The organism is Bacillus mycoides (assembly GCF_001757995.1).
GTDB lineage: Bacteria > Bacillota > Bacilli > Bacillales > Bacillaceae_G > Bacillus_A > Bacillus_A mycoides_B.
In genome coordinates this window covers 56,551-114,221 of sequence record NZ_LXLV01000064.1, presented here as the reverse complement: position 1 = coordinate 114,221, position 57,671 = coordinate 56,551, and the positions used below count along the sequence as shown (strand labels likewise).

The 57,671-nt window shown below is 36.5% G+C and carries 65 protein-coding genes (2 of these 65 only partly in view); 54 read left to right on the top strand and 11 right to left on the bottom strand.

Annotated features, from left to right (window positions below; all coding sequences use genetic code 11):
• Both BWGOE10_RS21785 and BWGOE10_RS21780 read right to left on the bottom strand, forming a co-directional pair.
• Positions 1-557: the 5' portion of an alpha/beta fold hydrolase gene (locus BWGOE10_RS21785; protein WP_070144922.1), read on the bottom strand. 319 nt of this gene lie to the left of the window's left edge; only the first 557 of its 876 coding nucleotides appear in the window; its start codon is at positions 555-557; its stop codon lies off the left edge, out of view.
• A 15-nt stretch (positions 558-572) separates the two neighbouring features.
• The gene (locus BWGOE10_RS21780; RefSeq protein WP_070144921.1) at positions 573-1,412 is read right to left on the bottom strand and encodes a GNAT family N-acetyltransferase; all 840 of its coding nucleotides are present in this window, start codon (positions 1,410-1,412) and stop codon (positions 573-575) included.
• A 268-nt stretch (positions 1,413-1,680) separates the two neighbouring features.
• On the opposite strand from BWGOE10_RS21780, the gene BWGOE10_RS21775 reads away from it, so the two are divergent.
• Both BWGOE10_RS21775 and BWGOE10_RS21770 read left to right on the top strand, forming a co-directional pair.
• On the top strand, positions 1,681-3,066 hold the full coding sequence (locus BWGOE10_RS21775) for an alkaline phosphatase (RefSeq protein WP_070144920.1): 1,386 nt from the start codon (positions 1,681-1,683) through the stop codon (positions 3,064-3,066).
• Between the two features lie 54 nt (positions 3,067-3,120).
• Positions 3,121-3,585, top strand: a complete 465-nt coding sequence (locus BWGOE10_RS21770; RefSeq protein WP_070144919.1) for a hypothetical protein — start codon at positions 3,121-3,123, stop codon at positions 3,583-3,585.
• Between the two features lie 26 nt (positions 3,586-3,611).
• Here the strand turns inward: BWGOE10_RS21770 and BWGOE10_RS21765 are convergent, their stop codons facing one another.
• Positions 3,612-4,262 carry a GTP pyrophosphokinase family protein gene (locus tag BWGOE10_RS21765; RefSeq protein ID WP_070144918.1) on the bottom strand — a complete coding sequence of 217 codons (651 nt, stop codon included), beginning with the start codon at positions 4,260-4,262 and terminating at the stop codon, positions 3,612-3,614.
• Positions 4,263-4,570: 308 nt separating this feature from the next.
• Between BWGOE10_RS21765 and BWGOE10_RS21760 the strand changes: the two genes are divergently transcribed.
• Positions 4,571-6,064 (top strand): YcdB/YcdC domain-containing protein, encoded by a 1,494-nt coding sequence (locus tag BWGOE10_RS21760; RefSeq protein WP_171903134.1) that lies wholly within the window; start codon positions 4,571-4,573, stop codon positions 6,062-6,064.
• A gap of 54 nt (positions 6,065-6,118) precedes the next feature.
• Here BWGOE10_RS21760 and BWGOE10_RS21755 read toward each other — a convergent pair whose 3' ends face one another.
• Entirely contained in the window at positions 6,119-6,349 is a 231-nt protein-coding gene (locus BWGOE10_RS21755; protein ID WP_070144916.1) for a hypothetical protein, read from the bottom strand.
• 258 nt (positions 6,350-6,607) lie between these two features.
• Here BWGOE10_RS21755 and sigK point away from each other — a divergent pair, with 258 nt between their 5' ends.
• Both sigK and BWGOE10_RS21745 read left to right on the top strand, forming a co-directional pair.
• A complete protein-coding gene (gene sigK, locus BWGOE10_RS21750) occupies positions 6,608-7,321 on the top strand; it encodes an RNA polymerase sporulation sigma factor SigK (RefSeq protein WP_000051382.1) in 714 nt (237 codons plus the stop codon).
• Positions 7,322-7,612: 291 nt separating this feature from the next.
• Entirely contained in the window at positions 7,613-8,401 is a 789-nt protein-coding gene (locus BWGOE10_RS21745; protein WP_070144915.1) for a phosphatidylserine decarboxylase, read from the top strand.
• Positions 8,402-8,553: 152 nt separating this feature from the next.
• Here the strand turns inward: BWGOE10_RS21745 and BWGOE10_RS21740 are convergent, their stop codons facing one another.
• The gene (locus BWGOE10_RS21740; protein WP_002015226.1) at positions 8,554-8,709 is read right to left on the bottom strand and encodes a sporulation histidine kinase inhibitor Sda; all 156 of its coding nucleotides are present in this window, start codon (positions 8,707-8,709) and stop codon (positions 8,554-8,556) included.
• 246 nt (positions 8,710-8,955) lie between these two features.
• On the opposite strand from BWGOE10_RS21740, the gene BWGOE10_RS21735 reads away from it, so the two are divergent.
• The 8 genes from BWGOE10_RS21735 (at position 8,956) to BWGOE10_RS21700 (ending at position 14,088) form a co-directional block, all read left to right on the top strand.
• On the top strand, positions 8,956-9,468 hold the full coding sequence (locus BWGOE10_RS21735) for a YqeG family HAD IIIA-type phosphatase (RefSeq protein ID WP_070144914.1): 513 nt from the start codon (positions 8,956-8,958) through the stop codon (positions 9,466-9,468).
• A gap of 3 nt (positions 9,469-9,471) precedes the next feature.
• On the top strand, positions 9,472-10,578 hold the full coding sequence (gene yqeH, locus BWGOE10_RS21730) for a ribosome biogenesis GTPase YqeH (protein ID WP_002122628.1): 1,107 nt from the start codon (positions 9,472-9,474) through the stop codon (positions 10,576-10,578).
• 15 nt (positions 10,579-10,593) lie between these two features.
• Positions 10,594-11,427, top strand: coding sequence for a shikimate dehydrogenase (gene aroE / locus BWGOE10_RS21725; protein ID WP_070144913.1), 834 nt, complete (start codon positions 10,594-10,596; stop codon positions 11,425-11,427).
• 4 nt (positions 11,428-11,431) lie between these two features.
• Complete coding sequence (gene yhbY / locus BWGOE10_RS21720) at positions 11,432-11,725, top strand: ribosome assembly RNA-binding protein YhbY (RefSeq protein WP_002015220.1); 294 nt, start codon at positions 11,432-11,434, stop codon at positions 11,723-11,725.
• A gap of 135 nt (positions 11,726-11,860) precedes the next feature.
• The gene (locus BWGOE10_RS21715; protein ID WP_070144912.1) at positions 11,861-12,430 is read left to right on the top strand and encodes a nicotinate-nucleotide adenylyltransferase; all 570 of its coding nucleotides are present in this window, start codon (positions 11,861-11,863) and stop codon (positions 12,428-12,430) included.
• Positions 12,420-12,989, top strand: coding sequence for a bis(5'-nucleosyl)-tetraphosphatase (symmetrical) YqeK (gene yqeK / locus BWGOE10_RS21710; protein ID WP_070144911.1), 570 nt, complete (start codon positions 12,420-12,422; stop codon positions 12,987-12,989). The genes BWGOE10_RS21715 and yqeK overlap by 11 nt, the downstream gene beginning before the upstream one ends.
• Positions 12,986-13,342 (top strand): ribosome silencing factor, encoded by a 357-nt coding sequence (gene rsfS / locus BWGOE10_RS21705; RefSeq protein WP_000653209.1) that lies wholly within the window; start codon positions 12,986-12,988, stop codon positions 13,340-13,342. Before yqeK ends, rsfS begins: the two co-directional genes overlap by 4 nt.
• A complete protein-coding gene (locus BWGOE10_RS21700) occupies positions 13,339-14,088 on the top strand; it encodes a class I SAM-dependent DNA methyltransferase (protein ID WP_002111917.1) in 750 nt (249 codons plus the stop codon). Before rsfS ends, BWGOE10_RS21700 begins: the two co-directional genes overlap by 4 nt.
• Before the next feature lie 172 nt (positions 14,089-14,260).
• Here the strand turns inward: BWGOE10_RS21700 and comER are convergent, their stop codons facing one another.
• Positions 14,261-15,088 (bottom strand): late competence protein ComER, encoded by an 828-nt coding sequence (comER, locus tag BWGOE10_RS21695; RefSeq protein WP_070144910.1) that lies wholly within the window; start codon positions 15,086-15,088, stop codon positions 14,261-14,263.
• A 77-nt stretch (positions 15,089-15,165) separates the two neighbouring features.
• Between comER and BWGOE10_RS21690 the strand changes: the two genes are divergently transcribed.
• The 3 genes from BWGOE10_RS21690 to BWGOE10_RS21680 all read left to right on the top strand — a co-directional run bounded on the left by BWGOE10_RS21690 (position 15,166) and on the right by BWGOE10_RS21680 (position 18,722).
• Entirely contained in the window at positions 15,166-15,765 is a 600-nt protein-coding gene (locus BWGOE10_RS21690) for a helix-hairpin-helix domain-containing protein (protein WP_070144909.1), read from the top strand.
• 63 nt (positions 15,766-15,828) lie between these two features.
• On the top strand, positions 15,829-16,386 hold the full coding sequence (locus tag BWGOE10_RS21685) for a ComE operon protein 2 (RefSeq protein ID WP_002088698.1): 558 nt from the start codon (positions 15,829-15,831) through the stop codon (positions 16,384-16,386).
• A gap of 14 nt (positions 16,387-16,400) precedes the next feature.
• On the top strand, positions 16,401-18,722 hold the full coding sequence (locus BWGOE10_RS21680) for a DNA internalization-related competence protein ComEC/Rec2 (protein ID WP_070144908.1): 2,322 nt from the start codon (positions 16,401-16,403) through the stop codon (positions 18,720-18,722).
• A gap of 28 nt (positions 18,723-18,750) precedes the next feature.
• Here the strand turns inward: BWGOE10_RS21680 and BWGOE10_RS21675 are convergent, their stop codons facing one another.
• Positions 18,751-18,885, bottom strand: a complete 135-nt coding sequence (locus BWGOE10_RS21675) for a YqzM family protein (protein WP_000997609.1) — start codon at positions 18,883-18,885, stop codon at positions 18,751-18,753.
• Positions 18,886-19,233: 348 nt separating this feature from the next.
• Between BWGOE10_RS21675 and holA the strand changes: the two genes are divergently transcribed.
• A complete protein-coding gene (holA, locus tag BWGOE10_RS21670; RefSeq protein WP_070144907.1) occupies positions 19,234-20,244 on the top strand; it encodes a DNA polymerase III subunit delta in 1,011 nt (336 codons plus the stop codon).
• Between the two features lie 84 nt (positions 20,245-20,328).
• On the opposite strand, the gene rpsT is transcribed toward holA, so the two are convergent.
• A complete protein-coding gene (rpsT, locus tag BWGOE10_RS21665; RefSeq protein ID WP_002122607.1) occupies positions 20,329-20,586 on the bottom strand; it encodes a 30S ribosomal protein S20 in 258 nt (85 codons plus the stop codon).
• A gap of 180 nt (positions 20,587-20,766) precedes the next feature.
• Between rpsT and gpr the strand changes: the two genes are divergently transcribed.
• The 34 genes from gpr to BWGOE10_RS21500 all read left to right on the top strand — a co-directional run bounded on the left by gpr (position 20,767) and on the right by BWGOE10_RS21500 (position 51,884).
• A complete protein-coding gene (gpr, locus tag BWGOE10_RS21660; protein WP_070144906.1) occupies positions 20,767-21,870 on the top strand; it encodes a GPR endopeptidase in 1,104 nt (367 codons plus the stop codon).
• On the top strand, positions 21,870-22,232 hold the full coding sequence (locus tag BWGOE10_RS21655; protein WP_070144905.1) for a DUF3679 domain-containing protein: 363 nt from the start codon (positions 21,870-21,872) through the stop codon (positions 22,230-22,232). The genes gpr and BWGOE10_RS21655 overlap by 1 nt, the downstream gene beginning before the upstream one ends.
• A gap of 208 nt (positions 22,233-22,440) precedes the next feature.
• A complete protein-coding gene (lepA, locus tag BWGOE10_RS21650; RefSeq protein ID WP_070144904.1) occupies positions 22,441-24,264 on the top strand; it encodes an elongation factor 4 in 1,824 nt (607 codons plus the stop codon).
• Between the two features lie 194 nt (positions 24,265-24,458).
• Entirely contained in the window at positions 24,459-24,827 is a 369-nt protein-coding gene (locus BWGOE10_RS21645; RefSeq protein WP_070144903.1) for a winged helix-turn-helix transcriptional regulator, read from the top strand.
• 57 nt (positions 24,828-24,884) lie between these two features.
• Positions 24,885-26,024, top strand: coding sequence for a radical SAM family heme chaperone HemW (hemW, locus tag BWGOE10_RS21640; RefSeq protein WP_070144902.1), 1,140 nt, complete (start codon positions 24,885-24,887; stop codon positions 26,022-26,024).
• Positions 26,025-26,157: 133 nt separating this feature from the next.
• Positions 26,158-27,174, top strand: a complete 1,017-nt coding sequence (gene hrcA, locus BWGOE10_RS21635) for a heat-inducible transcriptional repressor HrcA (RefSeq protein ID WP_070144901.1) — start codon at positions 26,158-26,160, stop codon at positions 27,172-27,174.
• A gap of 114 nt (positions 27,175-27,288) precedes the next feature.
• Positions 27,289-27,855 (top strand): nucleotide exchange factor GrpE, encoded by a 567-nt coding sequence (gene grpE, locus BWGOE10_RS21630; RefSeq protein ID WP_070144900.1) that lies wholly within the window; start codon positions 27,289-27,291, stop codon positions 27,853-27,855.
• Between the two features lie 26 nt (positions 27,856-27,881).
• Positions 27,882-29,717 (top strand): chaperone protein DnaK, encoded by a 1,836-nt coding sequence (gene dnaK / locus BWGOE10_RS21625; RefSeq protein ID WP_046957566.1) that lies wholly within the window; start codon positions 27,882-27,884, stop codon positions 29,715-29,717.
• Positions 29,718-29,919: 202 nt separating this feature from the next.
• Entirely contained in the window at positions 29,920-31,026 is a 1,107-nt protein-coding gene (gene dnaJ, locus BWGOE10_RS21620) for a chaperone protein DnaJ (protein WP_070144899.1), read from the top strand.
• A 28-nt stretch (positions 31,027-31,054) separates the two neighbouring features.
• The gene (prmA, locus tag BWGOE10_RS21615) at positions 31,055-31,993 is read left to right on the top strand and encodes a 50S ribosomal protein L11 methyltransferase (protein ID WP_070144898.1); all 939 of its coding nucleotides are present in this window, start codon (positions 31,055-31,057) and stop codon (positions 31,991-31,993) included.
• 145 nt (positions 31,994-32,138) lie between these two features.
• Positions 32,139-32,888 carry a 16S rRNA (uracil(1498)-N(3))-methyltransferase gene (locus tag BWGOE10_RS21610; RefSeq protein WP_070144897.1) on the top strand — a complete coding sequence of 250 codons (750 nt, stop codon included), beginning with the start codon at positions 32,139-32,141 and terminating at the stop codon, positions 32,886-32,888.
• Positions 32,889-32,894: 6 nt separating this feature from the next.
• Positions 32,895-34,247: a tRNA (N(6)-L-threonylcarbamoyladenosine(37)-C(2))-methylthiotransferase MtaB gene (gene mtaB, locus BWGOE10_RS21605; protein ID WP_070144896.1), complete on the top strand. Its 1,353-nt coding sequence runs from the start codon at positions 32,895-32,897 to the stop codon at positions 34,245-34,247.
• A gap of 61 nt (positions 34,248-34,308) precedes the next feature.
• Positions 34,309-34,494, top strand: coding sequence for a hypothetical protein (locus BWGOE10_RS32970; protein WP_070144895.1), 186 nt, complete (start codon positions 34,309-34,311; stop codon positions 34,492-34,494).
• A 100-nt stretch (positions 34,495-34,594) separates the two neighbouring features.
• A complete protein-coding gene (rpsU, locus tag BWGOE10_RS21595) occupies positions 34,595-34,768 on the top strand; it encodes a 30S ribosomal protein S21 (RefSeq protein WP_000048061.1) in 174 nt (57 codons plus the stop codon).
• Between the two features lie 15 nt (positions 34,769-34,783).
• On the top strand, positions 34,784-35,227 hold the full coding sequence (locus BWGOE10_RS21590) for a GatB/YqeY domain-containing protein (RefSeq protein ID WP_070144894.1): 444 nt from the start codon (positions 34,784-34,786) through the stop codon (positions 35,225-35,227).
• 107 nt (positions 35,228-35,334) lie between these two features.
• Positions 35,335-35,628, top strand: coding sequence for a sporulation protein YqfC (gene yqfC, locus BWGOE10_RS21585; protein ID WP_002088680.1), 294 nt, complete (start codon positions 35,335-35,337; stop codon positions 35,626-35,628).
• Between the two features lie 245 nt (positions 35,629-35,873).
• The gene (gene yqfD, locus BWGOE10_RS21580; protein ID WP_070144893.1) at positions 35,874-37,073 is read left to right on the top strand and encodes a sporulation protein YqfD; all 1,200 of its coding nucleotides are present in this window, start codon (positions 35,874-35,876) and stop codon (positions 37,071-37,073) included.
• Between the two features lie 3 nt (positions 37,074-37,076).
• A complete protein-coding gene (locus BWGOE10_RS21575; protein WP_002015189.1) occupies positions 37,077-38,036 on the top strand; it encodes a PhoH family protein in 960 nt (319 codons plus the stop codon).
• A gap of 197 nt (positions 38,037-38,233) precedes the next feature.
• On the top strand, positions 38,234-40,378 hold the full coding sequence (locus BWGOE10_RS21570; RefSeq protein ID WP_070144892.1) for an HD family phosphohydrolase: 2,145 nt from the start codon (positions 38,234-38,236) through the stop codon (positions 40,376-40,378).
• The gene (ybeY, locus tag BWGOE10_RS21565) at positions 40,375-40,845 is read left to right on the top strand and encodes an rRNA maturation RNase YbeY (protein WP_002088675.1); all 471 of its coding nucleotides are present in this window, start codon (positions 40,375-40,377) and stop codon (positions 40,843-40,845) included. The genes BWGOE10_RS21570 and ybeY overlap by 4 nt, the downstream gene beginning before the upstream one ends.
• The gene (locus BWGOE10_RS21560; RefSeq protein WP_002199329.1) at positions 40,842-41,195 is read left to right on the top strand and encodes a diacylglycerol kinase family protein; all 354 of its coding nucleotides are present in this window, start codon (positions 40,842-40,844) and stop codon (positions 41,193-41,195) included. The genes ybeY and BWGOE10_RS21560 overlap by 4 nt, the downstream gene beginning before the upstream one ends.
• Positions 41,196-41,294: 99 nt before the next feature.
• Positions 41,295-41,693: a cytidine deaminase gene (locus BWGOE10_RS21555; protein WP_002111886.1), complete on the top strand. Its 399-nt coding sequence runs from the start codon at positions 41,295-41,297 to the stop codon at positions 41,691-41,693.
• Positions 41,686-42,591 carry a GTPase Era gene (gene era, locus BWGOE10_RS21550; RefSeq protein WP_002122584.1) on the top strand — a complete coding sequence of 302 codons (906 nt, stop codon included), beginning with the start codon at positions 41,686-41,688 and terminating at the stop codon, positions 42,589-42,591. Before BWGOE10_RS21555 ends, era begins: the two co-directional genes overlap by 8 nt.
• A gap of 176 nt (positions 42,592-42,767) precedes the next feature.
• A complete protein-coding gene (locus BWGOE10_RS21545) occupies positions 42,768-42,911 on the top strand; it encodes a YqzL family protein (RefSeq protein WP_000883924.1) in 144 nt (47 codons plus the stop codon).
• Between the two features lie 33 nt (positions 42,912-42,944).
• Positions 42,945-43,691, top strand: coding sequence for a DNA repair protein RecO (gene recO, locus BWGOE10_RS21540; RefSeq protein WP_070144891.1), 747 nt, complete (start codon positions 42,945-42,947; stop codon positions 43,689-43,691).
• A gap of 106 nt (positions 43,692-43,797) precedes the next feature.
• Complete coding sequence (locus BWGOE10_RS21535) at positions 43,798-44,430, top strand: helix-turn-helix transcriptional regulator (RefSeq protein ID WP_000583755.1); 633 nt, start codon at positions 43,798-43,800, stop codon at positions 44,428-44,430.
• Positions 44,431-44,459: 29 nt separating this feature from the next.
• Positions 44,460-45,272, top strand: coding sequence for a pyruvate, water dikinase regulatory protein (locus tag BWGOE10_RS21530; RefSeq protein WP_070144890.1), 813 nt, complete (start codon positions 44,460-44,462; stop codon positions 45,270-45,272).
• Positions 45,273-45,709: 437 nt separating this feature from the next.
• Complete coding sequence (locus tag BWGOE10_RS33745; protein WP_257209045.1) at positions 45,710-45,958, top strand: DUF188 domain-containing protein; 249 nt, start codon at positions 45,710-45,712, stop codon at positions 45,956-45,958.
• A gap of 58 nt (positions 45,959-46,016) precedes the next feature.
• The gene (locus BWGOE10_RS34080) at positions 46,017-46,121 is read left to right on the top strand and encodes a hypothetical protein (RefSeq protein WP_081338195.1); all 105 of its coding nucleotides are present in this window, start codon (positions 46,017-46,019) and stop codon (positions 46,119-46,121) included.
• A 38-nt stretch (positions 46,122-46,159) separates the two neighbouring features.
• On the top strand, positions 46,160-47,962 hold the full coding sequence (gene dnaG / locus BWGOE10_RS21520; protein WP_070144888.1) for a DNA primase: 1,803 nt from the start codon (positions 46,160-46,162) through the stop codon (positions 47,960-47,962).
• 59 nt (positions 47,963-48,021) lie between these two features.
• Complete coding sequence (gene rpoD / locus BWGOE10_RS21515) at positions 48,022-49,149, top strand: RNA polymerase sigma factor RpoD (RefSeq protein ID WP_070144887.1); 1,128 nt, start codon at positions 48,022-48,024, stop codon at positions 49,147-49,149.
• 385 nt (positions 49,150-49,534) lie between these two features.
• Positions 49,535-49,891 (top strand): cytochrome c550, encoded by a 357-nt coding sequence (gene cccA / locus BWGOE10_RS21510; RefSeq protein ID WP_002111879.1) that lies wholly within the window; start codon positions 49,535-49,537, stop codon positions 49,889-49,891.
• A 167-nt stretch (positions 49,892-50,058) separates the two neighbouring features.
• On the top strand, positions 50,059-50,766 hold the full coding sequence (locus BWGOE10_RS21505; protein WP_070144886.1) for a tRNA (adenine(22)-N(1))-methyltransferase: 708 nt from the start codon (positions 50,059-50,061) through the stop codon (positions 50,764-50,766).
• The gene (locus BWGOE10_RS21500; protein WP_070144885.1) at positions 50,763-51,884 is read left to right on the top strand and encodes a Nif3-like dinuclear metal center hexameric protein; all 1,122 of its coding nucleotides are present in this window, start codon (positions 50,763-50,765) and stop codon (positions 51,882-51,884) included. Before BWGOE10_RS21505 ends, BWGOE10_RS21500 begins: the two co-directional genes overlap by 4 nt.
• A gap of 40 nt (positions 51,885-51,924) precedes the next feature.
• Here BWGOE10_RS21500 and BWGOE10_RS21495 read toward each other — a convergent pair whose 3' ends face one another.
• Both BWGOE10_RS21495 and vrrA read right to left on the bottom strand, forming a co-directional pair.
• Positions 51,925-52,875, bottom strand: coding sequence for a 4-hydroxy-3-methylbut-2-enyl diphosphate reductase (locus tag BWGOE10_RS21495; protein WP_070144884.1), 951 nt, complete (start codon positions 52,873-52,875; stop codon positions 51,925-51,927).
• Positions 52,876-52,964: 89 nt separating this feature from the next.
• A complete protein-coding gene (gene vrrA, locus BWGOE10_RS21490) occupies positions 52,965-53,765 on the bottom strand; it encodes a VrrA/YqfQ family protein (protein ID WP_070144883.1) in 801 nt (266 codons plus the stop codon).
• Between the two features lie 179 nt (positions 53,766-53,944).
• Between vrrA and BWGOE10_RS21485 the strand changes: the two genes are divergently transcribed.
• Together BWGOE10_RS21485 and BWGOE10_RS21480 are read left to right on the top strand one after the other, a co-directional pair.
• Entirely contained in the window at positions 53,945-55,255 is a 1,311-nt protein-coding gene (locus BWGOE10_RS21485; protein ID WP_002111874.1) for a DEAD/DEAH box helicase, read from the top strand.
• Positions 55,256-55,504: 249 nt separating this feature from the next.
• A complete protein-coding gene (locus tag BWGOE10_RS21480; protein WP_070144882.1) occupies positions 55,505-56,401 on the top strand; it encodes a deoxyribonuclease IV in 897 nt (298 codons plus the stop codon).
• 19 nt (positions 56,402-56,420) lie between these two features.
• Here the strand turns inward: BWGOE10_RS21480 and BWGOE10_RS21475 are convergent, their stop codons facing one another.
• Complete coding sequence (locus tag BWGOE10_RS21475) at positions 56,421-56,675, bottom strand: DUF2624 domain-containing protein (protein WP_070144881.1); 255 nt, start codon at positions 56,673-56,675, stop codon at positions 56,421-56,423.
• A 151-nt stretch (positions 56,676-56,826) separates the two neighbouring features.
• Here BWGOE10_RS21475 and BWGOE10_RS21470 point away from each other — a divergent pair, with 151 nt between their 5' ends.
• Positions 56,827-57,671 carry the 5' portion of a YitT family protein gene (locus tag BWGOE10_RS21470; protein ID WP_002015168.1) on the top strand. It continues 34 nt past the right edge of the window, so the window shows 845 of its 879 coding nt (coding positions 1-845); the start codon lies at positions 56,827-56,829; its stop codon lies off the right edge, out of view.

Genomic DNA, 57,671 nt, shown 5'->3' with positions numbered 1-57,671 from the left:
ACGGCACTTAAATCAGTCGACAACTTTGGTTTTGGTGAACCTTGTTTATTAATGAACGTATGAGGGCCGCCTGTAGCATCAGTTAAAATAAGGTGGGTAACCGCTTCAGGGTATAAATATGTTAAATTAAGAGAAATTTCTCCACCCATCGAATGTCCCAGTATTGCGAATGAGTCATACCCTAGTTTTTTCATTAACTTATAATACAAATTTGCATGAGTTGGGAAAGAATAATAAAAATCCATCGGCTTAGAGGAACGTCCGAACCCTAAAGCATCAACAGAAATAATTGTATGATCTTTTGCTAAATCTGAGTAAATCTTTTGAAAACCATCTGATGATCCACCAAATCCATGAATCATAAGTAAAGGTGGTTTCTTGCTGCCAATTTGCTTAAAGTAAATAGTTTGTCCATCTATTTCAACCATTTTTTCTTCTGTAGTTAATTTCGCGGTAATTGTATTTTTTACTTGTTCTACGGGCTTTTCTGCTGCACTACATCCTACTAGTAATGTAAGAGTCAGACAGCTCGCCATAAAATAGCTAAGTCGCTTCAATTAGTTGTCCCCTTTCTAACATAACGCTGCATCTATCATAGCAAATAGCATATTACGATTTCCAGGAAGTTGATTACCATTCTTTATCATAAGAGGTGAAAGAAGTGTTTCATGGAAATTTTCTGTTTGAAGAAATTTTCGAAATACGAATTGTGAATGAGGAACATCGATACGTACTGTTCCATTCCACAATTTACAAATCATTTCTAATAACTGAATAGAGTCTTCTTCTTTTTTAGAAATAAGTGGAGTAATACATAGCACATCTCCTTTTTGTATGCATAAAGCAAAAGCATCTATTTGATTATCCCGTTCTATTTTAAATGAGTAGGTTGCTCTCGATAGTAGCGATGAATAAAGCTTAGAACGATGAGCACCAGTCGCAGTTTGATCAAGAAAAACAAGAGAAGGAAGATCATATTGCTGAATTTGTTTTATGGGAACAGAATTTGTACTTATGTGAGTCGCTTGTTTTTCGAAACGATGAATTGTTGTTATTGATTGAAATCCATAAGATTCATATAAAGGTTCACCAGCTTTTGTTGCAATGAGCAGAATAGGAAGCGATGAATGAGCTAGAGTTAAACTGTTGTTTAGCAAAATACGGCCAATTCCTTGTCTTTGAAAATCAGGATGTACGATTAACATACCGATAGAAGAAAATCCAGGGGCAAACGAAAAGACCCCGCCCGCTGCAATAAGTTTATTCTCATGTACATAGCCAAAAATTGTGCCAATGGAAAGGTACATATGGAATTGCTCTTTCATGAAACTCTCATGCTGTAACCACCCGACTGATTTGCAAAGAGAGAGTAAATCTGGAATGAAAGATGTGTCTAGTTTTACTGTTTTCATAAAGTTCACCATATTTCTATTTAAATTAGAAAAAATAAGAATAATATTACGAAATGTAAAATAATAGGTTCGTATTAAAAGCAATCCAACATGTTTATATTATCTTTGTAAAGGGCATTATGCTTGATATGAAAAGACAAACTTATACAAATTATAACTGAAATTTACATAAGTTAATAAAAAATTTACATATAACTCATTTTCTCTTAACAGTCTTCTATTAAATTTGATAGTGGGAAATGAATAACCTAATTAGGGGGACAAGACAGTGAAAAAGTTTGTAAAAAAAGCATGGCCATTTGCAGTTGTGGCGTCGTTAGCGGTTACTTCGATAGCGACATGGAATTTTACACGTTCTAGTGAGGTTAATGCGGATGAGAACGGAAGTAATGCAAAGATTAAAAATGTCATTGTATTAATTGGGGATGGTATGGGACCTTCATATATGACAGCTCATCGTTATATGAAAGATAATCCAAAAACATTTGAGATGGAATCTACAGAATTTGATAAGCATCTTGTAGGAACACAAAAAACATATCCGGAAGATGAACATGAAAATATTACAGACTCTGCATCGGCAGCTACTGCGATGTCAGCAGGTATAAAAACATATAACGCAGCTATTGCAGTAGATAATGATAAAGCTGAAGTGAAAACAGTATTGGAGCAAGCGAAAGAAAGAGGGAAATCAACGGGACTCGTTGCAACTTCTGAAATTACGCATGCAACGCCAGCCGCTTTCGGTGCACATGATATTAGTCGTAAAAATATGGATTCAATTGCAAATGATTACTTTGATGAGAAAATTAAAGGTAAGCATAAAATAGATGTCATGCTTGGCGGTGGCGTCAATAACTTTGTTAGAAAAGACCGCAATCTTACAGAAGAGTTTAAGAAGTCCGGTTATAGTTATGTAACAGATCGTAATCAATTATTAAATGATAAAAGTGATCAAGTTCTTGGTTTATTTGCACCAGGTGGTTTAGATAAAATGATTGACCGTAATGATAAAACACCGTCATTAGAAGAGATGACAAATGCAGCGATTGAGCGCTTGAACAAAAATAAAGATGGTTTCTTCTTAATGGTCGAAGGTAGTCAAATTGATTGGGCTGGACATGATAATGATATTGTCGGTGCAATGAGTGAAATGGAAGACTTTGAAAAAGCATTTAAAGCAGCAATTGAGTTTGCGAAAAAAGATAAAAATACATTAGTTGTTGCAACCGCGGACCACTCTACTGGCGGATTATCTTTAGGTGCGAATGGTGAGTATAACTTTAAAGTAGATCCGATTAAAGCTGCGAAACGTACGCCAGACTTTATGGCAAATGAGATTGTAAAAGGTGCAAATGTAGAAGAAACATTGAAAAAGTATATTGATCTACAATTAACACCAGAAGAAATTAAAGCTGTAAATGATATAGCTCCATCAAAAGATGTAACAAAGATTGATAATGCAATTGAAGATATCTTCAATAAGCGTTCGGTTACAGGTTGGACAACGGGTGGACATACAGGTGAAGATGTGAACGTATATGCATTCGGACCAGGTAAATACTTATTCTCTGGCGTTCAGGAGAATACAAATATAGCTAAACGTGTCTTTGACATCGTTGGCGGCGGCGACCCGAATAAAGGAAGACGCTAATTATAAATGAAAGTGAGGCGAAATGCCTCACTTTTCTTTTTAGGAGATGGAAAGATGAGAGTTTTTTTAGGGAAATTAAGATTCCTTCTAGTATTTGTATTATTGCTAGTTGGATGTCAATCTCAAGAGAATAATATAGAACAAAAATCTGCTGGAAAAACTGAGGAAAAGGTACATATAACGAAAGAAGAAGAGAAATCCATTCAAGATGTTATTGAGGCATTTGTACGGACGACGAATGAAAAAAATCTTGCTGAACATATGGAGTTATTTTCAAAGAAGATGCCTAGTGCTGAAGACTTAAAAACACAAAAGGAAGCGGCATTTCAAAAGGGAAATAAGAAAATAGAATTGGAACATATGAATATGAAAGCTCTTAAAGGTGGGCTTGTTATTGTTGAAACGGCGGAAAAAGAAGTAGATGGAGGGGTTACTCTTCAGAAGAAAATGCAGTATGCACTTGGAAAAGAAGACGAAGGGTGGAAGATTGAAGAGGTTCGTACGATAGAGAAGAAATAAAAAAGGTTCTCATAGGAGAGAACCTTTTAAAGTGGTAATAATATTTGATTTGAACATGCTTCAATGTCATCAATATCTTGACGGATTGTTGCCATCTTATTATCGAGGTCTTCAGCTTTCATAGCAGCATCGTGTAGTTCATCCTTCAAATAATCAGGTATGTTTCCTTCATATTTGTAGTAAAGTTTATGTTCTAAACTTGCCCAAAAGTCCATCGCAAGTGTACGTAATTGAATTTCTGCAAATACATCTTTCGTACCAGAATTTAGTGACAATGGATATTTAATAATCATATGCAAACTTTTATAGCCATTTCCTTTTGGATTAGCAATATAATCTTTTACTTCTACAATTTCCATATCTTCACGATTTTCAATAACCTCTTTTAAATGGTAAATATCTTCTACAAAGCAACATGTAATACGGATGCCAATAATATCTTGTAATTGTGTTTGAGCATTTTCAACTGTTGGTGATAAGTTTTTACGCTCAAGCTTCCTAATGATACTTTCGGGTTGTTTAAGTCTTGTTTTTATATGTTCAAACGGGTTGTAGTCTTCTAAAAATTGAGCTTCCCGGTTCATAATTTCAAATTTAGTTTTTAACTCTTCTAAAGCGAATGTATAAGGTAATACAAAAGCTTTCCAGTAGTTAACGGTTGATTGGTTATATTCCATTTATATACACACCTTTTCTTATTTACAAGTGAAGTTGTTATTATACTAAACACCAAATCATGTAGGCGCAAGCAGCAAATGATGAGATCATAAAGCGATATTTAGTTTTCATATTTTCAACCCCTTTCAAATGAAATTATATATGAATAAACGTCATTGTTAGTAATTTCATTATGTACAATTCTTATAGTAATAGATTCATGTGAAATTCGTATGAACTAATTGTTTCAGTTTTTTGTCTTTTTTTGTTAATGAGTTTTGGTTTTGTTTGTTATAATTACCTTAAATTGTAATCAGGGAGAGGTATAATGAATCAAAAAGATAAAGATAGAAAAGAGCAAGTCGCTCATATTATTGAAATTCCAGATGAATATAGGCTTGTTGTAGATGATCAAGAAGGAGTGGATGACCCGTATCATCTATTATGGTGGGAACATAAAGAGGATGAGGAGAAACAGATACAAATTTCATTAAATAGACATACTGGTAATTTAATTGAATTTAGGATAGATGATGAAAATTATTTTTTGAGTGATAAGGAAGCGATAGAGGAGAATAAGGCAAGAGAAATTGCAAATATATGTATAAAAAAATATATGGAAGAAAGATTAGAATTTTATACATATGTGTCAATTAAGGGTGACTGGCGTGGTTGGAAAGAAATAAATTATATGCAAGAAGTGAATGGATATCCATTGCCGAATACAGGATGTGTTGTGCGAGTGCATCCTTCAGGTAATGTTGTGCATTTTCATTACAATGGACAAAAAGCTATAGAGAAAAAACCGTTATGGCCAATTGAAATTGTTGAGGAGAACGTCGTTTTAGAAGCTTTGAAAGCTAGACAAGATATGAGACTTGTATTTGTAGATTTAACATACTCTTCATGTAAATATGAAAATGGAGAAGAAATAAAAGGGTACCATCTTGTGTATGAGCCAGAACCTAGTCATGCGTTTATTGATGCAAGTACAGGTAAGAATTTGTTTGGACCAGATCACTATAAATTACCTCCAACAGTAGCTGTTACCAAGCCAGAAAAAAGTAGTCGACAAGATGATATATTCGATTTGTTTGACTGGGATAAAGAAAGTTTTACAAAAGTAGATGAGACGGAAAACGAAGATGAAATAAGGATAAAATTTGTCCCGAAAGAGGAATTGCAAAAACAGAAAGAAGAAAAGAATCCATATTTAATGAATGAATTCTTTAAAAAGCATTTACCGATGTTAAAATATAATAATTTAGTTGGCATTACGATTGATAAATCAACCAATGAATTAATTGGTTTTATAAAACTGACAGACGATAAAGAAGTAAAACAAATACTGTCTAGAGAAGAATGTTTACAAAAAGCACTTCAATTTTTAGAACGAGTTATTCCAGATGTTACACAATATCTTCGTCTTTGGGAAGAACATGAAGAAGCAGAAGATGGGATTGAAAGATTTACCTTTTCCGTATATGTGAATGGGATTCCAATAAACTATATGCAATTTATGATTAACATCAATACAGAAAATGGTGCTGTGATGCACTACTCAGGAGAACCTAGCAACTTTATAAAAGAATTGCTCACATATGAAACAACACCAAAAGTGACAAAAGAAAAAGCGTTAGAAATATACCAAGAGGCCATCCGAGTTAAATTAGAATGGTTTATAGATCATGATGCAGAGGAAACGAAATACGAACTACTGTATAAACAAACGACGGATGAAAATCATAAAGAGCCCTTCGAGTGTAGTCGAGAAATTCGTTATATTGATGCCCACACTGGGGAAAAGATTTGGAGTAAATAAGTCTTTAAATAGGGAAAAAGGTCTTCGAGAGAAGACCTTTTTTAGAAAGAACGATTATTCTTCGCATGCATCAATTTTGTATAACCACTTTTGTACACTGGCAGGTGGTCCTTCTGTTCTCCACTTTGTTGTACACATTCCGCAAGAACAGTGAACTTTTCCTTTTGCAAAAATACCGACAATTTCAGGAGTATATCCCCATGCGTGTTTTGCAATATTCATCTTTCGGTGCATTGTACGCTGACGTTGGTGTCTTGTATAAGCGCGTGTTCTTTCAAATTTCATATTTGTAATCCCTCCTTGTAGTACAAGCAGCTTGCAAGAGCGTACAAGGAGTTCATCTCTTACAAGCTACTTCTGAACAAGAGGGTAATGAAATGTTTCATATTCCACTCTCCTATCTTTTGTTTAAGTATACGTATCGAAGCTTTTTGCGACAAATATTATGCTTAAAAACATGGTGGAATGACATCGTACAGACACAAACAACCTCATGCCCACATACACATAGTAAAGACCACTATTTTGGCGGAGGTGAAAGGTTTGAGTCTATTCGCCGCAATTGGATATATGGTTCGAGAAGTGTTTGTATTTGTTTCTTATGTGAAGAACAATGCGTTCCCGCAGCCGTTATCATCAGATGATGAGAGAAAGTACTTAGAGTTAATGGAGCAAGGTGATGCTCAAGCGAGAAATCTTTTAATTGAACATAATTTACGGCTTGTAGCTCATATTGTTAAGAAATTCGAAAACACTGGTGAAGATGCAGAAGATTTAATTTCAATTGGTACCATTGGGCTTATTAAAGCGATTGAAAGCTATTCAGCAGGGAAAGGAACTAAGCTTGCGACATATGCAGCACGCTGTATCGAAAATGAAATTTTGATGCATTTACGTGTGCTGAAGAAAACGAAAAAAGATGTTTCACTTCATGATCCAATCGGGCAAGATAAAGAGGGGAATGAAATATCGCTTATTGATATATTAAAATCAGAATCTGAAGATGTAATTGATATGATTCAGCTTAGTATGGAGTTAGAAAAAATTAAAGAGTATATCGATATTTTAGACGAACGAGAGAAAGAAGTAATTGTGAAGCGTTTTGGACTGGGGCTTGATAAAGAGAAAACACAGAGAGAGATTGCGAAGGCGCTTGGTATTTCCAGAAGCTACGTATCAAGAATTGAAAAGCGCGCTTTAATGAAAATGTTCCATGAATTTGTAAGGGCAGAGAAAGAGAAAAAAGCAAAAGAATAATGTATATTGTAGGCAGCTACACTTTAAAAGTGGCTGCTTTTCTTTCGGGAAAACGGAAAGAAAACGAGCTGTTCTAAGAAGAAATACATGTTCACTGTTGAAAATGGCGGGTTCTATCTGTAATATTAGAAGGTGCTAAACAATTTAAGAATAAAAATGATACTTAGTTTTTCTTCGTGTATAACGAGACGGCTCCATTCTATATGTGGGAATAAGAACCAATTTTACATATGATATAGAGAGAAAAGAAGGGGAAACTAAAGTTATAGGCTGATTAGGAGGTTTCGTAATTTGCGACGGACATTATATCGACTTATGATCGAACTTACAAATGGTCGTTTTACTTCTTATATATTACGTAAATTTGCACAATCTCGTTTGAGCTCTATCATTATTCCATCGTATGCGAAAGTTTTTCAAATTAATCAAGATGAGATGGAAAAGGGTTTGAAGGAATATCGAACATTGCATGATTTATTTACACGTAGGCTAAAAGAAGGAAAGCGTAGTATTGATACTGATGCATCGAGTATCGTTAGTCCTGTTGATGGTGTTTTTGCTGATCAAGGTCCTATTGAGGATACAAAAACATTCAATATAAAAGGAAAGCGTTATTCAATTGTGGATATGCTAGGTAATGAAGAGCGTGCAAAGCGATATGCAGGCGGTACATATATGGTAATTTATTTGAGTCCAAGTCATTATCATCGTATTCATAGCCCGCTCTCTGGCTCTGTGACTGAAAGATTTGTACTTGGCAGAAAATCATATCCGGTAAATGCAGCGGGTATGGAGTATGGGAAAGAACCATTGTCAAAAAATTATCGCTCTGTTACAGAAGTAAATAGTGAAGGCGAACATATGGCGCTTGTAAAAGTAGGTGCTATGTTTGTTAATAGTATCGAGCTCCTTCATGAAAGAAGTACTGTTCAAAAAGGTGAAGAGATGGCATACTTTACATTTGGCTCAACAGTTGTTTTATTATTTGAAAAAGATATGATTAAAGCAGTGCAGGAATTGACAAGTGGGCAAGAGCTGCGTCTTGGTGAAAAAATTGCAACCCGAGTATCTCATAAGTAAAGAAAAGATTTTATAATATACTTATGAAGCTCTAATTAAGAAATGTGGACAAAGATGCTTAATGAAGAAATCCCCTAGATGGGAGTACTTGTTTATTCGAGAGCCATCGCAGGATGGCTCTTTTTACAGGTCAATCAGCAATCTATATGTACTCAAGAAGATTTGACGAGCTTGTCCTCTAACGAGCGTCTAATAATTTCTTGTTTTATAAGTAAAATGAAGTCGGGATTTAATTTTAGTTCTTTTGCTTTATAATAAGACTCAGTGAGTAAATCAGTAGATAACTGTTCCATATGTTTTGTTTTCAAGGTGAGTCACCTCCTAATAATATAAGGATTGATTCGTTGTTGCATTTAATGTACCAAAAAAATATGACAGTCACAAACAAGAGGTTATCCACATACCTCAGTGGATAAAATGTGTATAGAATGTTAGTAAATTCCGAATTGACTGAAAAATTAGCGTGGAAAGTGTGTACAAGTTTATCCACAGGTTATCTATCGAAAAATGTTGTCGAAAAATTTTATGAAAAATCCTCAAAGAGGTGAAAGAAATTGAAGTTATTTTTACCAAATGAATATGTGAAAAATGTATATCATGTTCAAGCAGAAGATTTGAAAAAACGTGGAATTAAAGGAGTTATCACTGATTTAGATAACACTTTAATTGAATGGGATCGTCCAAACGCAACACCACAGCTTGAAGAGTGGTTTTTGAAAATGAAAGAAAACGATATTCAAGTAACGGTCGTTTCAAATAATAACGAGCAACGCGTTAAAGACTTCGCTGATCCATTAGGTATTCCGTTTATTCATAGTGCACGCAAACCGTTTGTTCGCGCATTTAAGCGTGCGATACACGAGATGCACCTGCAGCCAGATGAAGTTGTAGTAATTGGAGATCAGTTACTAACGGATGTGCTCGGCGGAAATCGAGTGGGACTTCATACAATTTTAGTTGTACCGGTAGCGCAAACGGACGGATTGGTGACACGCTTTAATCGAAAAATTGAACGAAGAATTATGAGAAACATGAAGAAAAAAGGCTTAATTAACTGGGAGGAATAAAGTTTGACTGAAACAATTAAATGTATTGGTTGCGGTGTAGAAATTCAAACAGAAAATAAAAATGAAGTAGGATACGCTCCTGCATCATCTTTAGAAAAAGAACAAGTAATTTGCCAACGTTGTTTTCGTTTGAAACATTATAACGAAATTCAAGATGTATCTTTAACAGATGATGATTTCCTTCGTATTTTGAATGGAATTGGACAATCAGACGCACTAGTGGTTAAAATCGTAGATATTTTCGATTTCAATGGTAGCTGGTTACCGGGCTTACATCGTTTTGTAGGGAACAATAAAGTATTACTTGTAGGGAATAAGGCTGACTTAATTCCAAAGTCAGTTAAGCATGATAAAGTAAAACATTGGATGCGCTATAGTGCAAAGCAACTTGGTTTAAAACCAGAAGATGTCTTTTTGATTAGTGCAGCTAAAGGACAAGGAATTACTGAACTTGCTGATGCAATTGAGTATTATCGCGAAGGTAAAGATGTTTATGTTGTTGGATGTACGAATGTTGGTAAATCAACATTTATTAATCGTATGATTAAAGAGTTTAGTGATGAGACTGAGAATGTAATTACAACATCACATTTCCCAGGAACAACGCTTGATTTAATTGATATCCCATTAGACGAAACGTCATCTTTATACGATACACCAGGTATTATTAACCATCATCAAATGGCGCACTATGTTGGGAAACAAAGCTTGAAGCTTATTACACCGACTACAGAAGTTAAGCCAATGGTATTCCAATTAAATGAAGAACAAACATTATTCTTTGGTGGATTAGCACGATTTGATTATGTAAGTGGAGGCCGTCGTGCATTTACTTGTCATTTCTCAAACCGTTTAACAATCCATCGTACAAAGCTTGAAAAGGCTGATGAATTGTACGAAAGACACGCTGGAGAATTATTGAATCCACCGACACCAGAAGAATTAGAAAATATGCCTGAGTTTGTGAAATATGAATTTAATATTCGTGAGCCAAAAACGGATGTTGTATTCTCTGGATTGGGCTGGGTTACTGTAAATGAATCAGGAGCGAAAATTGTTGCTCATGTACCAAAGGGAGTAAGTGTTTCATTACGTAAATCTTTAATTTAATATGGAGAGGGATTTATGAAACAATTATATGGTGTAATCGGAAATCCAATTGGACATTCATTATCACCCGTTATGCATAACGATGCATTTGAACACTTGAATATGGATGCCCATTATCATGCGTTTCTTGTAGAAGAAGAAGCACTAGGGGAAGCAGTAAAAGGTTTGAAAGCATTAGGTATTTCAGGATTTAATGTAACGACTCCGCACAAAGTTGCAATTATGGAGTACTTGGATGAGGTTGCCCCGCTAGCAAGGCAAATCGGTGCGGTAAATACAGTAGTTCATCGAGATGGAAAATTGATTGGGTATAATACAGATGGAATTGGTTTTGTTCGTGCCTTGCAGTCAATTAGTGAAGATCCACTTCAAGAGAAACGTATTTTATTAATCGGTGCAGGTGGTGCTAGTCGAGCTATTTACTTCTCGCTTGCAGATGTAGGTGTGAAAGAAATTGATATTGCTAATCGTACGAGAGATAAGGCGGAAAATCTTATTGCTGGGTGCATGGCAAATGTTAATTCGCATGCTCTATCGTTAGAATGCGCAGCAGAAAATCAAGGGGAATATGATATTATCATCCAAACAACAACGATAGGCATGCATCCACATGTTGAGTATACGCCGCTGGAAATTCGTTCGTTGAAACAAGGAACGATTGTTTCTGATATTATTTATAATCCATTTGAGACGAAAATTTTAGGCGATGCGAAAGAACAAGGTGCAATAATTCAAAATGGAATCGATATGTTCGTTTATCAAGGTGCACTTGCATTTGAAATGTGGACAGGATGTGTGCCGAATATTGATAGAATGAAACAATTAGTAATGAGAGAGCTTGGAGGCTAATTATATGTTAACAGGAAAACAAAAAAGATTTTTACGTGCAAAGGCACATCATTTAACACCGATTTTTCAAGTTGGAAAAGGTGGCGTGAATGAAAATATGGTGAAACAAATTGGAGAAGCATTAGAAGTTCGTGAACTATTTAAAGTGAGCGTATTACAAAACTGTGAATTTGACCGTAGTGAAGTTGCAGAAGAGCTTGCACAAGGTGCACGAGCTGAAATCGTTCAAGTAATCGGAAGCACAATTGTTTTATACAAAGAATCAAGAGAAAATAAGCAGATTAAGCTTCCTCGATAAAAGATATACGTGAGTTATTTGGTAATGGACGCTTGATATGTAGAAAGCGAAACCAATTGAACTTTTATTAACAGTGGGCTCTCTTCGAATATTTATGGGGAGAGTTGCTGTATGTAAAAGGAAGGAGTGTTTCTTTTGAGAAAAATTGGCATTATTGGTGGCACGTTTGATCCGCCTCATAATGGGCATTTGTTAATTGCAAATGAAGTGTATCATGCTTTAGGGTTGGAAGAGGTATGGTTTTTGCCGAATCAGATTCCACCGCACAAGCAAGGACGTAACATTACGAGTGTGAAAAGTCGATTAAACATGCTGCAAATAGCGGTTGAGGAAGAAGCATACTTTTCAATTTGTTTAGAAGAGCTAGACAGAGAAGGCCCATCTTATACGTACGACACTATGGTACAATTAACGGAGAAGTATCCGGATGTGCAGTTTCACTTTATTATTGGCGGAGACATGGTTGAGTATTTGCCGAAGTGGTATAACATTGAAAAGTTACTTAAGCTTGTGACTTTCGTTGGAGTTGCAAGACCAGGTTATACATTACATACGCCTTATGATATCGTAAAAGTGGAAATTCCGGAGTTTGCAGTTTCTTCTTCTCTGTTACGTGAGAGATATATGACGAAGAAAACGTGCAAATATTTACTCCCCGAAAAAGTACGGGTATATATCGAGAGGAATGGGCTGTATGAATCGTGATGAAGCACTTAGTATTGTCAAACAACAAATGCATGAAAAACGTTATATACACACGGTTGGTGTAATGGAAACAGCGATTGAACTTGCCCGGTTATATGGTGTAGATGAGAAAAAGGCAGAGACGGCTGCTATATTTCACGATTATGCAAAATGTAGAGCGATTCCAGAAATGGAAGAGATTATTAAGAGAGAAGCTTTGCCGAAGGATCTACTGCACTATAACAAAGAGTTATGGCATGCACCTGTTGGGGCATACTTAGTAGAAAAAGAAGTAGGCATTACTGATCCTGAAATTCTACAAGCTATTACATATCATACAAGTGGTCATGAAAAAATGACAATGTTAGATAAAGTTATTTATGTAGCAGATTACATTGAACCAGGACGTAAGTTTCCGGGTGTGGAAGAAGCGAGGAAACTCGCATATAAAGATATAAATCAAGCTTTACTGTTTGCTTTAAAGCGAACAATTCAATTTTTAATGGAAAAAGATCAAACGATTTATCCATTAACATTCCAAACATACAATGCAGTTATCAAGGAGGAAATTAATAAATGAAAGATAAAGAGTTATTAGTATTAGCGGCAAAAGCAGCTGATGATAAGAGAGCAGAAGATATGGTTGTACTAAATATGCAAGGTATTTCACCGATTGCGGACTATTTTATTATTTGTCACGGAAATTCAGACAAGCAAGTACAAGCAATTGCACGTGAAATTAAAGCGAAGGCACATGAGTTCGAGATTAACGTACAACGTATGGAAGGTTTTGATGAAGCGCGTTGGGTTTTAGTAGACCTTGGTGATGTGGTTGCTCATGTATTCCATAAAGACGAGCGTAATCACTATAATTTAGAGCGTCTATGGGGCGATGTGCCGCGTGAAGATATTGCAGATGAGCTAGATCAATGAAATACGAACAATTTGCTTTGCTGTATGACGAACTGATGAATGATGTCCCTTATGATAAATGGGTGGAATTCACAGAGGAAAGTTTGCAACAGGCATCTATGAAAGAGGCAAAAATTCTTGACGTAGCATGTGGAACTGGTAACGTAACACTTCCGCTTGTGCGAAAAGGTTATGATTTAATTGGTGTAGATCTTTCGGAAGAAATGTTAACTGTCGCACAGCAAAAATTGGGAGGGGAAGGTTATTTTATTCCTTTTTACCAACAAGACATGAGAGAACTCGATGTTCCTGGTGAATTTGATTGTGTGACAATCTTTTGTGACTCATTAAATTATGTATTGCAAGAAGATGGAGTGCAAGAGACATTTAGAAGAGTTTTCCACCATTTACGTCAGGATGGCTTGTTTTTATTTGATGTACACTCTTTATATAAAATACATCACGTATTTCAAAATGAAACATATACAGTGAACGGCGAAGAAATATCACTTATTTGGAACTGCTTCCCTGGAGAAGAATCAGATAGTGTGGAACATGATTTGACATTCTTTGTACAAGATTCAGAAGAAGATGTGTATCATCGTTTTGACGAATGTCACGTGCAGCGTGCATATTCGGTTGAAGTGTTAACAAAATGGCTTGAAGAAGCTGGGTTTACAGTACTTCGCGTCACAGGTGACTTTGAACGAATTGAAGTGACAGAACAAACAGAGCGCATCTTTTTTATGGCGAAGAAGAATGGATAAAACAAAAGCAACCGATAAGGTTGCTTTTGTTTTATAAAAAAGATGTAGTTTTAGTTCTAGAAAAATAAAAAGATGATATGTGTAAAGTGTAAAAATGCTAGTTTTAGTGGAAATGTAGCATGAAAAAGATAAGTGTTAATAAAAAGGGTTTGGGATTATGATGGCGTATTTATTATGTGTGTTTATTGAATTGCTGCTCAACGCATTTTAAATCTTCATCAAATTTCTCATGTGTCCGTTCGATTAATTTATGAAACATATCCCCAACGTGCTCTTCTAAAATACGAATACCTTCTCCTGTAACACCGCCTTTAACGCATACCTTTTCTTGTAAAGTAGGTAATGTGAAAATTTCTTTTTCAAGTAATTTCCCCATTCCAATGACCATTTCACTTACTAAAGTAGTGGCTTCTTCATGTGTAATATTTGTTTTATCTACAGCAGCGTTAATGAAACATTGTAATAAATAACTAAAAAAAGCAGGGCCGCAGCTTGCTATATCAGATGAAACGCGCGTTATATCTTCTTCTATAACAAGGGGAGTAGAAATGTTTTTGAATAGACGAAGTAGTTTTTGTTGCCATTCTAGAGAGCAGTTATTTCCAAATGTAAATAGTGATGCGCCGGATAAGGCGCGGTTTGTGATGCTTGGAATGATACGAGCGACGTGGCAAGGTATAACTGTTTCTAATTGTGATGGAGATATGGGGCTTGTGATAGAAACTAAGCAATTTTCGTCTGAAAAATGTTCAGCGTATTTTTGTAGAATAGGGTATATATCTATCGGTTTTACGCAAATGAAAATAAGCTGGGATTGTTCGATTACCTCTTGGATTGTTTTGGCTATATGAACAGAAGGGTATTTTTCTTTTATATGATATGCTTTGGCAGGCGTCCGATTAATAATAGTAAGGCACGAAGGTTTGACAGCACGGGTTTCTAAAAATGCATCGATTAGTATATTCCCCATGTTCCCTGTCCCTATAATTCCTATGTTCAATGTTTCATCCCTCCTTCGTAACAGCTTTCTCCTAAACAATATGAATGATGTTATAAATTTATGATTAGAGGTGTAAAATGATGTGGGATTTTCCGAAAAAATGGTTGGGATTAGTAGCTATTATTGGAACTATCATTTTTCTTTTTTTCTGGAAAACGAATCAGCATACAGAGCAAACGCTCATTACAACGGAAGTTCAAGCGAAAGATGTGGAGAAAAAAATTAAACCGAAAGTATTGGATACAAAGGAGCAGAAAAAAATAATTATAATTGATGTGAAAGGGGCGGTTTTTAAAGAAGGTGTGTATGAAATGAAGGAAGGGGACCGGGTGAAGGAGGCAGTTGAAAAAGCTGGTGGTTTGTTGCCGGATGCAGATATGAAGAAAGTGAATTTGGCACAAATGGTCCAAGACCAAATGCTTCTTTATGTTCCTAACAAGAATGAGCCAATGCAAGAAGGGGCTACTTTTTCAAAAAGCGAGGGTAAAGTGCAAATAAATACAGCTTCTAAAGAGCAACTTGAAAAAATTACAGGCATTGGTTCTCGGAAGGCAGAAAGTATTTTGAAATATCGAGAAGAACACGGCCCGTTTCAGAAAATAGATGATTTATTGGAGATTGATGGGATTGGTGCGAAGTCTTTAGAGAAAATAAAAGATCAAATTATTATTCCGTAAAAGATTGACGAAGTTTTTCTTTTTTCGCTACACTACAATTAGACAAAAAAGAAGGTGAAAAATATGGAACGAATTTCATGGGATCAATATTTTATGACGCAAAGCCATCTACTATCTTTACGTAGTACATGTACAAGGCTTGCGGTAGGAGCGACAATCGTTCGTGATAAACGAATTATTGCTGGTGGATATAACGGCTCAATTAAGGGTGGTGTACATTGCATAGACGATGGTTGCTATGTCATTGATAATCATTGCGTTCGTACAATTCATGCGGAAATGAATGCTTTATTGCAATGTGCGAAGTTTGGTGCAAAAACAGAGGAAGCGGAAATTTATGTCACACATTTTCCTTGTTTGCAGTGCTGTAAGGCGATTATTCAAAGTGGTGTTACAGCAGTTTATTATGCACAGGATTATAAAAATCATCCGTATGCCGTAGAGTTATTTGAACAAGCGAGTGTAACAGTGAAGCACGTTCCGCTAGAATATGATATTACATCGCTAGAGGAACAAGAGCGTCATTTGCAGCTAAAGGAATTATTCGCAGCTTTAGAAAAAGATAATTTATCAATGGAAGAATTACAGCGTGTATTCACTAAAGCGAAAATGATGCTATAAGGAGTGAGTATGAGTTGAATGGACAATGGGGCTATGTTGCAATCTCGTTTATAATTGGGATTGCAATTACCTTTTCCGCATTGCATTTGTTGACTGCTTGTTGTTTCGTTTGTTATGTTTTATTTTGTTTATATCGTACTTCGCGTAAAACCTTCATATTTTGTATGATAGCGTGTTTTAGTGGCGCTATGTACACCACGTATGTTCAGAGTCGAAATAAGCCGCTAGGGGAGCCCTACGAAGTTACACGAGGGGTCGTGCAAAATACACCTCTAATTAATGGGGATCGTCTCTCTTTTCAAATTGAAGATCAGAATAAAAACTTAGTGCAGTTAAACTATAAAATACAATCTGCTTCGGAAAAGAAGCAGTTGCAACAATTACATGCAGGTATATCGTGTACATTTAAAGGGGAGGTGAAACAACCACAAACTGCCCGGAATTTTCATGTCTTTGATTATCGTAATTATTTATTTCAGCAAAAAATACATTTTATATTTGATGTGACATACATTTCTGAATGTCAAAAAACATCGTTGTCACTCGTGCAATGGATTTTCCTTCTCAGGCAACAAACAATCTCGAAAGTTACAGAAATGTTCCCAGAACAATCAGGTGCATTTATGAACGCATTATTATTTGGAGATCGACAACAAATGACGTTTGAAGTAGAAGAGCAATATCAACAATTTGGTCTTATACATTTGTTGGCAATTTCAGGGTCGCATATCGTATTATTAATGGTTATAATGTATTTTGTTTTACTAAGAAGCGGTGTGACGAAAGAGACAGCAACAGTATGCCTTATAGTTTGCATTCCACTGTATATGATCATAGCTGGGGCATCGCCATCTGTTGTGAGGGCTTCTATAACAGGAGTTTTATTGTTAGTAGCTTTCATGTGCTCTATTCGCTTATCTAGTCTAGACGCCTTAAGTATAACAGCTATATGTATGCTTATATACGATCCGTATCTTCTTTTCAACATTGGATTTCAATTCTCATTTGTAGGTAGTTTTGCTTTACTACTATCTGCGCCGATATTATTAGGGCGTAGTAATGGAGTAGTTCGAAATTCTATTTACATTTCTATAATTTCACAGCTCGCTAGTACCCCCATCTTGTTATATCATTTTGGTTATTTTTCTCCTTATAGTATTTTCCTCAATCTTATATATGTTCCTTTTCTATCCATTATTGTATTGCCGTGTAGCATTATTATTCTTATATGTATGCCGGTTATTCCATTTTTCGCAAAAGGAATTGCATATGTACTTTCATTATGTTTAACCATTTCTAATGATTTTCTAAGTTACTGTGAAAGTTTCCCTTTCATCCGACTTACTTTTGGTCAAACTCCTTTACTTCTTGTGGCTATATATTGTTTTAGTATCGTTAGTATATTTGTGATTTGGGAAAGAGTAATAACGAAAAAATTTTTGTGCATAGTCGTGGGTGTATTTCTTTTTATTAGTACTTGTCATTATGTATATCCATATTTTCGCGAAAGTGGGAGTGTTACATTTCTTGATGTTGGACAGGGAGATGCAATATTAATTCGTCTCCCGTACGATAAAGAGGTTTATCTTATTGATACAGGTGGAGCCCTTCCTGTCAAGAAGGAAGCGTGGCAACAGAAAAAGCATGAATTTTCTGTTGGGCATGATATTATTGTTCCTTTTTTACAAAAAGAAGGTATAAAAACGATTGATAAATTAATTGTAACGCATGGAGATACGGATCATATAGGTGCTGCGCTGGATTTGCTGTCATCTATGATTGTAAAAGAAGTTGTATTTGGGAGAAAGGAACAAGATGCTGTATTGGAAAGATTGGTGAAGAAAAAGGCGTTAGAAAAGAGCATGAAGATAAGTGTAGTAGGAGAAGGGGAAGGTTGGAGGGTAAATGAAGCGGAATTTTTCGTATTAGCTCCAAAAGGAAAAGAAAAGGGAGAAAATGACTCTTCGATTGTACTATGGGCCAGACTAGGAGGACTAACATGGCTATTTACGGGTGATTTAGAAGAAGAAGGAGAAAAGTTTATAGTATCGACATATCCTGATTTGCGGGCTAATATTTTAAAAGTTGCACACCATGGGAGTAAAACATCATCTACAGACCCTTTTTTAAGCCTTGTACAGCCTAGTGTAGCGATTATTTCTGTGGGGGAGCGTAATAGGTATGGGCACCCGCATAAGGAAGTTATAGAGCGTTTTGAGAAGATGGGTATTGATATATGGCGTACGGATAAGCAAGGTTCTATTTCCTATGTTTTTAATGGAGAAAAAGGAACCTTTCAAAGTAAAATCACATATGATGAAACACATAGAAGATGAAAAAAAGACTGCCATTAAGCAGCAGCCTTTAAGAACCGATGAATTTAATAACAGTTGCAATAATGAAAAGTGTTGCGAAAAAACCAAATGAGACGATAAATCCTACCCCTGAATCAATAGCGTCATTGCGTTTACTTTGAACGTTTTGTTCAAAATCATTCATTTAGAATCCCTCCCCAACATTCCATTTTAGTATAAAATATTGTCAGAAAAAAATCTACAATTTCCATGTGAAGCGAAATAGAGTATTTGTACACTTCTTCTAGTTAGCTAAGTAGCGTGAATTTTTCATTTCCAATCATGTTAACAGTTGGCACTTATACTAAGATTATTATTGTAAATAATAAAGGGAAGGTGATTACCGCACACCAATAAGAAATCCGGGGCTTATTGCGTGGCGTTTTATATAAATAAAGGGGCGGGGTATAAAGCCCGTCCCTTTGTACTTGTAAAACAAAAGCTAGGGCATTAGTATAAATATATATTGCCAAGTTAGGGAGTAGGAAAAAATATGAGTGATATACATAAGAAGATTAAAAAGAAACAGTTCGCTCCGTTGTATGTACTGTATGGAACGGAAGCCTATTTTATAAATGAAACGATAAAACTTATTACAACGGAAGCGCTTGAAGAGGAAGATCGAGAGTTTAATGTTGTGACATACGATTTGGAAGAAGTGTATTTAGAAGATGTAGTTGAGGATGCGCGTACGCTTCCTTTTTTTGGAGAGCGTAAAGTTATATTAATAAAATCACCATTATTTTTAACGGCACAAAAAGAAAAATTAGAACAAAATATAAAAATTTTAGAAGAATATATTGGGGAGCCATCTCCTTTTTCTATTCTTGTTTTTGTTGCGCCTTATGAAAAATTAGATGAACGAAAAAAAATTACAAAACTACTAAAGAAAACAGCGGATGTAATAGAAGCAAATACGATGCAAGTGCAGGATGTTCAGAAGTGGATTGTTTCTCGTGCGGATGAGGTGCATGTGCATATTGATAATGCAGCTGTTAGTTTGTTGTTAGAGCTTGTGGGAAGTAATATAACAATGTTGGCGAAGGAAATGGACAAGTTAACGTTATACGTCGGTATGGGCGGAGAAATTACGCCAAAACTTGTCACGGAACTTGTGCCGAAATCTGTTGAGCAAAATGTGTTTGCTTTAACGGAAAAAGTGGTAAAAAAAGATATCGCTGGTGCGATGCAAATTTTAGACGGATTATTTACACAGCAGGAAGAACCAATTAAGCTGCTCGCGTTATTAGTAAGTCAGTTCCGCTTGCTACATCAAGTGAAAGAGTTGCAACAGCGTGGTTACGGACAAAATCAAATTGCTTCCCATATTGGTGTGCATCCGTACCGGGTAAAGTTGGCGATGAATCAAACGAAATTTTTCTCTTTTGAAGAATTAAAAAAAGTTATTATAGAATTAGCGGAAGCTGATTATAGTATGAAGACTGGAAAGATGGATAAGAAACTTGTGCTTGAGTTTTTCTTAATGCGGTTAAATCATATGTAGTGACACAAAAAAGTTCACGTACTTAGTACGTGAACTTTTTTGTGTATATAAAAAACGATCCGAATGGATCGTTTTTTAAACGCCTTACGCGTTTACTTGTTTCGCTAAGCGAGATTTTTGACGAGCTGCAGCGTTTTGGTGGATAAGACCTTTACGAGCTGCTTTGTCAAGTTTTTTAGAAGCAGTTTTGAAAGCTTCTTTAGCATTTTCAAGATCGTTATTAGTAACTAAAGCTTCTACAGTTTTAACAGCAGTACGCATGTCAGACTTGATAGAAGCGTTATGTGAACGACGCTCTTCGCTAAGTTTAGCGCGTTTGATAGCAGATTTGATGTTTGCCATACTTTTCACCTCCCTGGTGCAATCGAATGACTCGATTCTTACATAGAACAAGTGATATTTTATCAAACGGTGAAGAGAATTGCAATAGTATATCAATGAAATTTCACGTAAAGGAAAGAATGACCTAATATAACTTGGGGAAATCTAACGATATTTACTATGAATTACGGAGGAGATACGATGAAAGAACCATTAGATTTAAGTAAATATAGTGTTAGAACTGACCTTGCTGTAGAGGCGCACCAAATGCTGCAAGAGCGCCAAGAAGAACAAAAAGGGATACAAGGAGTAATTGTAAAAGAGAGGAAAGAAGAGGGAGTTACAATTACAAAAGTAACTATTGATGAAATTGCATCTGAGTCGATGGGGAAAAAACCTGGGAATTATTTAACTCTTGAGGTGCAAGGTATACGACAACAAGATACGGAACTTCAGCAAAAGGTAGAGCGTATTTTTGCAAAAGAATTTTCTTATTTCTTAGAAGAGGTTGGAGTTTCAAAAGAAGCGAGTTGTTTAATCGTCGGGCTTGGGAATTGGAATGTAACGCCGGATGCACTCGGACCGATAGTTGTAGAGAACGTATTGGTGACGAGACATTTGTTTAAATTGCAGCCTGAAAGTGTGGAAGAAGGGTTTAGACCTGTTAGTGCGATTCGTCCAGGGGTAATGGGAATTACAGGGATTGAAACGAGCGATGTCATTTACGGAATTATTGAGAAGACAAAACCAGACTTTGTCATCGCAATTGATGCATTAGCTGCGCGTTCTATTGAACGAGTAAATAGTACGATACAAATTTCTGATACAGGAATTCATCCAGGATCTGGTGTTGGGAATAAGCGTAAGGAACTAAGTAAAGAAACATTAGGAATTCCTGTTATTGCGATTGGTGTTCCAACTGTAGTAGACGCAGTTTCTATTACGAGTGATACGATCGATTTTATTTTGAAGCACTTTGGAAGAGAGATGAAAGAGGGACATAAGCCGTCACGGTCTTTATTACCAGCAGGATTTTCATTTGGAGAAAAGAAAAAACTAACAGAAGAAGATATGCCGGATGAAAAGAGTCGAAATATGTTTTTAGGAGCTATTGGTACGTTAGAAGAAGAAGAAAAGAGAAAGTTGATTTATGAAGTGTTATCGCCTCTTGGTCATAATTTAATGGTAACCCCAAAAGAAGTAGATGCGTTTATTGAGGATATGGCAAATGTAATAGCAAGTGGTTTAAATGCAGCGCTGCATCATCAGATTGATCAAGATAATACAGGGGCATATACACATTGATGGAAAAAGGCAGAAATAGTTTGAGTCAATTTACGCTGTTATGTATATGCGGTACAGTCTTATGTTTGCTTATGATGATAGCTGGAGTGGGACTCGCTAATCATGGTCTGAAAAGTATGAAGGGGTATCGTCAGCTGTCATATGAACAAATTGCTCATATGACAGGAACAGAAGGCGCTGGGGCTGAATCGGAAATTTCGAGAGAGACGTTTTCGGCTATTGAAAAACAAAAACAGTTAGAAAGCTTAAGAAGTTTTAATGTTGTAGAAGGTATCGGTATGGCGATAGCAAGTGTTGCTCGTGATATGACAAAGTTTGGAACGGATATAGTTGTTGGGGCAATAAAAGGAATTTTTAGTTAAGGGTAGCGGGAAGGACGGTTGTCTTATGTTTGTAAGAGAGCTGTCTTTTAATTTGAAAAAGGTTTGTCTCTTATGGTTTGTTCGCATAAGATATAGATAGAGTGATTTGTATTGTAAGCAGCACGAGTTTTCATTGAATCTTTGCTGCTCTATTGATATAATCAGTGCTAGTGTATATTGGCGAGACTATTAGGAGTTGAGAACATAGATGAATAAAGAAGAAAGAGCAAAAAGACAGTCGAAAATTCGTAACTTCTCCATCATTGCTCACATTGACCACGGGAAATCAACGTTGGCAGACCGTATTTTGGAGAAAACAAACGCGTTGGCACAGCGCGAAATGAAGGCGCAATTGCTTGACTCTATGGAGTTGGAGCGTGAGCGCGGTATTACAATTAAATTAAATGCAGTACAACTAACGTATAAAGCGAAAGACGGTGAAGAGTATATTCTTCACTTAATCGATACTCCAGGACACGTCGACTTTACGTACGAAGTATCTCGTAGTTTAGCGGCTTGTGAAGGTGCAATTCTTGTTGTGGATGCAGCGCAAGGAATTGAGGCGCAAACATTAGCGAACGTATATTTAGCGCTTGATAATAATTTGGAAATCTTACCAGTTATTAATAAAATCGACTTACCAAGTGCGGACCCAGAACGCGTACGTCAAGAGGTAGAAGATGTAATTGGTTTAGATGCATCGGAAGCTGTACTTGCTTCAGCGAAAGCTGGCATTGGTATTGAAGATATTTTAGAACAAATCGTTGAAAAGGTACCAGCTCCAACAGGTGATTCAGAAGAACCGTTACAATGTATGATTTTCGATTCTTTATATGATCCGTACCGCGGTGTAATTGCATATATCCGTGTTGTAAATGGAACGGTAAAAGTTGGCGATAAAGTACGTATGATGGCAACTGGAAAAGAATTTGAAGTAACAGAAGTAGGTGTGTTCACACCAAAAACAACGCAACGTGACGAGTTAACAGTAGGTGATGTAGGTTTCTTGGCAGCGTCTATTAAAAATGTAGGCGATACACGTGTTGGTGATACGATTACACATGCGAAACGTCCGGCTGGAGAGCCGTTAAAAGGATATCGTAAATTAAACCCAATGGTATTCTGTGGTTTATATCCAATCGATTCTGCGCGTTATAACGACTTACGTGATGCGTTAGAAAAACTAGAATTGAATGATTCTGCTCTTGAATTTGAGCCTGAAACATCTCAAGCTTTAGGTTTTGGTTTCCGTTGTGGTTTCTTAGGGCTGCTTCACATGGAGATTATTCAAGAACGTATTGAACGTGAATTCAAGATTGACTTAATTACAACAGCGCCAAGCGTTATTTATAAAGTGTATTTAACAAGCGGTGAAGATCTTATTGTTGATAATCCATCTAATATGCCAGATCCACAGTCTATCGATCGTGTAGAAGAGCCGTTTGTGAAGGCTGCAATTATGGTTCCGAATGACTATGTTGGAGCTGTAATGGAAATTTGCCAAGGGAAACGTGGAACGTTTATTGATATGCAATATTTAGATGAAACACGTGTTACATTGACATATGAAATCCCGTTATCAGAAATCGTATATGATTTCTTCGATCAATTGAAATCAAATACGAAAGGATATGCATCATTTGACTACGAGTTAATTGGTTATAAACCATCTAAACTTGTGAAAATGGATATTCTTTTAAATAATGAACAAGTGGATGCTTTATCATTTATTGTACATCGTGATTCAGCGTATGAACGTGGTAAAGTAATTGTAGAGAAATTACAGAAATTAATTCCAAGACAACAGTTTGAAGTGCCAATTCAGGCGACTATCGGAAATAAAGTCGTATCTCGTTCTACAATCAAGGCGATGCGTAAAAACGTACTTGCAAAATGTTACGGTGGTGACATTTCTCGTAAGCGTAAACTTCTTGATAAGCAAAAAGAAGGTAAAAAACGTATGAAGTCTGTTGGTTCTGTAGAAGTGCCGCAAGAAGCATTCATGGCTGTACTGAAAATGGATGATAACTAATAGAGTGAAACTATAATTAGTGGGGATTTTTCTATTCTTCGCTAATTATTAGCCCGCACCAATTGTGATAAAAGTAGAAGCCGTTCGTTCGGCTTCTTTTTTATATGCTAAGTACTTTTTAGACATCTTATCATCTCTCATTTACAATAGTGAGAGAGCTTTTTAGTGATTGATATAGAGTTAGGAGATTATTAATGTCCGAAAATATTCGAAAAGATATTCGAGAGAAAATACAGAATGGTAATTTTAATTGTGAAAAGGAACTGACGCTTTCTATTATTAGCGGAAAGTGGAAAGTTGTGATATTGTGGCATCTCGGTGTGGAAGGGCCTCATCGTTTTAGTGAATTACAGCGACTATTCCCGAGCATTTCTCATAAAGTGTTGTCGAATCAATTAAAAGAGTTGATGGAGGATGGGATTATTGATCGAACAGTATACCCGGAAATCCCTCCGCGAGTTGAGTACTATATGACGGAATTAGGTATGTCGCTTTTGCCAATCGTTGAAATGATGTATGATTGGGGAAAAATGCGAATGGAACAAATTCGTAACACGTTATAAAAGTAAAGGACCCTCCGGAGCGCGGAGGTTTTCTTTTTAGAAAGGTAGGAGTTATATTTGGTACAAGCTGCATATATTCATATTCCATTTTGTCAGCATATTTGTCACTATTGTGATTTTAATAAAGTGTTTATTGAACGCCAGCCGGTAGATCAATATTTAGAGTATTTAGAGAAAGAAATAATAAACACGGTTCAAAAAGTACCGTTTGATAGTATGAAAACGATTTTTGTTGGTGGAGGAACGCCGACAGCATTAAATATGGAGCAAACAAAAAAACTACTCGATATCATTAATCGTCGTTTGCGTCCGTTTGCTCCGAATTGTGAATTAACGTTTGAAGCGAATCCAGGCGACTTACCGAAAGAGAAGTTGAACTTATTACTAGAAGGTGGAGTAAACCGAATTAGTTTTGGTGTGCAAACGTTTCGTGATGAGCTACTTGAGAAGATTGGGCGTAAACATACGAGGGAAGATGCATTTGTAGCAATTCGAGAAGCGCAGGAAGTGGGCTTTACAAATATTAATGTAGATATTATCTATGCTTTGCCAGGACAGACGATAGAAGATGTAAAAGAAACATTAGACATTGCCTTTACGCTTGGTGTACAACATTTCTCAGCATATTCATTAATTGTGGAACCGAAAACAGTCTTTTATAACTTAATGAATAAAGGGAAGTTGAGACTTCCGGGTGAAGACCATGAAGCGAAAATGTATGAAATGGTAATGGATGAAATGGAGAAACATGGTTATAGCCAGTATGAAATTAGCAACTTCTCAAAAGGTGATAATGAAAGTAGACATAATCTCACATACTGGAATAATGAAGAGTATTATGGGTTTGGAGCTGGAGCGCATAGTTATGTAAATGGGGAACGTATCCAAAATGTAGGGCCGCTCAAGCAATATTTCACGAAAATTGATGAAACAGGCTTTCCTTATTTAGATGTTCATGAAGTGACTGAGAAAGAAAAAATGGAAGAAGAGTTGTTTTTAGGACTTCGAAAAACAAAAGGTGTTTCCAAGATAGAGTTCCAAAAGAAATTCAATGTGGAGATGGATCAAGTTTTCGCGAAGCAGTTACAAAGCAATCAAGAACAAGGATTGCTTGAAGAGAGAGATGGATATGTGCGTTTAACACGAAAAGGAAAATTATTGGGGAATGAAGTGTTCCAGTCATTTTTGATTGACTGATTAAATGTTCCATAAACGTGAAAAAGTTTCATTATTTCGTGACGTTTCCGTTGACAATTGAATGTCAATTTTGGTAAGTTATTAATAGATTTAGCACTCGAAGACAAAGAGTGCTAACAGAGGTGATGATGAGATGCTTACGGAACGTCAGCTCTTAATTTTACAAACAATTATTGATGACTTTATTGGATCAGCGCAACCAGTGGGGTCGAGGACGTTGGCTAAGAAAAATGAAATTACGTTTAGTTCAGCTACTATTCGAAATGAAATGGCTGATCTAGAGGAACTAGGATTTATTGAAAAAACGCATAGTTCTTCTGGGCGTGTTCCTTCTGAGAAAGGATACCGATTTTATGTAGACCATCTTTTAGCGCCACAAAACTTACCGACCGATGAGATTGTACAAATTAAAGATTTATTTGCTGAAAGAATTTTTGAAGCAGAAAAAGTTGCACAGCAATCTGCTCAAATTTTATCAGAGCTTACGAACTATACGGCCATTGTTCTTGGGCCTAAGTTAAGCACAAATAAACTTAAAAACGTACAAATTGTACCGCTTGATCGTCAAACAGCAGTCGCTATTATTGTAACGGATACAGGGCATGTACAAAGTAAAACGATTACCGTTCCGGAATCTGTTGATTTATCAGATTTAGAAAAAATGGTTAATATTTTAAATGAAAAGCTATCGGGTGTACCTATGTCGGAACTTCATAATAAGATCTTTAAAGAGATTGTTACAGTCTTGCGTGGGTATGTTCATAATTACGATAGTGCAATAAAAATGTTAGATGGTACATTTCAAGTTCCTTTATCGGAAAAGATATACTTTGGAGGAAAAGCAAATATGCTTTCGCAACCAGAGTTCCATGACATTCAAAAAGTAAGGTCCTTGCTGACGATGATTGATAACGAAGCTGAGTTTTATGATATTTTGCGTCATAAACAAGTTGGTATTCAAGTGAAAATTGGTAGGGAAAATTCTTCGATAGCTATGGAAGATTGTAGTTTAATTTCTGCAACGTATTCGATTGGAGAAGAGCAACTAGGAACAATTGCGATTTTAGGTCCGACGAGAATGCAGTACTCTCGTGTAATTAGTTTGTTGCAGTTATTTACAAGACAATTTACAGACGGTCTTAAAAAGTAAATGAGAGTAATACATTCGCTCAAGTGATGAAATTTTCATTGCTGTGTGTAATATATAATGCTTAGGTAATCATGCTATACATGATACTTAATACCTTTTAAGGAGGTGAAAATTGTGGAAGAGCGTAACGAACAAGTGGTAGAAGAAGTGAAAGAAGCGCAAGTTGAAGAAGCTGTCACGCCAGAAAACAGTGAAAAAACTGTAGAAGAAAAAAGTGAGGCTGCTCTTTTACAAGAAAAAGTAGATGAGTTACAAGCGAAACTAACGGAAACGGAAAGTCGCACATTACGTCTACAAGCTGATTTTGAAAATCATAAGCGCCGTGTCCAAATGGATAAACAGGCTGCTGAAAAATATAGAGCACAAAGTTTAGTTTCAGATATTTTGCCAGCTCTTGATAATTTTGAAAGAGCGATGCAAGTGGAAGCAACTGATGAGCAAACGAAATCCTTGTTACAAGGTATGGAAATGGTGCATCGTCAATTGCTAGAAGCGTTGACTAAAGAAGGTGTTGAAGTGATTGAATCTGTTGGTAAACAGTTTGATCCTAATGAGCACCAAGCTATTATGCAAGTGGAAGACAGTGAATTTGAATCAAACGCGGTTGTGGAGGAATTCCAAAAAGGTTATAAACTAAAAGACCGTGTGATTCGCCCATCAATGGTAAAAGTAAATCAATAATTTACATAAAAGTAGGAGGAATCGCCATGAGTAAAATTATCGGTATTGACTTAGGTACAACAAACTCTTGTGTAGCTGTTATGGAAGGTGGAGAACCAAAGGTTATCCCAAATCCAGAAGGAAACCGTACAACACCTTCTGTTGTAGCTTTCAAAAATGAAGAGCGTCAAGTTGGGGAAGTTGCGAAACGTCAAGCAATTACAAACCCAAATACAATTATGTCTGTTAAACGTCATATGGGTACAGACTATAAAGTAGAAGTTGAAGGTAAAGATTATACACCTCAAGAAATTTCTGCAATCATTTTACAAAACTTAAAAGCTTCTGCTGAAGCATACTTAGGTGAAACAGTAACGAAAGCTGTTATTACAGTACCTGCATACTTCAACGATGCAGAGCGCCAAGCAACGAAAGATGCTGGTCGTATCGCTGGTTTAGAAGTTGAGCGTATCATTAACGAACCAACAGCAGCAGCACTTGCTTACGGTTTAGAAAAACAAGATGAAGAACAAAAAATCTTAGTATATGACTTAGGTGGCGGTACATTTGACGTATCTATCCTTGAGTTAGCAGACGGCACATTCGAAGTTATTTCAACTGCTGGTGACAACCGTCTTGGTGGAGATGACTTTGACCAAGTTATCATCGATCACTTAGTAGCTGAATTCAAAAAAGAAAACAACATTGATTTAAGCCAAGATAAAATGGCACTTCAACGTTTGAAAGATGCAGCTGAAAAAGCGAAGAAAGATCTTTCAGGTGTAACACAAACACAAATTTCATTACCATTCATTAGTGCTGGAGCTGCTGGTCCATTACACTTAGAATTAACGTTAACAAGAGCTAAATTCGAAGAAATTTCAGCTGGTCTTGTTGAAAGAACATTAGAGCCAACTCGTCGTGCATTAAAAGACGCTGGTTTTGCTCCAAGCGAATTAGATAAAGTTATTCTTGTTGGTGGTTCTACTCGTATCCCAGCTGTACAAGAAGCAATTAAACGTGAAACTGGTAAAGAGCCATACAAAGGTGTAAACCCGGATGAAGTTGTAGCATTAGGTGCTGCAGTTCAAGGTGGCGTACTTACTGGTGATGTAGAGGGCGTTCTATTATTAGACGTAACTCCACTTTCTTTAGGTATCGAAACTATGGGTGGTGTGTTCACGAAATTAATCGAGCGTAACACTACGATTCCAACAAGTAAGTCACAAGTATTCTCAACAGCTGCTGATAACCAACCAGCGGTAGACATTCATGTACTACAAGGTGAGCGTCCAATGTCAGCTGACAACAAAACATTAGGTCGTTTCCAATTAACAGACCTTCCGCCAGCACCACGTGGAATTCCACAAATCGAAGTAACATTCGATATTGATGCGAACGGTATCGTTAACGTACGTGCAAAAGACTTAGGAACAAGCAAAGAGCAAACTATTACAATCCAATCTTCTTCAGGTCTTTCTGATGAAGAAGTAGATCGTATGGTACAAGAAGCTGAAGCAAATGCTGACGCTGACCAAAAACGTAAGGAAGAAGTTGAACTTCGTAACGAAGCTGACCAACTTGTATTCCAAACAGACAAAGTTGTAAAAGATTTAGAAGGTAAAGTAGATGCAGCTGAAGTAGCGAAAGCAACGGAAGCGAAAGAAGCATTACAAGCGGCAATCGAGAAAAACGAACTTGAAGAAATCCGTGTGAAAAAAGATGCTCTTCAAGAAATCGTACAACAATTAACTGTTAAATTATACGAGCAAGCTCAAGCGGCTGCAGGGCAAGCAGAAGGTGCACAAGGAGCACAAGACGCTGGCGCGAAAAAAGATAATGTAGTAGACGCTGAGTTTGAAGAAGTAAAAGAAGACAAGTAATACAGTGAAATAAAATAAGTAAGATGACAAAAAGTCAAAGTCAAGCGTGCCTTGGCTTTGGCTTTTTTCACGAATAAGAAGAAATGTGTGAGGATCTAAAGTTTTTTATTTTGCATACTGTAAGTGAGGAAACTTTGTTGCAAAGCACTTTCTTTCGATGTTAAAATTACGTTTATGTGAAAGATTCGGGGGTTGCAAATTTATGAATAAACGAGACTATTATGAGGTCCTTGGACTTAGCAAGGGCGCTTCTAAAGATGAAATAAAAAAAGCGTATCGTCGTTTGGCTAAAAAGTACCATCCAGACGTAAGTAAAGAAGAAAATGCAATTGAAAAGTTTAAAGAAGTACAAGAAGCATACGAAGTATTGAGCGATGATCAAAAGCGTGCGCAGTACGATCAATTTGGTCATGCTGGTGCAAATCAAGGCTTCGGTGGCGGAGGAGACTTCGGCGGTGGTTTCGGTTTCGAAGATATCTTTAGTTCGTTCTTTGGTGGCGGTGGCGGCCGACGTCGTGATCCAAATGCTCCGCGCCAAGGTGCTGACTTACAATATCAAGTCACTTTAGATTTTGAAGAAGCTATTTTTGGTAAAGAATTAAATGTTGAGATTCCAGTGGAGGATCCATGTGATACTTGTAAGGGTAGTGGAGCAAAACCAGGGACTTCAAAAGAAACATGTAAACATTGTTCAGGATCAGGGCAAGTAAGTGTAGAACAAAATACACCATTTGGGCGTATTGTAAACCGTCAAGCTTGTGGTCATTGTTCAGGATCAGGTCAAATGATTAAAGAGAAATGTACGACATGCCATGGTTCTGGTAAAGTTCGTAAACGTAAAAAAATCAATGTCAAAATTCCAGCGGGTATCGATAATGGTCAACAAATTCGTGTATCTGGAAAAGGTGAAGCAGGCGTAAATGGCGGACCGGCAGGTGACTTATATGTTGTTGTTCATGTGAGAAGTCATGAATTCTTTGAGCGTGAAGGGGATCATATTATTTGCGAAATGCCATTAACATTTGCGCAAATGGCACTTGGTGCGGAAGTAGAAGTTCCTACCGTTCATGGGAAAGTGAAGCTGAAAATTCCAGCAGGAACACAAACAGGAACAGAATTCCGCTTAAAAGGAAAAGGTGCTCCGAACGTACGTGGATATGGTCAAGGAGATCAATATGTAGTCGTTCGTGTTGTTGTGCCGACGAAATTAACTTCACATCAAAAAGATTTATTGCGTGAATTTGCAGGGCAAGAAGAGCAGGATGATAGCTTATTCGGAAAGCTTAAACGTGCTTTCAAAGGGGAATAATGGAAATGAAAAATGGAGTTGGTAAATTGTGAAATGGTCAGAAGTTAGTATTCATACAACAGAAGAAGCAGTAGAAGCTGTCTCTCATATTTTACATGAAGCTGGTGCTAGTGGAGTTGCGATTGAGGATCCAGCGGAGTTGACGAAAGAGCGCGAGCAACAATATGGTGAAATTTATGCATTGAACCCAGATGAATACCCGGCAGAGGGTGTATTAGTAAAAGCATATTTCCCGCAAACGGATTCTTTACAGGAAACGATTGCGGGTGTAAAATCATCTATTGATGTGCTTCCATCTTACGACATTGAAATTGGTACTGGAAATATTACCATTAACGAAGTCGATGAAGAAGATTGGGCTACTGCTTGGAAAAAATATTACCATCCAGTACAAATTTCTGATACATTCACAATCGTACCGACATGGGAAGAATACACACCATCTTCTCCGGATGAAAAAATCATTGAATTAGACCCGGGTATGGCGTTTGGTACAGGAACTCATCCAACAACGACGATGTGTATTCGTGCGTTAGAAAAAACGGTTCAGCCAGGTGATACTGTGATCGATGTGGGGACAGGTTCGGGGGTACTTAGTATTGCAGCAGCAAAATTAGGTGCGGCTTCTGTTCAAGCGTATGATTTAGATCCGGTTGCAGTTGAAAGTGCAGAAATGAATGTGCGCTTAAATAAAACAGATGACATTGTCAATGTTGGACAGAATAGTCTATTAGAAGGTATTGAAGGTCCAGTTGATTTAATCGTAGCGAATTTACTAGCGGAAATTATTCTTCTATTCCCTGAAGACGCGGCGAGAGTTGTGAAGCCAGGTGGATTATTTATTACATCTGGTATTATTGGGGCGAAAGAAAAATTAATTTCTGAAGCGTTAGAAAAAGCTGGATTTACAATTGAAGAAGTGCTTCGAATGGAAGATTGGGTAGCAATTATTGCACGAAATGCGTAATATAGATTTTAGTCTATAAAGAACAGGGGAGTCTCTTACCATATAAGGTGAGGGACTTGCCGTTTGTTATATGAAAATGATAACGTTTCGTTCTTTTCGTAAGTCAACACTTACGAAAGGAACGAAACTCTACTAAGGTGATTATATGCAACGTTATTTTGTAGAAGAGAAATATGTAAATGAGACAAGTATTCGCATAATGGGTGATGATGTCCATCACATCGCAAGAGTGATGCGTATGTCAGCTGGTGACCACATTTATTGCTGTGTAAATGGTAAAACAGCAGAGTGTTCAATTGCTGAAATTACCAGTGAATTTGTGGATACCACTATTGTAGAATGGATAGAGGCGTCAAGCGAACTTCCTGTATTCGTGACGATTGCAAGTGGACTGCCGAAAGGAGACAAGCTAGAGTTAATTTTTCAAAAAGGAACTGAGCTTGGGGCGGCTGCATTTTTACCATTTCAAGCATCTCGATCTATTGTAAAGTGGGATGCGAAAAAAGCAGATAAAAAAATTGAGCGTTTGAAAAAAATTGTAAAAGAAGCTGCGGAACAATCGCATAGAAGTGAAATTCCAGAAGTACACGTGCCCTCATCGTTTAAACAATTGCTGTCGATGAGTAGCGAGTATGATGTTTGTCTTGTTGCGTATGAAGAAGAAGCGAAACAAGGTGAGAAATCTAATTTTGCGAAAGCTTTAGCGACGATTAAACCAGGTCAAAAGCTGTTAATTGTATTTGGACCAGAAGGCGGTTTAGCGGAGGAAGAGATTGCTGCACTTCGTGAACATAAATTTGTACCATGTAGTTTAGGACCAAGAATTTTAAGAACAGAAACGGCTCCGCTTTATGCGTTAAGTGCCGCTTCTTATCATTTTGAGTTGATGGGGTGATAATCAATGGCAACTGTTGCGTTCCACACGTTAGGTTGTAAAGTAAACCACTATGAAACAGAAGCGATTTGGCAATTGTTTAAACAAGGTGGTTATGAAAGAACTGAATATGAAAAGAAATCTGATGTATATGTTATTAACACATGTACAGTAACAAATACTGGAGATAAAAAAAGCCGTCAAGTAATTAGACGTGCTGTACGCCAAAATCCAGATGCGGTAATTTGTGTAACTGGATGTTATGCACAAACATCTCCAGCAGAAATCATGGCAATTCCAGGTGTAGATATTGTTGTTGGTACGCAAGATCGTGAGAAGATGTTAGGATACATCGAAGAGTTCCGTAAAGAGCGTCAACCAATTAATGCTGTCCGCAATATTATGAAAACACGTGTATACGAAGAGCTTGATGTACCATATTTCACGGACCGTACACGTGCATCTTTAAAAATACAAGAAGGTTGCAATAACTTCTGTACATTTTGCATCATTCCTTGGGCGCGTGGTTTAATGCGTTCTCGTGATGGAAAAGAAGTTATTAAACAAGCACAGCAATTAGTAGATGCGGGCTATAAAGAAATCGTATTAACAGGTATTCATACAGGTGGGTACGGTGAAGATATAAAAGATTATAATTTAGCTGGATTACTGCGTGATATGGAAGCAGAAGTAGGCGGATTGAAACGTCTTCGTATTTCTTCAATAGAGGCGAGTCAAATTTCAGATGAAGTAATTGAAGTACTAGATAAATCTGAAGTAGTTGTACGTCACTTGCATATTCCGTTGCAATCAGGATCTAATACTGTATTAAAACGTATGCGCCGTAAGTATACGATGGAATTTTTCCAAGAGCGTTTAGATCGTTTGAAAGTGGCACTACCAGGTCTTGCGATCACATCAGATGTAATCGTTGGATTCCCGGGTGAAACAGAAGAAGAATTCATGGAAACGTACAATTTCATTAAAGAGAATCGTTTCTCTGAATTACACGTTTTCCCTTATTCAAAACGTACAGGTACACCAGCAGCACGTATGGAAGATCAAGTTCCTGAAGATGTGAAGAATGAACGTGTTCATCGTCTAATTGAGCTATCTAATCAATTAGCGAAAGAGTATGCTTCTGGGTTTGAAGGTGAAGTGCTTGAAATTATTCCGGAAGAGACGTTTAAAGATGGTGATCGTGAAGGGTTATATGTAGGTTATACAGATAACTACTTAAAAATTGTGTTTGAAGGATCTGAAGAATTAATTGGTAAGCTAGTGAAAGTGAAAATTACAAAAGCTGGTTATCCATATAATGAAGCGCAATTTGTTCGTGTTCTTGAAGATGATGTAAAAAAAGAATCAGCAAGCGCATAATAAAAAGCGTGCAAACGACAAGGGTTTGCATGCTTTTTTTCATTCATGGAGAAGTTAAGTATTGAAAGAATATGCAGTGGGTTGTTCGTTAAAGGGTTGGTTTTTGAGCGTATCCTTGTATAAAAAAGATGTAGTGATAAAAATATATTTATTTTTAGGGGAAGAGATAACGGCTATCAACATAGTTTTTGAAAAAGGAAGAGCATCAATTCTTCTTTTATTCTGCCAAATAGTTGACCTGAAGTGATAAAATGTATTATAATCGTAAAAGACATGCTGAAGAAGTGTTTCTTTTTGCATGCTGAAGTTAGTATGTAAGTGTGATGTTTCGGAGGGAGGGAAAGAGAATGTCAAAAACAGTCGTTCGTAAAAACGAGTCTTTGGAGGATGCACTTCGCCGTTTTAAAAGATCGGTTTCTAAAACTGGTACACTTGCTGAAGCAAGAAAGCGCGAGTTTTATGAAAAGCCAAGTGTAAAACGTAAGAAGAAATCTGAAGCGGCAAGAAAGCGTAAGTTCTAAGAGAGGGTGTAAGTTATGAGTCTTCTCGGTCGTTTAAACGATGATATGAAACAAGCGATGAAGAATAAACAAAAAGAAAAATTAACCGTTATTCGTATGGTTAAGGCTGCTTTACAAAATGAAGGTATTAAACTGCAACATACTCTTACTGAAGAAGAGGAATTAACAGTTTTAGCTCGTGAAGTAAAACAGTATAAGGACTCCCTCCTTGAATTTAAAAAAGCTGGTCGTGAAGACCTTGTTGATAAACTGCAAAGTGAAATTCAGATTTTAAGCGCATATTTGCCGGAGCAATTAACAGAAGAAGAACTAGCGGATATAATTAAGCAAGTTATTTCTGAAGTTGGTGCTATATCTAAAGCAGATATGGGTAAAGTGATGACTGCTGTTATGCCGAAAGTAAAAGGTAAAACAGACGGATCACTAGTGAATAAGTTGGTTATCCAGCTATTAGCATAAAAAAGCGTCTCATTTCGTATGAGACGTTTTTTTATGCTTTTTTCAGTTTGGACGTGATATTACAAGCTCTTTTTTCATACATATGGGATGAGAGGGGGTCTTTTGAGATGAAGAAATTAGAACAAATGAAGAATTGGTTAACGAAGCAAATAGACCTGCCAGTGGATGTGTTAATGGATCTACCTCGGATCACGCTTGTTGGGCAAGTACATATCTATATAGAAAACCATCGAGGATTATTAGTATTTTCAGATAAAGAGGTAAGATTGCTATTGAAACATGGTCAATTATTAATTAAAGGTCAATCCTTTGTTATTAAAACAATCCTTCCAGAAGAACTGTTGCTTGAAGGGATTATTGAACAAGTGACGTTTTTAGAAAATGAAAAGAAAGAGGAGTGAGGAGAAACTTCCGTTTGTGAAGTTTTTCTTCGTTATCTTGTAAGGTGGTAACGTTCTGGTCTCAATATTCGGTTCGTACAAAGAGGATAGGTGGGAATTGAGTTCCACGTAAAAAAACTGGATCGTGAAGGTTAATAATTAGTGAGGGTCAAGGAATCTACTAATTAAAATTTTAGTACGAGCTAGTTTGATAATTGAATTGAAAAGTAGTGTATCTACTTTTAGAAAGGTAGTGGAGATAGTCTATGAAGAATAAATGGTTTATAAAATGGCTTGGGTATGTAAAGGTGCGAATTGAAGGTAGAGGAGCGGAACGCTTTGTTAACGAGTGTGTGCGGAGGAAATTACTCGTTTGGGATGTAAAGAAGATAGCTGATGAAACGTTAGTTTTTTGTATGTTATTACGAGATGTGAAAAAGATAAAACCAATTTATAGAAAAAATGAATGTAAATTATATTTTATTGGACGTTACGGTTTTCCGTTTTGGAATAAGCGTTTAATTAAAAATAGTGGATTTTTAATTGGGTTTTTAATATTTTTTTTCGGAATGATCGCATTGTCAAATATGGTGTGGAAAATTGAAATTACAGGAGCAAAACCTGAAACGGAATATATCTTGATGAAGGAATTGGACAAAATGGGTATAAAAAAAGGAAAATTACAGTTCCAAATGCCGAATGTAGAAGATGTTCAACGTCATTTGACAGACAATATTAATGCGATTACTTGGGCGGGATTAGAAATAAGAGGGACAACATATCATTTTAAGATTGTTGAAAAAAATGAACCGAAAAAAGAAAGTGAACAACAGCCACAAAACTTAGTAGCGAAAAAAGAAGGGATTATTACAAAAACATTTGTGGAAGTTGGGAAGCCTGTTGTCATGAAAAATGACCATGTAGAAAAGGGGCAACTTCTTGTCTCGGGGATGTATGGTAATGAGGAGAATCCGACAGTTGTTTCGGCTAAAGGGATTGTATATGGAGAAACGTGGTACAAATCTGAAGTGGATGTTCCGTTAAAGACGCAATTTCAAGTGTATACTGGTAATTCGTATAATGAATATTTCCTTAAATTTTGGGGTGCTAAAATAAAAATATGGGGATTTCAACAGGATGAGTATAAACGCTCTCGTACTGAAAGTGTAAAACATGATGTGAAATTATTTGGATTTACATTACCAGTTGCATATGAAAAAGATATTGTACGAGAAGAGGAAGAAGCGAACCGAGAATATACAGAAAAACAAGCAATGAAAGTAGCGAAAGAGATGGCAGAAAAAGAACTGAAGAAAAAATTGGATGAACATGCTATGATTGTAAGTGATAACATTTTGAGTAAAGAGGTTGAGGCGGATCACCTAAAGGTCACATTACATTATACAGTGATTGAAAATATTGCAGAGCCACAACCAATATCTGAATCCGATATTCAAGGAGACTGAGTAATGGCAGAACAATTAGTAGAAATGAACCAACAATTGGAAAATCCCAACGAAGCAATCGCTCTTTTTGGGGTAAATGATGCTCATTTAAAAGTAATTGAACGAGAACTTAGTGTATCGATTGTGACTAGAGGAGAATCTGTTCGTGTATCTGGGGCAGATGAAACTGTGGTGCTCGTAGAAAAAATCTTACAACAGTTACTTGTTGTTATCCGTAAAGGTGTATCAATTTCGGAAAGAGATGTTGCGTATGCGATTCAGCTTGGGCAACAAGGGAAAATTGCTCAATTCGAAGAGTTATATGAAGAGGAAATTTTTAAAACAGCAAAAGGTAAATCCATTCGTGTGAAAACGATGGGGCAAAGACGATATATTCATGCAATGAAAAAGAATGATATTGTATTTGGAATAGGGCCTGCTGGGACAGGGAAAACATACTTAGCCGTAGTAATGGCTGTGAGAGCTTTAAAGCAAGGGTATGTAAAGAAAATTATTTTAACAAGACCTGCTGTAGAAGCTGGAGAGAGCTTAGGGTTTTTACCAGGTGATTTGAAAGAAAAAGTAGATCCGTATTTACGTCCACTATATGATGCGCTACATGATATTCTTGGACAAGAATATACACAACGCATGATGGAACGTGGTGTAATTGAAATTGCGCCGCTTGCTTACATGAGAGGGCGTACTCTTGATGATTCATTTGTTATATTAGATGAGGCGCAAAATACAACTGGTGTTCAAATAAAAATGTTTTTAACACGATTAGGTTTTAGTTCTAAAATGGTTATTACGGGGGATCCCTCACAGGTAGACTTGCCAAAAGGGGTAAAGTCAGGTCTTTCTATTGCTGCTAATATTTTATCAGGTGTATCAGGTCTTTCGTTCATTACATTGGAACAAACGGACGTTGTGAGACACCCGTTAGTGCAACGTATTATTGAGGCATATGATAAAATGGAATGATCCTATTTGTCAGGATCATTTCTTTTTGTATGATAAGGTTGGCGAATGACATATTTTTTACTATCATTAAAGACGAGGGAAATAAACTATAGGTGATGGTCTATAAAAATATGGTCTTAAAAAGTATCGTTGGCTGGAAGAAATGAAAGCTATAAATAGTTTCACTTTATTTCTGGAGAGGAGAAGGTATTGAAATCATGTCAAGATCTCAAGAAATTTCTAAGTGGTTTCGTAATTTACAACATTCGAAAAAACTAAGTTGGATTTCTTACGTTTTATTAGGAGCGGTACTGTTTTTTGCACTTATGAATAATGTAAAACCAGAGCAATTAGATGTTGCAACATATTCTATTGCGAAAAAAACAATCCATTCTCCTATTAAAATTGAAGATAAAGTTACAACGGACAAAAAGAAAAAAGAAGCCGCTACAAAAGTTGAAGATCAATATACATATAAAAGTGAGTATAAACAAAATAAAGTGGATATTGTGAATGACGTCTTTGCTAAAGTAGATGAAGTAATACAAGAGATTAAAGCGGTTGGGCCGGATGAGCAAAAAAAGATTACTGATGCTGAAAAAGTGGACAAGTTGAAAAAAAAATTGCCTACTGATTTAACGAAAGAATTATCTGATTCAAACTTACTAAACTTAATTAATGCAGATTCGAACCAATTAGTATTAGCAAAAGATGCAGCAGTTACAGCTATTAATAGTATCATGACTGAGCATATTAAAATGGACGAATTGAAGGATGCGAAGGAACGATATGTAAGTGAGATGAATAGTGTTAATGTTGATAATGGTTTAAAGGAATCTATTAAGGCGTTAGGGAAATATGCGATTTCTGCAAACTATTTTTATGATCCGACCTTAACAAAAGAGAAGAGAAAAGCGGAAGAAGATTTAGTTCCACCTGTTTATATTCTTCAAGGGCAAGTCCTTGTTAGAGAAGGTGAAACGATTTCAAGTGATATGTACAATCAGTTGAAATTAGTTGGCCTGTTAGAAAAAGGGAACAGCTTTCAACCCTATGTTGGGTTAGCGGTACTCATTGGTGTGCTATTGTACTTTATGCATAAGCAATTTGAAGTGTTTTTACAACGGAAAAGAGAAGATAGACCGTATATTTTAGCGTACATTACCATTTTGTCTATCACGATCGTTTTAATGAAAATCATTAGCTTGTTCCAAAAGCTTGAATATGCAGGGATCGCGTATGTTGTTCCGGTTGCAATGGGAACAATACTTGTAAAACTAATGATTGGTGATCGATTTGTTTTTTTAACAAGCATGATTTTTTCTGTATGCGGAAGCATTATGTTTAATGAAGGGGTAATGAGCACCCTGAATTATAGTGTGGGGATCTATGTGTTATTAAGTTCACTATCAGTTAGTATTTTCTTGAGAGAAAAAAATCGTCGTACGATGATTTTACAAGCTGGTATACTCGTTTCTGTATTAAATGTAGTCGTATTAGCGGCGTTGTTATTATTGCGAAATGGGAACTTTTCGCCTCTTGAAATAGGGGTGCAATTATTAATGGCTGCAGTTTCAGGGATTATCTCTTCTGTTCTAGCTATGGGGATTTTGCCTTATTTAGAAAGTGGTCTTGGGATTGTATCGAGTATGAAGTTGATGGAACTTTCAAGTCCGAATCACCCGCTCTTACGCAAAATTTTATTAGAAGCACCAGGTACATATCACCATAGTGTAATGGTAGCCAATCTTTCAGAAGCTGCATGTGAAGCAGTTGGAGCAAACGGAGTGTTAGCGCGTGTAGGGGCATATTATCATGATGTAGGGAAAACAGTACAACCGCAGTTTTTTATTGAAAACCAGATGGGGATTGAAAACCCGCATGATAGATTAGACCCTGTAACGAGTAAAGATATTATAATTGCTCATGTAACCGATGGGGTGAGAATGTTAGAAGAACACCATATACCTCAAGAAATTATCGATATCGCTGGACAGCATCATGGTACAACGTTACTTAAATATTTTTACTATAAGGCGATTAAAGAAGATAAAGAGAAATATACTGAGGAAATGTTCCGTTATCCAGGGTCAAAAGCAACTTCTAAAGAGTCGGCAATCGTTGGTATTGCTGATAGTGTAGAAGCGGCGGTACGTTCAATGAATCATCCAACGCCAGATCAAATCAATAATTTAGTGCAAAGTATCATTAAAGATCGTTTGCAAGATGGTCAATTTAGTGAATGTGATTTGACATTTAAGGAACTACAAATCGTTGGAAAAACGTTATGTGAAACGTTAAATGGTATTTTCCATTCCCGTATTACATATCCGGAACCGCCGGAAGAAAAGGAGAAAGAATGAGTTTATTAATTGATTTTATTGATGAAACAGAAGAAGTGAAAGACGAGTATATAAGCTTGATTCGAGGGCTGGTAGAGAAAGCAGCCCAAATGGAGAACATAGAAGAAGGAGCAGAATTATCGGTTACGTTTGTAGATAATGAACGTATTCGTGAAATAAACCGTGATTACCGAGATAAGGATCAGCCTACGGACGTTATTTCTTTCGCCATGGAAGAAATGGGAGAAGGCGAAATGGAAATTGTCGGTGCGGAGATGCCGCGTATGTTAGGAGATCTTATTATTTCTATTCCAAGAGCAAAAGAACAAGCTGAAGAATATGGACATTCTTTTGATCGAGAACTTGGGTTTTTAGCACTACATGGCTTTTTGCATTTGCTTGGTTATGATCATATGACAGAAGAAGATGAAAAAGAAATGTTTGGAAGACAAAAAGAAATTTTAGAGGCCTTTGGATTAGGACGATGAAAAAAGGAAAATTTTTAGATAGTTTTGGATATGCTATAGCTGGTATATACTTTTGTCTTCGTCATGAACGAAATATGAAAATTCATTATTTAGCCGCAGTCATTGTTATATGCTGCGGCTTTTATTTCCATATTACAACAACGGAATGGATTGTATTACTTATTGTGATAGGGATTGTAATGAGTTTAGAGATGGTGAATACGGCCATCGAAAAAACAGTAGACTTAGCAACCGCCGATATTCATCCGTTTGCAAAAATTGCAAAGGATGTTGCAGCGGGAGCAGTTTTATTGTTTGCAATTATAGCTGCTGTAATTGGTGCTATTATCTTTTTACCGTATATGGTATAGTTGCATTCCGAAGCTTTTATTAAGCTTTGGGAGCGCCGTGAAGGCCTTTAATGAAAGAGTGTATCTATTCACATCTGTGAACGGAAAGGATGCGGGAATATGAATAGCAAACAATTAATTCAAGAAGCAACCGAAGCGCGTAAACGAGCGTACGTACCATATTCTAAATTTCAAGTAGGTGCAGCTTTACTAACTCAGGATGGAAAAATATATCGTGGATGTAATGTTGAAAATGCATCATATGGTTTATGTAACTGTGCAGAAAGAACAGCGTTATTTAAGGCGATTTCTGAAGGAGATAACGAGTTTGTAGCTATTGCAGTCGTAGCGGATACAAAGCGTCCAGTACCTCCTTGTGGAGCATGTCGACAAGTTATGGTAGAATTATGTAAACAGGATACGAAAGTATACCTATCAAACTTACATGGTGATGTTCAAGAGACAACAGTCGGAGAATTGTTACCAGGAGCATTTTTAGCGGAGGATTTACATGAATAGAAAAGGTTATAAATCAGGTTTTGTCTCTATTATTGGCAGACCGAATGTTGGGAAATCTACATTTTTAAATCGTATTATTGGCCAAAAAATTGCCATTATGAGCGATAAGCCACAAACAACTCGTAATAAAATTCAAGGTGTATATACAGAAAATGATTCACAAGTAGTTTTCATTGATACACCAGGAATACATAAACCTAAACATAAACTAGGCGATTTCATGGTGAAGATGGCTCAAACGACATTAAAAGAAGTTGATATTGTTTTGTTTATGGTCAATGCAACTGAAGGATATGGTCGTGGTGAGGAATTTATTATTGAGAAATTACAAGAAACGAAACAACCGGTATTTTTAGTAATTAATAAAATTGACCAAGTTCATCCAGAGCAATTGCTGGAGTTGATTGATCAATATCGTAAATTATATGAGTTCGCGGAGATTGTGCCAATTTCTGCATTGGACGGTAATAACGTTGAAGCGTTAATCGGAGCAATTAAAAAGTATTTACCAGAAGGACCGCAATATTACCCGGATAATCAAGTGACGGATCATCCAGAGCGATTTATTATTTCAGAGCTTATTCGTGAAAAAGTATTACATTTAACACGTGAAGAAGTGCCGCATTCTGTAGCGGTTGTTATTGATGCAATTCAAAAACGTGAGGGCGGAGCGGTTTATATAAACGCAACGATTGTTGTTGAACGTGCATCACAAAAAGGAATTATTATAGGTAAGCAAGGGAAGATGTTAAAAGAAGTCGGCAAGCGAGCTCGTTTTGACATTGAAGCACTTCTTGGTTCTAAAGTATTTTTAGAAGTATGGGTGAAAGTGCAAAAAGATTGGCGTAATAAGATGTCACAGCTTCGTGACCTTGGTTTCCGTGAAGACGAGTATTAATATGAAGTAAAGTTGTGATCAGTGGATGTTTTGTTCATCCACTGATTATTGGTTTTTATGAACCTTGATAAATTAGGAAAAATTTTTCTCACATGAAAATGAACAAAATGGGTCAATTTAATAACAACAAAAGAAATTGGTTTATAGGCTACGCTTATTGAGAAAGGTGGATTCTTATGCTAGATTTTACCTGGAAGTTTTTCTCCAAAACAGGAAGCATTGAAACGTATTTGCTTTTGAAAGAAATGGAAAAAGACGTAAACGATGAGATGGATCAACATGAAGAGGAGTTAGCGCATCTAGACTCTCCAATTTCTTGACCCGTTTTGTTCAAACCTTGGATGGTGACGAACATGTTTCAAAAAGTTGAGGGCATTGTTATCCGTACAACAGATTACGGAGAAACAAATAAGATTATTACAATATACTCACGGGAATTTGGTAAGGTAAGTGCAATGGCAAGAGGGGCGAAAAAGCCGAAGAGTCGGTTAGCAGCTATTTCGCAACTTATGACACATGGTCATTTTCTTATTCAAATGGGATCTGGACTTGGAACTTTGCAACAAGGCGAGATTATTTCATCTATGAAAGAAATTCGCGAGGATATATTTTTAACTGCTTATGCATCATTTATTATTGAATTAACTGATAAAGCAACAGAAGATAAGAAGCATAATCCGTATTTATTTGAAATGTTATATCAAACGTTGCATTATATGTGTGAGGGTGTTGATCCAGAAGTATTATCATTAATTTATCAAACGAAAATGCTTCCGGTATTAGGGATGCATCCGTACTTTGATACATGTGCTATTTGTCATCAAGAAACAGATTTTGTCGCCTTCTCTGTCCGGGAAGGCGGTTTTCTGTGCTCGCGTCATGCGGAGCAAGATCCGTATCGTATTCCGGTGGGAGAGGCTGTTCATAAATTATTACGTCTCTTTTTTCACTTCGATCTACACCGGCTCGGTAATGTATCGGTGAAGGATAGTACAAAAAAACAAATGCGCACAGTATTGAATACATATTATGATGAATATTGTGGGATTTATTTGAAAACAAGGCGTTTTTTGGAACAACTTGATAAGTTTCAAATATAAAAAGGGCCGTAAACGGTCCTTTTTACATACTTTCTTTTTCGAATAGCATATTTAGTATATAATATTTAAGAGATAGTATAACTTTTTTCGTTGTGCATTAAAGGTGGTGATTATCATAGAGCTGAATAAACGGCAAGAACATATCATTCAGATTGTAAAAGATCACGGTCCTATTACAGGGGAGTCAATTGCTGCGCAATTGGGTTTAACACGTGCAACGCTAAGACCAGACTTGGCAATTTTAACGATGGCTGGTTATTTAGAAGCGCGTCCACGCGTAGGTTATTTTTATACGGGTAAAACTGGGGGACAGCTATTATCTGAAGCTGTTAAGAAAATTAAAGTGCAAGATTATCAATCTAGACCGGCTGTAATTGATAAAAATGTATCAGTATACGATGCAATCTGTACTATGTTTCTAGAGGACGTTGGTACATTATTTGTTGTAGATCAATCTACTTTATTAGTTGGTGTTGTATCTCGTAAAGATTTATTACGAGCTAGCTTAGGAAAGCAGGATTTAACCTCTCTTCCGGTTAATATTATCATGACAAGAATGCCAAACATTGCGATGTGTCGCAGGGAGGATTCTTTATATGATATTGCGATGGAATTAATAGAAAGACAGATTGATGCGATGCCAGTTGTAAAGGATACGAAACAGGGTTTAGAAGTGATTGGGCGAATTACAAAAACAAATATTACACGTGCGTTTGTAAATTTAGTAAATAACGAATAAGTGTAATTTGTTTAAAGTGAGGTAATGTAATGGATAATAAAATCGTATATGTCGTATCTGACTCTGTAGGAGAAACGGCTGATTTAGTTGTTAGAGCGGCAATGGGACAGTTCCCATTCGCTCCTGATATTAGACGTGTACCGTATGTAGAAGATACAGGGACATTAAAAGAAGTAATCTCGATTGCCAAGAGCAATCAAGCGCTTATTTGTTTTACGTTAGTAAAGCCTGATATGCGTCAATATTTATTGACAGAAGCGGCAAAAGAAGGAGTAGAGGCATACGATATTATCGGACCTCTTATCGATCAAATTGAAGGGATTACAGGGCAAGTACCAAGGTATGAGCCAGGTGTCGTTCGAAGATTAGATGAAGAGTACTTTAAAAAAATTGAAGCGATTGAATTTGCAGTTAAGTATGATGATGGTAGAGATGCACGTGGTATTTTAAAAGCTGATATCGTGTTGATTGGAATTTCACGTACATCAAAAACACCACTTTCACAATATTTAGCGCATAACAAACGTTTGAAAGTTGCCAATGTACCACTTGTACCGGAAGTGGATCCACCTGAGGAATTATATCAAGTGGCAAAAGAGAAATGTTTCGGTTTGAAAATTATACCGGATAAGTTAAATCATATTCGAAAAGAACGATTGAAATCACTTGGATTAAGTGATGGAGCAACATATGCAAATATTAATCGTATTCAAGAAGAAATTGATCATTTTGAGGAAGTAATTAGTAAAATAAATTGTCAAGTGATTGATGTATCAAATAAGGCGATTGAAGAAACAGCAAATATTATTGTTAATGCAGTGCAAAACCAAAAAATGTTTTAGCACATTTACCAAAGGTGAATGTGTTTTTTTCGCTCGTGAGAAGGCGATAGAGGAAGATGCGAAGTAGAGCATGGACTTTCGGCTTAGTAATAGAATATAGCGGAATGGTTATACTTATATTCTTCTGTTTTTTAATTATGCTAAAGGAACGATTTCGTTATCTTTAAATGTAAGATGAAAATTAAAGGGATATGTAGCGTAGTTGAAGAAAATATATTATAATAAAAAATTGTGATAAAAACCTATATTTTACGTTTAGACTTTAATTTTTCAGAATAAACTAGGGATAGGATTTTCGAAAAAGACATGTATTTACGTTAAATCGACAAAATCTAGACAAGAAAACGCACATTATGGAAGGATTCACAGAAGGGATGTAGAATACAGAAATATGCAAAACATCAGTTAAGATATTAGTTGATGCAGATGCGTGTCCCGTGAAGAATGCAATTGTGCAAGTTGGAACAAAATTTTATGTCGAAATTTTGTTTGTCGCATCCTATGCTCATCGTTCAAGAAAACAGCAAGGCAATTGGGTCTATGTAGATTCTGAGCAAGATGAAGTTGACTTTTATATTTATCAACATGCAAAAGCTACAGATCTCATGATCATACAGGATATGGTGCTTGCTAGTCTTCTTGTGAAAAAGGAGTATATGTATTGTCTCCAAGAGATACATTTGTAACAGATGAGCAGATGGATACAATTTTATATAGTAGTATGTATCTGCGGATTTACGCAGACTGGGGACTTATACGAAAGGTCCAAAATCGTTTACACAATGTGATCGACAGTACTTTCTAACAAATTTAGAAAAAATATTGTCGAATTATAAAGGAATCTTTTAATTTATATCGAATACAAAATACGACACGGAGATGGAGTTATGGGGAACAGAATTCCCGAAGAAGTTGTTGAACAGATTCGGACATCATCTGATATTGTAGAAGTGATTGGTGAGTATGTTCAACTTAGAAAGCAGGGACGTAACTATTTCGGCCTTTGTCCATTTCATGGTGAAAATTCTCCTTCATTCTCTGTTTCATCTGATAAGCAAATTTTTCATTGCTTCGGATGTGGAGAAGGGGGAAATGTCTTTTCTTTTCTTATGAAAATGGAAGGACTTGCTTTCACCGAGGCTGTTCAAAAGCTTGGCGAAAGAAATGGAATTGCAGTTGCAGAATATACATCAGGGCAAGGACAACAACAACAACAAGACATATCTGATGACACTGTCATCATGCAACAGGCTCATGAACTTTTGAAAAAGTATTATCATCATTTATTAGTAAATACAGAAGAAGGAAATGAAGCACTTTCATATTTATTAAAACGTGGTATTACAAAAGAGATGATTGAGAAATTTGAAATTGGTTATGCATCACAAGCTTGGGATGCAGCAACGAAAATTTTACAAAAAAGAGGTTTGTCGCTATCTAGTATGGAACAAGCTGGCCTTCTTGTAAGAAGTGAGAAGGATGGCAGTCATTATGACCGCTTCCGCGGAAGAGTTATGTTTCCGATTTATACTTTACAAGGTAAGGTGATAGCGTTTAGTGGAAGGGCGTTAGGAGATGACACTCCAAAATATTTAAATAGCCCTGAAACACCGATTTTTTACAAAAGTAAGCTGCTGTATAATTTCCACCAAGCAAGGCCGTTTATTAGAAAACGTGGGCAGGTTGTCCTTTTTGAAGGTTATGCAGATGTGCTAGCCGCGGTGAAAAGTGGTGTGGAAGAAGCTGTTGCGACAATGGGAACAGCCTTAACTGAAGAACAAGCGAAACTTCTGCGACGTAACGTTGAAACTGTTGTTCTTTGCTATGATGGTGATAAAGCAGGGCGAGAAGCGACGATGAAAGCAGGGCAATTACTATTGCAAGTTGGTTGCCAAGTGAAAGTTACATCCTTGCCAGATAAGCTTGACCCTGATGAATATGTGCAACAATATGGGACAACCGCTTTTGAAAATCTTGTGAAATCAAGTATAAGTTTTGTTGGTTTCAAAATAAATTATTTGCGTTTAGGGAAAAATTTGCAAGATGAGTCTGGCAAAGAAGAATATGTAAAAAGTGTTTTAAAAGAGTTATCATTGCTACAGGATGCGATGCAGGCGGAATCATATTTAAAATCATTATCGCAAGAATTTTCGTATTCAATGGAAACACTTTTGAATCAATTGCACCAATATCGCAAAGAACAAAAGGTACAACAAAAACAAATAAAGCAGGTTTCTAAGCCATCTCAAATTGTTCAAACGAAGCCGAAGTTAACAGGTTTTGAAAGAGCAGAAAGAGAAATTATTTACCATATGTTGCAAAGTGCAGAAGTGACAGTACGTATGGAACCTCATATAGAAGATTTTTATACAGAAGAACATAAAGGGATTTTATATGAACTATACGCATATTATGAAAAGGGAAATGAACCTTCAGTCGGAACATTTTTAAGTTGGCTCTCTGATGAAAGGTTGAAAAATATTATCACTGATATTTCGACGGATGAATTTATTAATCCAGAGTACACAGAAGAAGCGTTACAAGGTCATTTGGAGGCGTTAAGACGCCATAAAGAGAAACTTGAAAAGATGGAAATTATCTTTAAAGTAAAACAAATGGAAAAAACAGATCCTGTAGAGGCTGCTAAATATTATGTGGCATATTTACAAAGTCAAAAAGCAAGAAAATAGCTTTTTTGATAAAATTTTAGTATAATGAATGTTTGTATCTCGCGTAAGGAGGGGAACAGATGGCTGATAAACCAGCTCGTTCTAAACAAATTGAAACTGAAATGACCCTTGAGCAAGTGAAAGAACAACTCACTGAGCTTGGAAAAAAACGTGGCGTTCTTACATATGAAGAGATTGCAGAACGCATGAATGGATTTGAAATTGAATCCGACCAGATGGATGAATATTATGAATATTTAGGTGAGCAAGGAATTGACTTAGTTGGTGACAATGAAAACGACGAAGGTCCTAATAATCGCCAAATTACAAAAACGGAAGAAGAATTCGACCTCAATGATTTAAGTGTGCCACCAGGTGTGAAAATCAATGACCCTGTTCGTATGTACTTAAAAGAAATTGGCCGTGTAGACTTACTATCCGCTGAAGAAGAAATTCGACTTGCGACACGTATTGAAGAAGGCGATGAAGAAGCAAAACGCCGTCTTGCAGAAGCAAACTTACGTCTTGTAGTAAGTATTGCAAAGCGCTACGTGGGCCGCGGTATGCTTTTCTTAGACTTAATCCAGGAAGGAAATATGGGTCTAATTAAAGCGGTTGAAAAGTTCGACTATCGTAAAGGTTTTAAATTTAGTACGTATGCAACTTGGTGGATTCGCCAAGCTATTACACGTGCGATTGCAGACCAAGCGCGAACAATTCGTATTCCAGTTCATATGGTTGAAACAATTAATAAGTTAATTCGTGTACAACGTCAATTATTACAAGATTTAGGACGCGAACCATCTCCTGAAGAGATTGGTGAAGAAATGGATCTTGCTCCAGAAAAAGTACGCGAAATCTTAAAAATTGCACAGGAGCCAGTTTCTCTGGAAACACCAATTGGTGAAGAAGATGACTCCCATTTAGGTGACTTTATTGAAGACCAAGAAGCAACATCGCCTGCGGACCATGCAGCGTATGAATTGCTAAAAGAACAATTGGAAGATGTGTTAGATACACTAACAGATCGTGAAGAAAATGTTCTGCGTCTTCGTTTTGGCTTAGACGATGGACGAACTCGTACGCTTGAAGAAGTTGGGAAAGTATTCGGCGTAACGAGAGAACGTATTCGTCAAATTGAAGCAAAAGCACTTCGCAAATTAAGACATCCAAGCCGTAGTAAACGTCTTAAAGATTTCTTAGAATAGGTTATTTTTAAGTTTACTTCACGATTGTGAAGTAAACTTTTTTATTTTGTTAATTTTTGTTAACATTTAGCTATCGGCAACGATTACAATTTCTTGTAATTTATTTTACAGAATTGTCTTTTGATTTGCAAATGCTCATTTTTAGATTTTTCGATTAATTTTGTGTATTCTATACAAAATAATATGTAGAAAAGTAAAAAATATGATGAGAAACGTTAATAATTATCGAAATAATATGCGATCTGATAGTGAAAATAAATAAACTGAATTTATGGAATTTTTTTAACAAGTAGCAGTTTACTCTTTTCTGATAGAGCGTTTTCAAGTACAATATAAATGACTGAATCATCTAACTATTTAGGGGTATAGAGGGGGGAGAAGAGATATGAAACGTAATCCGCTGATTCCGTTCGCTCTTATTGCAGCATTAGGTATTATCGTTATGTTTGTATTTTCATTTCAAGGGCTAAATAAATCTAAAGAGTTAGCTGATGCAAAAAATGGCGGGAAACCAGCACAAACAGCATCAAAGCCAGAGGATATAGTGAAGCAAAGTTGTACGAGCTGTCACGGTGACCAGCTACAAGGGGCGGTAGGACCTAATTTACAAAAAATTGGTGGGAAACTTTCGAAAGATGAAATTAAAGAAGTTCTTTCAAAAGGAAAAGGAAATATGCCGCCAAATATAGTTCCAGCTGATCAAGCGGCAAAAGTAGCTGATTGGTTATCGAAGAAAAAATAAAGTTTCGTATTACAAGCCTTTTGCTTTTGTGCAAAAGGCTTGTTTTTCTATACTTTCTAAAATACGATTAGTAATAGAGAATTGAAGTATTGTTATGGACTTGCAACAACTACTATAAATTCATTATCATGGAGACAGACTGATAAGAGAAGGAGTAATGGAAATACATGAATGAAGTAAAGCTTTCAAAACGATTAGAAGAAGTTGTGCGGGAGATTCCAGTAGGATCTACAGTAGCTGATATTGGATCGGATCATGCGTATTTACCGTGTTATGCAATTATAAATAATATTGCTACAAAAGCAGTTGCAGGAGAAGTTGTAGATGGGCCGTTTCGCTCTGCACAAGCAACTGTAGCTGAAAGTGGTTTGAAAGATAAAGTAGACGTTCGTAAAGGTAGTGGATTAGCTGTTATTACACCAGGAGAAGTAGATGTTATTACGATTGCTGGTATGGGTGGAGCGTTAATTCGTGACATTTTAGAAAGTGGTAAAGAAAAATTAGAAGGTGTAACACGTTTAATTTTACAGCCGAATATTGCTGCGCACCATATTCGTGAATGGTTTATTGAGAATAGCTGGGAGCTTATCCATGAAAAAATCGTAAAAGAAGATGGGAAAATTTACGAAATTTTAGTTGGGGAGCGAGGAGATGTCGTAGCACCTTACTCTGATAATAAACAAGCGGAATTATTTATGGGTCCGTTTTTAATAAGAGAAACAAGTGAGGCTTTTGTTGAAAAGTGGGAAGGAGAATTGAAAAACTTCCAAAATATTTTAAAACAGTTAGAGCGCGCGGCAGAGTCTGAAGAGACAAAAGCGAAACGTGCAGAAGTAGAAGCGAAAATGAAAATGATAGGGGAGGTTTTATCATGAGTAAAATTCCAAATGGCCATGAAATTATTTCTTTATTTGAAAGTATGTATCCGAAGCATTTAGCGATGGAAGGGGATAAGATTGGCTTACAGATTGGAGCGCTTAATAAACCTGTCCAGCACGTATTAATTGCGTTAGATGTAACGGAGGAAGTTGTGAATGAGGCGATTCAATTAGGAGCGAATGTCATTATTGCACATCACCCTTTAATTTTTAATCCGTTAAAAGCGATTCATACAGATAAGGCGTACGGAAGAATTATTGAAACATGTATTAAAAATGATATTGCAATTTATGCCGCACATACAAATGTAGATATTGCTAAGGGTGGGGTAAATGATTTACTTGCTGATGCGTTAGGGTTACAAAATACAGAAGTGTTAGCTCCTACATATGCAGAAGAAATGAAAAAAATTGTTGTATTTGTTCCAGTAACCCATGCAGAAGACGTGCGCAAAGCTCTTGGAGATGCGGGAGCTGGCCATATCGGTAATTATAGCCACTGTACGTTCGGTAGCGAAGGGGTGGGTACGTTTATGCCTCAAGAAGGGACAAAACCTTATATAGGGGAAACTGGACAGTTAGAGCGTGTAGAAGAGGTGCGGATCGAAACGATTATTCCAGCTTCACTACAAAGAAAAGTTATTAAAGAGATGTTGGTAGCTCATCCATATGAAGAAGTAGCATATGATGTGTATCCGCTTGATAATAAAGGTGAAACATTAGGTCTTGGTAAAATAGGGTATTTACAAGAAGAAATGACGCTTGGGCAGTTTGCTTCACATGTGAAACAGTCATTACATGTAAAGGGTGCAAGAGTTGTTGGGAAGTTAGATGATAAAGTGCGTAAAGTAGCTGTACTTGGTGGTGACGGTAATAAATATATAAACCAAGCGAAATTTAAAGGAGCAGATGTATATGTAACAGGTGATATGTATTATCATGTTGCTCACGATGCGATGATGATTGGTTTAAATATAGTCGATCCAGGACATAACGTTGAAAAAGTAATGAAGCAAGGTGTACAAAAACAATTGCAAGCCAAAGTAGATGAAAAGAATTTCGATGTACAAATTTATGCTTCACAGTTACATACGGATCCTTTCACATTTGTATAAGAAAAATAAAAACCGTTGCTCATGTAGGCAACGGTTTTTGTTATTGTTGTTTTTTTACTTTTACACGTGGCAATATCTTTTGGAGTGGTACATTTCGAGTTCTGTCCCATGTAGCTGGATTCATCGGATCATATTGCTCTAAGAAAGCAATAACTTCTTTTGTGATTGGTGTTGGAGTAGAAGCACCCGCTGTAACTGCAACATTTTCGATACCTTGTAGCCACTCTAATTGGATTTCACTTACGTCTGCAACGCGGTATGCTTTCGTACCAGCGATTTCTTGTGATACTTGTGCTAAACGGTTTGAGTTGTTACTTTTCGGATCGCCGACAACAATTGTTAAATCTGCAACATCAGCTTGTTTAGCGACAGCTTCTTGGCGAACTTGAGTTGCTAAACAAATTTCTTTGTGGAATTCTGCTGTTGGGAATTTTTTCTGAATGTCCTCCATTAAATGTTGAACATCCCATTGACTCATTGTTGTTTGATTCGTAACTAAAATTTTATCCGTTGGGATTTCTAATGTTTTTAAATCATCAGCTCTTTCGATAAGATGAACGATATCAGGTGCAATACCAACTGCCCCTTCTGGTTCTGGATGATTTTTTTTGCCGATATAAATGACATGGTATCCTTCAGCTTTCTTTGCTTCAATAAGGTCATGTGTTTTTGTAACATCTGGACAAGTTGCATCAATTGTCGTTAAACCTTTTGCTTTTGCACGTTGTTTAACTTCTGGAGAAACGCCATGTGCAGTAAAAATAACAGTACCAGAATCGATTTTATCTAAAATTTCTAATCGACTTGGACCGTCTAATGTAATGATGCCATCCTCTTCGAAAGCGTCTGTTACATGCTTATTGTGAACAATCATACCTAAAATATAAATGGGTCTCGGTAATGATTTATCTAATGCGGCGTTACGTGCAATAACCATTGCGTCAACAACACCGTAGCAATAACCACGAGGGGAAATTTTAACAATCTTCATGTGAGTAATCCTCTCCTTCTAAACAAGGGATACTTTTGTGCATAGTCCATTACATTATAAAGGAGGAGTGGATAGAAAACAAAGGATAGTTACACATATAGTTTTGGTTTTGTTGCTATTTGTTGAACAGGCTCTTCCGATAATTCTTTTTCTATTATTGGTTCTATTACGATTTTTTTTCTTTTTTTCTTTTTTTGTGGAGGCGGTGGAGTAGCGACTTTAACCTCATTAACTTCGTCGGGTTCGTTTTCATTTTGCTTTTCTTCCGTGCTTTTTCCGGAGGTGAGGATTTTAACAATGCTGGGTAGATTACGCATAATTGGACTGTATTGCTCAACGACAGGTCCTACAGATTGAACAACTTGTGATACTTTTTCGATATTATTTATCATATTAGTTGGATTCGCAATTAGGTTAGAAAAAAAACTTCCGATGCCGCTGCTAGATGTCGCCGCAGCTGTAGTTGTTGCCGCGCCACGCGTTTCGTTTGCTTCATACATTTGAGGGGGGATCATTTGTTGAGGGTATGGTTGCTGTGGTTGGTATGGTTGCTGTGGTTGCTGTGGTTGGTATGGTTGCTGTGGTTGGTATGGTTGCTGTGGTTGGTATGGTTGCTGTGGTTGGTATGGTTGCTGTGATTGGTATGGTTGCTGGTATGATTGCCTTTGTTGGTATGATTGTTGCTGGTACATCATCGGTGGCCCATCTGTTTGCCGATAGGGAGGGACCATTTGCATGAAAGGCTCCGTAGGATCGTGTTTTTTAAAGAGTTTAGAAAGAAAACTTTTCTTTTTTTGTGCCATTGGTGGTAGTTGTGGAATTGGGTATGGTGTATAAGAATGATGTCCTTGATTAGGATACATTTGTCCTGTTGGGGATTTCGGATACATATGAGAAATCCTCCTTTCTTCAGTTAGGTATATACACATACAATATGCAGTGGAAGGAAAGAAGGTTAGTTTTTGAGATAAAAACCTAAACTAAAGATGGATTTTACTTGTAGATTTCGATATAATGTAGACTTGACTGATTTGTGCGCAGTAGAAATTTTAGAAAGAAGGTGTAACTTATGACACTACAAACTTTTACACAGTATGATTTTAAACCATTTTTAATAGATGCAGTTCGTGAACTACGCTTTACAGAGCCAACAGGAATTCAAAAGAAAATTTTCCCGGTCGTGAAAAAAGGTGTGAGTATAATTGGACAATCCCAAACTGGTTCTGGGAAAACACATGCATACTTACTTCCTACATTAAACAGAATTGATGCAAGTCGTGAAGAAGTACAACTTGTTATTACAGCGCCTACTCGTGAGTTAGCACAACAAATTTACGAAGAAATTGTGAAACTAACAAAGTTCTGTGCAGAAGATCAAATGATTACAGCACGCTGTTTAATTGGTGGAACTGATAAACAACGATCAATTGAAAAGTTGAAAAAACAACCTCATATTGTAGTTGGAACGCCAGGACGTATTAAAGACTTAGTAGAAGAAAAGGCGCTATTTGTTTATAAAGCGGATACTATTATTGTCGATGAAGCGGACTTAATGCTTGATATGGGATTCATTCAAGATGTAGATAAAATTGCGGCACGTATGCCTAAAAATCTGCAAATGTTAGTTTTCTCTGCAACAATTCCTCAAAAATTAAAACCATTTTTGAAGAAATATATGGAGAATCCAGAACATATTCATATTAATCCGAAGCAAGTTGCAGCAGGAAATATTGATCATTACCTTGTGCCTTCAAGACACCGTAATAAAACTGAATTAGTGAAAAATATGCTACTTCAATTTAAACCATATTTAGCAATTGTCTTTACAAACACAAAGAAGAAGGCTGACGAAGTAGCCGATGGATTAGCAGAACGTGGGTTAAAAGTAGGACGTATACACGGTGATTTATCACCACGTGATCGTAGAAAAATGATGAAACAAGTTCGTGATTTAGAGTTCCAATACATTGTCGCAACAGATTTGGCGGCACGCGGTATTGATATTGAAGGAATTAGCCATGTTATTAACTATGAACTTCCATCAGATTTAGACTTCTTCGTTCACCGCGTTGGAAGAACTGCACGTGCGGGTCATTCAGGTATTGCGGTAACGATTTATGATCCAGCAAATGAAGAAGCGTTAGATAGTTTGGAAAAACAACGTCATATCGAGTTTAAGCATGTAGATTTACGCGGAGATGAATGGGCGGATTTAGGTGACCGTCGTCGTCGTAAGAGCCGTAAAAAACCAAATGATGGACTAGATGTTATGGCAACAAAAGTTGTTAAAAAGCCGAAAAAAGTAAAACCAAACTATAAACGAAAACTTGCAACAGAACGTGACAAAGTGAAGAAAAAATATAGCAATAAAAAAAGATAAGGGATTTCCCTTATTTTTTTTTATCTCACTACTTGAGAGAAAGTCGATTAATGCAGACTAATAATTAGTGAGGGGTAGAAAAAAGTTGACTAAAGTTTCACTTTATTGGGTTAATTTAAGTATAGAGTGCAGACTGTTTAAATAGTCAGTTTAATTTATGTAGTGCCTTTTGTGTGAACAAACAATTCGCTACATATTTCTACAAATTATGCTATCATTATATCTATTGTATATTGAAGAGGTGATTGTATGTTAAAGATAGGATCTCATGTTTCAATGAGTGGTAAGAAGATGTTATTAGCAGCAAGTGAAGAGGCTGTTTCATACGGTGCAACAACGTTCATGATTTATACAGGTGCGCCACAAAATACACGAAGAAAACCAATTGAAGAATTGAATATAGAAGCAGGAAGAAAACATATGGAACTAAACGGTATTGAGGAAATTATCGTCCATGCTCCGTATATTATTAATGTTGGGAATACGACGAAACCTGAGACGTTCCAATTAGGTGTTGATTTTCTGCGTATGGAAATTGAAAGAACGGCAGCATTAGGGGTAGCAACACAAATTGTTCTTCACCCAGGAGCTCACGTTGGTGCAGGAGCAGATGCTGGTATTCAACAAATTATTAAAGGGCTTAATGAAGTAATAACGCCAGAACAAACGGTTAATATTGCGCTAGAAACGATGGCAGGAAAGGGAACAGAATGCGGTCGTAGCTTTGAAGAAATTGCGAAAATTATTGATGGTGTGAAATATAATGAAAAACTATCTGTATGTTTTGATACGTGTCATACGCATGATGCAGGTTATGACCTTGTAAATGATTTTGACGGTGTGTTAAACGAATTTGATAAGATTGTTGGAATAGATCGTTTGCAAGTACTTCATATTAATGATAGCAAAAATGTACGCGGGGCTGGAAAAGACCGTCATGAAAATATCGGTTTCGGTCATATTGGCTATAAAGCATTACATCATATTGTACATCATCCACAGTTAATGAACGTACCAAAAATTCTTGAAACACCGTATGTAGGTGAAGATAAAAAAGATAAGAAGCCACCATATAAATTAGAAATCGAAATGCTGAAAAATGGTACTTTTGATGAAGGAATTCTTGAAAAAATTAAAGCGCAATAAGGAGGGGATTTTCCCCTCCTTATTTTAATAGCTGCTGAAATAAAGTATTTACTTGTTGGGCAGTGGCAGGAGTAGTTACTGTAGCGATTTGTTTTAGCAAATCTAGTCGCTCGGTATTATCGTAAATGTTAATATTTTTCCCTTTCATAAGTAAAACGATTTTATCAGCTTGTGCAGTTGTGATTGGAACTTCGTATTCTTTACTATATTTCAATAACTCTTTTGTAGAAATATGATTTAATTTTTTATTCACAATTTGTTTAATGAGGTTCATCGTGTTGTCCTCCTTCACACGTTCTTCTATCGAAATATATGTAGGTGTAGCTTGTACATATTCGTATAAAGGTGCATTTTTTCAATGGGGAAAAGAAGCTTATGTTATAATATAAGAACAAAACTATAGATAAAGAGTATAAGGAGGACTTATGGAAAAAAAGCAACATCGAAAAGAAAGTGTTATTCATCTTGTATATCGTTTAGTTATGATTGTCTTTGGGGCAGCGTGTGCGGCGGTAGCAATTGAACTATTTTTAATGCCAAATAAAATTATCGATGGTGGAATTATTGGTATTTCTCTTATATTAGATTATCTTACTCCTAATATTTGGTGGTTAAGTTTTTCTACTTTAGTTGTTATCCTTAACATTCCGTTTATGTACTCCGGGTATAAGCAAATTGGGAAAACATTCATGTTATCTTCAGCATTCGGAATTGTAGCTTTAGCATTTATTGAATCAACGTTGCATGCTATCCCGCCATTTACAACAGAGCCGATTTTAGCAACAGTTTTTGGCGGTCTTATTTTAGGGATTGGTGTAGGACTTGTTATTCGTCATGGTGGATCGTTAGACGGAACGGAGATTATGGGAATTTTATTAACGAAGAAATTACCGTTTTCTGTTGGTGAATTCGTAATGTTTGTGAACTTATTCATTTTTGCATGGGCAGCATTTGTATTTGGTGTTGAACAAGCGATGTATTCTGTTATGACGTACTATATCGCATTCAAAACAATTGATACGGTAATTCAAGGATTGGACGAAACGAAAGCAGTTTTAATCGTGTCGGATCAATATGAGGAAGTATCAAATGCAATTTTACACCGCCTTGGTCGTGGAACAACAAAACTTGTTGCTAAAGGTGGCTATACAGATAAAGAAAAAGAAGTTATTTATGCAGTTGTAACACGTCTGGAAGTGACGAAGTTAAAATCAATTGTGCATGAAATTGATGAAAACGCATTTGTTACGATTATGAATACACAAGAGAC

Bases quoted from the DNA above. Each gene is read 5' to 3' on its own strand.
- BWGOE10_RS21475 (WP_070144881.1), bottom strand. From the start codon at position 56,675: ATGAACCTCATTAAACAAATTGTGAATAAAAAATTAAATCATATTTCT.
- BWGOE10_RS21560 (WP_002199329.1), top strand. From the start codon at position 40,842: ATGAAAAAAGGAAAATTTTTAGATAGTTTTGGATATGCTATAGCTGGT.
- BWGOE10_RS21590 (WP_070144894.1), top strand. From the start codon at position 34,784: ATGAGTCTTCTCGGTCGTTTAAACGATGATATGAAACAAGCGATGAAG.
- lepA (WP_070144904.1), top strand. From the start codon at position 22,441: ATGAATAAAGAAGAAAGAGCAAAAAGACAGTCGAAAATTCGTAACTTC.
- BWGOE10_RS21655 (WP_070144905.1), top strand. From the start codon at position 21,870: ATGGAAAAAGGCAGAAATAGTTTGAGTCAATTTACGCTGTTATGTATA.
- BWGOE10_RS21690 (WP_070144909.1), top strand. From the start codon at position 15,166: ATGATGTGGGATTTTCCGAAAAAATGGTTGGGATTAGTAGCTATTATT.
- cccA (WP_002111879.1), top strand. From the start codon at position 49,535: ATGAAACGTAATCCGCTGATTCCGTTCGCTCTTATTGCAGCATTAGGT.
- BWGOE10_RS21685 (WP_002088698.1), top strand. From the start codon at position 15,829: ATGGAACGAATTTCATGGGATCAATATTTTATGACGCAAAGCCATCTA.
- BWGOE10_RS21500 (WP_070144885.1), top strand. From the start codon at position 50,763: ATGAGTAAAATTCCAAATGGCCATGAAATTATTTCTTTATTTGAAAGT.
- recO (WP_070144891.1), top strand. From the start codon at position 42,945: ATGTTTCAAAAAGTTGAGGGCATTGTTATCCGTACAACAGATTACGGA.
- yqfC (WP_002088680.1), top strand. From the start codon at position 35,335: ATGAAGAAATTAGAACAAATGAAGAATTGGTTAACGAAGCAAATAGAC.
- hrcA (WP_070144901.1), top strand. From the start codon at position 26,158: ATGCTTACGGAACGTCAGCTCTTAATTTTACAAACAATTATTGATGAC.
- aroE (WP_070144913.1), top strand. From the start codon at position 10,594: ATGAAACAATTATATGGTGTAATCGGAAATCCAATTGGACATTCATTA.
- dnaK (WP_046957566.1), top strand. From the start codon at position 27,882: ATGAGTAAAATTATCGGTATTGACTTAGGTACAACAAACTCTTGTGTA.
- BWGOE10_RS21700 (WP_002111917.1), top strand. From the start codon at position 13,339: ATGAAATACGAACAATTTGCTTTGCTGTATGACGAACTGATGAATGAT.
- BWGOE10_RS21645 (WP_070144903.1), top strand. From the start codon at position 24,459: ATGTCCGAAAATATTCGAAAAGATATTCGAGAGAAAATACAGAATGGT.
- BWGOE10_RS21610 (WP_070144897.1), top strand. From the start codon at position 32,139: ATGCAACGTTATTTTGTAGAAGAGAAATATGTAAATGAGACAAGTATT.
- dnaG (WP_070144888.1), top strand. From the start codon at position 46,160: ATGGGGAACAGAATTCCCGAAGAAGTTGTTGAACAGATTCGGACATCA.
- yqeK (WP_070144911.1), top strand. From the start codon at position 12,420: ATGAATCGTGATGAAGCACTTAGTATTGTCAAACAACAAATGCATGAA.
- BWGOE10_RS21495 (WP_070144884.1), bottom strand. From the start codon at position 52,875: ATGAAGATTGTTAAAATTTCCCCTCGTGGTTATTGCTACGGTGTTGTT.
- dnaJ (WP_070144899.1), top strand. From the start codon at position 29,920: ATGAATAAACGAGACTATTATGAGGTCCTTGGACTTAGCAAGGGCGCT.
- BWGOE10_RS21570 (WP_070144892.1), top strand. From the start codon at position 38,234: ATGTCAAGATCTCAAGAAATTTCTAAGTGGTTTCGTAATTTACAACAT.
- BWGOE10_RS21765 (WP_070144918.1), bottom strand. From the start codon at position 4,262: ATGGAATATAACCAATCAACCGTTAACTACTGGAAAGCTTTTGTATTA.
- rpsT (WP_002122607.1), bottom strand. From the start codon at position 20,586: ATGGCAAACATCAAATCTGCTATCAAACGCGCTAAACTTAGCGAAGAG.
- BWGOE10_RS21555 (WP_002111886.1), top strand. From the start codon at position 41,295: ATGAATAGCAAACAATTAATTCAAGAAGCAACCGAAGCGCGTAAACGA.
- vrrA (WP_070144883.1), bottom strand. From the start codon at position 53,765: ATGTATCCGAAATCCCCAACAGGACAAATGTATCCTAATCAAGGACAT.
- rpsU (WP_000048061.1), top strand. From the start codon at position 34,595: ATGTCAAAAACAGTCGTTCGTAAAAACGAGTCTTTGGAGGATGCACTT.
- BWGOE10_RS21480 (WP_070144882.1), top strand. From the start codon at position 55,505: ATGTTAAAGATAGGATCTCATGTTTCAATGAGTGGTAAGAAGATGTTA.
- BWGOE10_RS21760 (WP_171903134.1), top strand. From the start codon at position 4,571: ATGAATCAAAAAGATAAAGATAGAAAAGAGCAAGTCGCTCATATTATT.
- BWGOE10_RS21485 (WP_002111874.1), top strand. From the start codon at position 53,945: ATGACACTACAAACTTTTACACAGTATGATTTTAAACCATTTTTAATA.
- BWGOE10_RS21675 (WP_000997609.1), bottom strand. From the start codon at position 18,885: ATGAATGATTTTGAACAAAACGTTCAAAGTAAACGCAATGACGCTATT.
- gpr (WP_070144906.1), top strand. From the start codon at position 20,767: ATGAAAGAACCATTAGATTTAAGTAAATATAGTGTTAGAACTGACCTT.
- BWGOE10_RS21530 (WP_070144890.1), top strand. From the start codon at position 44,460: ATGGATAATAAAATCGTATATGTCGTATCTGACTCTGTAGGAGAAACG.
- BWGOE10_RS21755 (WP_070144916.1), bottom strand. From the start codon at position 6,349: ATGAAATTTGAAAGAACACGCGCTTATACAAGACACCAACGTCAGCGT.
- ybeY (WP_002088675.1), top strand. From the start codon at position 40,375: ATGAGTTTATTAATTGATTTTATTGATGAAACAGAAGAAGTGAAAGAC.
- yhbY (WP_002015220.1), top strand. From the start codon at position 11,432: ATGTTAACAGGAAAACAAAAAAGATTTTTACGTGCAAAGGCACATCAT.
- BWGOE10_RS21780 (WP_070144921.1), bottom strand. From the start codon at position 1,412: ATGAAAACAGTAAAACTAGACACATCTTTCATTCCAGATTTACTCTCT.
- rsfS (WP_000653209.1), top strand. From the start codon at position 12,986: ATGAAAGATAAAGAGTTATTAGTATTAGCGGCAAAAGCAGCTGATGAT.
- BWGOE10_RS21545 (WP_000883924.1), top strand. From the start codon at position 42,768: ATGCTAGATTTTACCTGGAAGTTTTTCTCCAAAACAGGAAGCATTGAA.
- BWGOE10_RS21575 (WP_002015189.1), top strand. From the start codon at position 37,077: ATGGCAGAACAATTAGTAGAAATGAACCAACAATTGGAAAATCCCAAC.
- BWGOE10_RS21505 (WP_070144886.1), top strand. From the start codon at position 50,059: ATGAATGAAGTAAAGCTTTCAAAACGATTAGAAGAAGTTGTGCGGGAG.
- BWGOE10_RS21770 (WP_070144919.1), top strand. From the start codon at position 3,121: ATGAGAGTTTTTTTAGGGAAATTAAGATTCCTTCTAGTATTTGTATTA.
- era (WP_002122584.1), top strand. From the start codon at position 41,686: ATGAATAGAAAAGGTTATAAATCAGGTTTTGTCTCTATTATTGGCAGA.
- rpoD (WP_070144887.1), top strand. From the start codon at position 48,022: ATGGCTGATAAACCAGCTCGTTCTAAACAAATTGAAACTGAAATGACC.
- mtaB (WP_070144896.1), top strand. From the start codon at position 32,895: ATGGCAACTGTTGCGTTCCACACGTTAGGTTGTAAAGTAAACCACTAT.
- yqfD (WP_070144893.1), top strand. From the start codon at position 35,874: ATGAAGAATAAATGGTTTATAAAATGGCTTGGGTATGTAAAGGTGCGA.
- holA (WP_070144907.1), top strand. From the start codon at position 19,234: ATGAGTGATATACATAAGAAGATTAAAAAGAAACAGTTCGCTCCGTTG.